This window comes from Betaproteobacteria bacterium (assembly GCA_009377585.1).
GTDB lineage: Bacteria > Pseudomonadota > Gammaproteobacteria > Burkholderiales > WYBJ01 > WYBJ01.
In genome coordinates this window covers 1-56,545 of the sequence record WHTS01000002.1, presented here as the reverse complement: position 1 = coordinate 56,545, position 56,545 = coordinate 1, and the positions used below count along the sequence as shown (strand labels likewise).

At 65.0% G+C, this 56,545-nt stretch carries 55 protein-coding genes, 1 tRNA gene and 1 pseudogene (1 of these 57 cut by a window edge); 36 read left to right on the top strand and 21 right to left on the bottom strand.

What is annotated here, in order from left to right; all coding sequences use genetic code 11:
* The 5 genes from GEV05_01060 to acnA form a co-directional block, all read right to left on the bottom strand.
* Positions 1-34, bottom strand: partial view of a peptidylprolyl isomerase gene (locus GEV05_01060; GenBank protein MPZ41993.1) — the beginning only. The gene continues 788 nt to the left of window position 1, outside the view; 34 of the gene's 822 nt are visible here — the first part of the coding sequence; the start codon lies at positions 32-34; its stop codon lies off the left edge, out of view.
* A gap of 24 nt (positions 35-58) precedes the next feature.
* Positions 59-322 carry a BolA/IbaG family iron-sulfur metabolism protein gene (locus GEV05_01055; protein ID MPZ41992.1) on the bottom strand — a complete coding sequence of 88 codons (264 nt, stop codon included), beginning with the start codon at positions 320-322 and terminating at the stop codon, positions 59-61.
* Between the two features lie 100 nt (positions 323-422).
* Positions 423-962, bottom strand: coding sequence for a septation protein A (locus GEV05_01050; protein ID MPZ41991.1), 540 nt, complete (start codon positions 960-962; stop codon positions 423-425).
* Between the two features lie 76 nt (positions 963-1,038).
* Entirely contained in the window at positions 1,039-1,434 is a 396-nt protein-coding gene (gene msrB, locus GEV05_01045; GenBank protein MPZ41990.1) for a peptide-methionine (R)-S-oxide reductase MsrB, read from the bottom strand.
* A 203-nt stretch (positions 1,435-1,637) separates the two neighbouring features.
* Positions 1,638-4,325, bottom strand: coding sequence for an aconitate hydratase AcnA (gene acnA, locus GEV05_01040; GenBank protein ID MPZ41989.1), 2,688 nt, complete (start codon positions 4,323-4,325; stop codon positions 1,638-1,640).
* Positions 4,326-4,731: 406 nt separating this feature from the next.
* Between acnA and GEV05_01035 the strand changes: the two genes are divergently transcribed.
* Positions 4,732-5,787, top strand: a complete 1,056-nt coding sequence (locus tag GEV05_01035; GenBank protein ID MPZ41988.1) for an NAD-dependent isocitrate dehydrogenase — start codon at positions 4,732-4,734, stop codon at positions 5,785-5,787.
* A 6-nt stretch (positions 5,788-5,793) separates the two neighbouring features.
* Here the strand turns inward: GEV05_01035 and GEV05_01030 are convergent, their stop codons facing one another.
* Positions 5,794-6,246 carry an NUDIX domain-containing protein gene (locus GEV05_01030; GenBank protein ID MPZ41987.1) on the bottom strand — a complete coding sequence of 151 codons (453 nt, stop codon included), beginning with the start codon at positions 6,244-6,246 and terminating at the stop codon, positions 5,794-5,796.
* A gap of 175 nt (positions 6,247-6,421) precedes the next feature.
* On the opposite strand from GEV05_01030, the gene GEV05_01025 reads away from it, so the two are divergent.
* Positions 6,422-7,009, top strand: a complete 588-nt coding sequence (locus tag GEV05_01025; GenBank protein MPZ41986.1) for a glutathione S-transferase — start codon at positions 6,422-6,424, stop codon at positions 7,007-7,009.
* 127 nt (positions 7,010-7,136) lie between these two features.
* Positions 7,137-7,904: a polyphosphate kinase 2 gene (ppk2, locus tag GEV05_01020; GenBank protein ID MPZ41985.1), complete on the top strand. Its 768-nt coding sequence runs from the start codon at positions 7,137-7,139 to the stop codon at positions 7,902-7,904.
* Positions 7,905-7,947: 43 nt separating this feature from the next.
* On the opposite strand, the gene GEV05_01015 is transcribed toward ppk2, so the two are convergent.
* The 5 genes from GEV05_01015 to pdhA form a co-directional block, all read right to left on the bottom strand.
* The gene (locus tag GEV05_01015; protein ID MPZ41984.1) at positions 7,948-8,274 is read right to left on the bottom strand and encodes an antibiotic biosynthesis monooxygenase; all 327 of its coding nucleotides are present in this window, start codon (positions 8,272-8,274) and stop codon (positions 7,948-7,950) included.
* Positions 8,275-8,375: 101 nt separating this feature from the next.
* Positions 8,376-9,044 (bottom strand): dienelactone hydrolase family protein, encoded by a 669-nt coding sequence (locus GEV05_01010; GenBank protein MPZ41983.1) that lies wholly within the window; start codon positions 9,042-9,044, stop codon positions 8,376-8,378.
* Between the two features lie 195 nt (positions 9,045-9,239).
* The gene (locus GEV05_01005; protein ID MPZ41982.1) at positions 9,240-10,340 is read right to left on the bottom strand and encodes a 2-oxo acid dehydrogenase subunit E2; all 1,101 of its coding nucleotides are present in this window, start codon (positions 10,338-10,340) and stop codon (positions 9,240-9,242) included.
* 119 nt (positions 10,341-10,459) lie between these two features.
* Positions 10,460-11,440, bottom strand: a complete 981-nt coding sequence (locus tag GEV05_01000) for an alpha-ketoacid dehydrogenase subunit beta (GenBank protein MPZ41981.1) — start codon at positions 11,438-11,440, stop codon at positions 10,460-10,462.
* A complete protein-coding gene (gene pdhA / locus GEV05_00995; GenBank protein MPZ41980.1) occupies positions 11,418-12,509 on the bottom strand; it encodes a pyruvate dehydrogenase (acetyl-transferring) E1 component subunit alpha in 1,092 nt (363 codons plus the stop codon). The genes GEV05_01000 and pdhA overlap by 23 nt, the downstream gene beginning before the upstream one ends.
* A 140-nt stretch (positions 12,510-12,649) precedes the next feature.
* Here pdhA and GEV05_00990 point away from each other — a divergent pair, with 140 nt between their 5' ends.
* The 10 genes from GEV05_00990 (at position 12,650) to GEV05_00945 (ending at position 20,629) form a co-directional block, all read left to right on the top strand.
* The gene (locus GEV05_00990) at positions 12,650-13,045 is read left to right on the top strand and encodes an RNA-binding protein (protein MPZ41979.1); all 396 of its coding nucleotides are present in this window, start codon (positions 12,650-12,652) and stop codon (positions 13,043-13,045) included.
* Positions 13,046-13,109: 64 nt separating this feature from the next.
* Positions 13,110-13,403, top strand: coding sequence for a hypothetical protein (locus GEV05_00985; GenBank protein MPZ41978.1), 294 nt, complete (start codon positions 13,110-13,112; stop codon positions 13,401-13,403).
* The gene (locus GEV05_00980) at positions 13,400-14,500 is read left to right on the top strand and encodes an LLM class flavin-dependent oxidoreductase (protein MPZ41977.1); all 1,101 of its coding nucleotides are present in this window, start codon (positions 13,400-13,402) and stop codon (positions 14,498-14,500) included. Before GEV05_00985 ends, GEV05_00980 begins: the two co-directional genes overlap by 4 nt.
* Positions 14,501-14,614: 114 nt before the next feature.
* Positions 14,615-15,436, top strand: coding sequence for an SDR family oxidoreductase (locus GEV05_00975; GenBank protein MPZ41976.1), 822 nt, complete (start codon positions 14,615-14,617; stop codon positions 15,434-15,436).
* Between the two features lie 142 nt (positions 15,437-15,578).
* Complete coding sequence (locus GEV05_00970) at positions 15,579-16,553, top strand: tripartite tricarboxylate transporter substrate binding protein (protein ID MPZ41975.1); 975 nt, start codon at positions 15,579-15,581, stop codon at positions 16,551-16,553.
* The gene (locus tag GEV05_00965) at positions 16,554-17,615 is read left to right on the top strand and encodes an NAD(P)H-binding protein (GenBank protein MPZ41974.1); all 1,062 of its coding nucleotides are present in this window, start codon (positions 16,554-16,556) and stop codon (positions 17,613-17,615) included. It begins immediately after the preceding gene.
* A 12-nt stretch (positions 17,616-17,627) separates the two neighbouring features.
* Positions 17,628-17,849 carry a hypothetical protein gene (locus GEV05_00960; protein ID MPZ41973.1) on the top strand — a complete coding sequence of 74 codons (222 nt, stop codon included), beginning with the start codon at positions 17,628-17,630 and terminating at the stop codon, positions 17,847-17,849.
* A 6-nt stretch (positions 17,850-17,855) separates the two neighbouring features.
* Positions 17,856-19,268 carry an FAD-dependent oxidoreductase gene (locus GEV05_00955; GenBank protein ID MPZ41972.1) on the top strand — a complete coding sequence of 471 codons (1,413 nt, stop codon included), beginning with the start codon at positions 17,856-17,858 and terminating at the stop codon, positions 19,266-19,268.
* Between the two features lie 121 nt (positions 19,269-19,389).
* Positions 19,390-20,250, top strand: coding sequence for an oxaloacetate decarboxylase (locus GEV05_00950; protein ID MPZ41971.1), 861 nt, complete (start codon positions 19,390-19,392; stop codon positions 20,248-20,250).
* Positions 20,251-20,290: 40 nt separating this feature from the next.
* Positions 20,291-20,629, top strand: coding sequence for a hypothetical protein (locus tag GEV05_00945; protein MPZ41970.1), 339 nt, complete (start codon positions 20,291-20,293; stop codon positions 20,627-20,629).
* Between the two features lie 100 nt (positions 20,630-20,729).
* On the opposite strand, the gene GEV05_00940 is transcribed toward GEV05_00945, so the two are convergent.
* The 7 genes from GEV05_00940 to GEV05_00910 form a co-directional block, all read right to left on the bottom strand.
* Positions 20,730-21,203, bottom strand: a complete 474-nt coding sequence (locus tag GEV05_00940) for a hypothetical protein (protein ID MPZ41969.1) — start codon at positions 21,201-21,203, stop codon at positions 20,730-20,732.
* 146 nt (positions 21,204-21,349) lie between these two features.
* On the bottom strand, positions 21,350-22,081 hold the full coding sequence (locus GEV05_00935) for a maleate cis-trans isomerase (GenBank protein MPZ41968.1): 732 nt from the start codon (positions 22,079-22,081) through the stop codon (positions 21,350-21,352).
* Positions 22,082-22,218: 137 nt separating this feature from the next.
* Positions 22,219-22,953, bottom strand: coding sequence for an RraA family protein (locus tag GEV05_00930; protein ID MPZ41967.1), 735 nt, complete (start codon positions 22,951-22,953; stop codon positions 22,219-22,221).
* Positions 22,954-23,139: 186 nt separating this feature from the next.
* The gene (locus tag GEV05_00925) at positions 23,140-23,730 is read right to left on the bottom strand and encodes a DUF3617 family protein (protein ID MPZ41966.1); all 591 of its coding nucleotides are present in this window, start codon (positions 23,728-23,730) and stop codon (positions 23,140-23,142) included.
* A 13-nt stretch (positions 23,731-23,743) separates the two neighbouring features.
* A complete protein-coding gene (locus GEV05_00920; protein MPZ41965.1) occupies positions 23,744-25,186 on the bottom strand; it encodes a bifunctional 2-methylcitrate dehydratase/aconitate hydratase in 1,443 nt (480 codons plus the stop codon).
* A 117-nt stretch (positions 25,187-25,303) separates the two neighbouring features.
* Positions 25,304-26,458: a 2-methylcitrate synthase gene (gene prpC, locus GEV05_00915; protein MPZ41964.1), complete on the bottom strand. Its 1,155-nt coding sequence runs from the start codon at positions 26,456-26,458 to the stop codon at positions 25,304-25,306.
* A 14-nt stretch (positions 26,459-26,472) separates the two neighbouring features.
* A complete protein-coding gene (locus GEV05_00910; protein MPZ41963.1) occupies positions 26,473-27,456 on the bottom strand; it encodes a malate dehydrogenase in 984 nt (327 codons plus the stop codon).
* 472 nt (positions 27,457-27,928) lie between these two features.
* Between GEV05_00910 and sdhC the strand changes: the two genes are divergently transcribed.
* The 18 genes and pseudogenes from sdhC (at position 27,929) to GEV05_00820 (ending at position 51,167) form a co-directional block, all read left to right on the top strand.
* Positions 27,929-28,318 (top strand): succinate dehydrogenase, cytochrome b556 subunit, encoded by a 390-nt coding sequence (gene sdhC, locus GEV05_00905; GenBank protein MPZ41962.1) that lies wholly within the window; start codon positions 27,929-27,931, stop codon positions 28,316-28,318.
* Positions 28,312-28,659 carry a succinate dehydrogenase, hydrophobic membrane anchor protein gene (gene sdhD / locus GEV05_00900; GenBank protein MPZ41961.1) on the top strand — a complete coding sequence of 116 codons (348 nt, stop codon included), beginning with the start codon at positions 28,312-28,314 and terminating at the stop codon, positions 28,657-28,659. The genes sdhC and sdhD overlap by 7 nt, the downstream gene beginning before the upstream one ends.
* A gap of 1 nt (position 28,660) precedes the next feature.
* The gene (locus GEV05_00895) at positions 28,661-30,424 is read left to right on the top strand and encodes a succinate dehydrogenase flavoprotein subunit (GenBank protein ID MPZ41960.1); all 1,764 of its coding nucleotides are present in this window, start codon (positions 28,661-28,663) and stop codon (positions 30,422-30,424) included.
* Position 30,425: 1 nt separating this feature from the next.
* Positions 30,426-31,121: a succinate dehydrogenase iron-sulfur subunit gene (sdhB, locus tag GEV05_00890; protein MPZ41959.1), complete on the top strand. Its 696-nt coding sequence runs from the start codon at positions 30,426-30,428 to the stop codon at positions 31,119-31,121.
* A gap of 23 nt (positions 31,122-31,144) precedes the next feature.
* Positions 31,145-31,390, top strand: a complete 246-nt coding sequence (locus GEV05_00885) for a hypothetical protein (GenBank protein MPZ41958.1) — start codon at positions 31,145-31,147, stop codon at positions 31,388-31,390.
* A 68-nt stretch (positions 31,391-31,458) separates the two neighbouring features.
* Positions 31,459-32,760 carry a citrate (Si)-synthase gene (gene gltA, locus GEV05_00880; protein MPZ41957.1) on the top strand — a complete coding sequence of 434 codons (1,302 nt, stop codon included), beginning with the start codon at positions 31,459-31,461 and terminating at the stop codon, positions 32,758-32,760.
* Between the two features lie 176 nt (positions 32,761-32,936).
* Positions 32,937-35,789: a 2-oxoglutarate dehydrogenase E1 component gene (locus tag GEV05_00875; protein MPZ41956.1), complete on the top strand. Its 2,853-nt coding sequence runs from the start codon at positions 32,937-32,939 to the stop codon at positions 35,787-35,789.
* 279 nt (positions 35,790-36,068) lie between these two features.
* Positions 36,069-37,340 carry a 2-oxoglutarate dehydrogenase complex dihydrolipoyllysine-residue succinyltransferase gene (gene odhB, locus GEV05_00870; GenBank protein ID MPZ41955.1) on the top strand — a complete coding sequence of 424 codons (1,272 nt, stop codon included), beginning with the start codon at positions 36,069-36,071 and terminating at the stop codon, positions 37,338-37,340.
* Between the two features lie 119 nt (positions 37,341-37,459).
* Positions 37,460-38,890 (top strand): dihydrolipoyl dehydrogenase, encoded by a 1,431-nt coding sequence (lpdA, locus tag GEV05_00865; protein ID MPZ41954.1) that lies wholly within the window; start codon positions 37,460-37,462, stop codon positions 38,888-38,890.
* 60 nt (positions 38,891-38,950) lie between these two features.
* Positions 38,951-40,108 (top strand): cell division protein ZapE, encoded by a 1,158-nt coding sequence (zapE, locus tag GEV05_00860; protein MPZ41953.1) that lies wholly within the window; start codon positions 38,951-38,953, stop codon positions 40,106-40,108.
* 115 nt (positions 40,109-40,223) lie between these two features.
* On the top strand, positions 40,224-41,213 hold the full coding sequence (locus GEV05_00855; protein ID MPZ41952.1) for an acryloyl-CoA reductase: 990 nt from the start codon (positions 40,224-40,226) through the stop codon (positions 41,211-41,213).
* Positions 41,214-41,515: 302 nt separating this feature from the next.
* The gene (locus tag GEV05_00850) at positions 41,516-43,450 is read left to right on the top strand and encodes a propionate--CoA ligase (protein ID MPZ41951.1); all 1,935 of its coding nucleotides are present in this window, start codon (positions 41,516-41,518) and stop codon (positions 43,448-43,450) included.
* 280 nt (positions 43,451-43,730) lie between these two features.
* Positions 43,731-45,833 (top strand): annotated as a pseudogene (locus GEV05_00845) (dipeptide ABC transporter ATP-binding protein).
* A 184-nt stretch (positions 45,834-46,017) separates the two neighbouring features.
* Positions 46,018-47,565, top strand: a complete 1,548-nt coding sequence (locus GEV05_00840) for an ABC transporter substrate-binding protein (GenBank protein MPZ41950.1) — start codon at positions 46,018-46,020, stop codon at positions 47,563-47,565.
* A gap of 21 nt (positions 47,566-47,586) precedes the next feature.
* The gene (locus tag GEV05_00835; protein MPZ41949.1) at positions 47,587-48,540 is read left to right on the top strand and encodes an ABC transporter permease subunit; all 954 of its coding nucleotides are present in this window, start codon (positions 47,587-47,589) and stop codon (positions 48,538-48,540) included.
* 135 nt (positions 48,541-48,675) lie between these two features.
* Entirely contained in the window at positions 48,676-49,563 is an 888-nt protein-coding gene (locus tag GEV05_00830; protein ID MPZ41948.1) for an ABC transporter permease subunit, read from the top strand.
* Positions 49,564-49,617: 54 nt separating this feature from the next.
* Positions 49,618-50,196: a tetratricopeptide repeat protein gene (locus GEV05_00825; protein ID MPZ41947.1), complete on the top strand. Its 579-nt coding sequence runs from the start codon at positions 49,618-49,620 to the stop codon at positions 50,194-50,196.
* Between the two features lie 68 nt (positions 50,197-50,264).
* Positions 50,265-51,167: a TauD/TfdA family dioxygenase gene (locus GEV05_00820; GenBank protein ID MPZ41946.1), complete on the top strand. Its 903-nt coding sequence runs from the start codon at positions 50,265-50,267 to the stop codon at positions 51,165-51,167.
* 76 nt (positions 51,168-51,243) lie between these two features.
* Here the strand turns inward: GEV05_00820 and GEV05_00815 are convergent, their stop codons facing one another.
* Positions 51,244-51,507, bottom strand: coding sequence for a hypothetical protein (locus tag GEV05_00815; GenBank protein ID MPZ41945.1), 264 nt, complete (start codon positions 51,505-51,507; stop codon positions 51,244-51,246).
* Positions 51,508-51,580: 73 nt separating this feature from the next.
* Here GEV05_00815 and GEV05_00810 point away from each other — a divergent pair, with 73 nt between their 5' ends.
* Positions 51,581-52,261, top strand: coding sequence for a hypothetical protein (locus GEV05_00810; protein ID MPZ41944.1), 681 nt, complete (start codon positions 51,581-51,583; stop codon positions 52,259-52,261).
* A 616-nt stretch (positions 52,262-52,877) separates the two neighbouring features.
* On the opposite strand, the gene GEV05_00805 is transcribed toward GEV05_00810, so the two are convergent.
* Positions 52,878-53,174 carry a hypothetical protein gene (locus GEV05_00805; GenBank protein ID MPZ41943.1) on the bottom strand — a complete coding sequence of 99 codons (297 nt, stop codon included), beginning with the start codon at positions 53,172-53,174 and terminating at the stop codon, positions 52,878-52,880.
* A gap of 326 nt (positions 53,175-53,500) precedes the next feature.
* Between GEV05_00805 and GEV05_00800 the strand changes: the two genes are divergently transcribed.
* The 4 genes from GEV05_00800 to GEV05_00785 all read left to right on the top strand — a co-directional run bounded on the left by GEV05_00800 (position 53,501) and on the right by GEV05_00785 (position 56,413).
* Positions 53,501-53,920 (top strand): DUF2846 domain-containing protein, encoded by a 420-nt coding sequence (locus GEV05_00800; protein MPZ41942.1) that lies wholly within the window; start codon positions 53,501-53,503, stop codon positions 53,918-53,920.
* On the top strand, positions 53,921-54,607 hold the full coding sequence (locus GEV05_00795) for a tripartite tricarboxylate transporter substrate binding protein (protein ID MPZ41941.1): 687 nt from the start codon (positions 53,921-53,923) through the stop codon (positions 54,605-54,607).
* Positions 54,608-54,747: 140 nt separating this feature from the next.
* Positions 54,748-55,989: an alpha-hydroxy-acid oxidizing protein gene (locus tag GEV05_00790; protein MPZ41940.1), complete on the top strand. Its 1,242-nt coding sequence runs from the start codon at positions 54,748-54,750 to the stop codon at positions 55,987-55,989.
* A gap of 235 nt (positions 55,990-56,224) precedes the next feature.
* Positions 56,225-56,413: a hypothetical protein gene (locus GEV05_00785; GenBank protein ID MPZ41939.1), complete on the top strand. Its 189-nt coding sequence runs from the start codon at positions 56,225-56,227 to the stop codon at positions 56,411-56,413.
* A gap of 21 nt (positions 56,414-56,434) precedes the next feature.
* On the opposite strand, the gene GEV05_00780 is transcribed toward GEV05_00785, so the two are convergent.
* A tRNA-Ser gene (locus GEV05_00780) sits at positions 56,435-56,524 on the bottom strand.
* Positions 56,525-56,545 lie beyond the last annotated feature (21 nt).

Genomic DNA, 56,545 nt, shown 5'->3' with positions numbered 1-56,545 from the left:
GCATGCCGAGCAGCAGGGAGAAATACGTTTTCATCGACTTTCCTTTAGAGAATGGATTTCACAGCTCGCCGGGGGCGTAGGTGCGCAGGGCCAGCGCGTGGATCTCGCGCTGCATGAGGGGCCCGAGGGCCGTGTACACCATGCGATGGCGCTCGAGCCGCGACTTGCCGGCAAAGCGGGGCGAGACCACGGTCAGCTCGTAGTGGCCGCCGCCGCTGCGAGCTCCGGCGTGGCCGGCATGGCGCGCCGAATCGTCGATAAGCTCGATCGATTCCGGTTCGAGCTCCGCCAGCAAGTGCTCGATGGATTGGACGGTGGTCACGGGCCAACGGTTCGCCGCTGCAAGCCGGCGTACCTACAAAAGTTGCGGCCGGGTGCGGGGGGCACGAGGGCGTGGAGGGCAGCCGGCATCGCGGCAGGCATCAACCGGGTCCCTTGTCCTCGGCGTACTTGGTGAGCATCAGCGCCTGGCCCAGGACGAACAGCAGCATCAGGCCGGTGCCGCCGAAGAGCTTGAAATCGACCCAGGTATCGGTGGAAAAGCTGTACGCGACGTATAGGTTCAATACGCCCATCACGACGAAGAAACCGACCCAGCTCTGGTTGAGCCGCGTCCAGACCCGATCGGGCAGCGCGATCTGCGAACCCATCATCGCGCGGATCAGATTTTTGCCGAAACCGTGGGCGGCGATAAGCAGCGCCGCCCCGAACAACCAGTAGAGCACCGTGGGCTTCCACTTGATGAACGTCTCGTCGCGCAGCAACAGTGTCGCGCCGCCGAACACCACGATGATGGCAAAGCTCACCCACAACATCGGCTCGACCTTGCGGGTTCTCATCCAGACCCAGCCGATCTGGACGAAAGTGGCCGCTATGGCGACCGTGGTGGCGACGAAGATGTCGGCAAGCTTGTAGGCGGCAAAGAACAGGACGACAGGGAAGATATCGAACAGGAATTTCATGGCGCGGCATTATGACCGCTCACCGGAACGAACACAACCGAGCGGGGACTTCGGAAATGGCGCGATCAGCGCGGCCTTACTTGGGCGGTTCGAACTTCAGCGCCGCCGAATTGATGCAGTAGCGCCGGCCCGTAGGCGCCGGCCCATCTTCGAACACGTGACCCAGGTGGGCATCGCAAGTTGCGCAAAGCACTTCGGTGCGCTGCATGAGATGGCTGAAGTCGCCCTCGGTTCGGACCGCCGCGGGATCGAGCGGTTGCCAATAGCTCGGCCAGCCGCTGCCGGAGTCGAACTTTTCATTCGATCGGAACAGCGGCGTAGCGCAGCATACGCAGCGATAGATGCCCTCGGCGTGGTTGTCCCAATACTGGCCCGTGAATGCCGGCTCGGTGCCTTTGCGGCGCGTGACCTGGTATTGCTCCGGCGTCAATTGGGACTTCCACTCGGCTTCGGGTTTCTCGATCTTGGCCATCTCCGATCTCCTGTCGCGGGCTGGCGATCTCTGACGCGTGCCTTATGCGTCTCTGACGCGTGCCTTATGCGTCTCTGACGCGTTCGTGTCTCTGCGGCAACCTAAGAAAGACCCGCGAGCGGGCGGCAAGTTCGATCCGTAGCGCTAGCGGGAAGTGGCAGGCGAACCCGAACGTCGAGCGTCCCGGGTCCGCGCCCCGCCGCTTACGCGGCCAACAGCTCCCGCAGCACGTAAGGCAGGATGCCCCCATGCAGGTAGTAATCGACCTCGATGGGCGTGTCGATGCGCAGGCTCAAAGGCACGCTCTCGCTCGCTCCATTCTTGCGGCGGATGGTCATGATCACGTGCTGGCGCGGTGCGAGGCCCCCTTCGAGCCCGGTGAAATCGAATACTTCCGACCCGTCGAGCGCGAGCGACTGCGCACTGATGCCTTCCTTGAATTCGAGCGGCAGGATGCCCATGAACACCAGGTTGGCGCGGTGAATGCGCTCGAAGCTGCGCGCCACCACGACCTTGACGCCCAGCAGTTGCGGGCCCTTGGCCGCCCAGTCGCGCGAGGAGCCCTGACCGTACTCGTCGCCGCCGAACACCACCAGCGGCACGCCTTCCTGCTTGTACTTCATCGCCGCATCGTAGATGCTGATCTGCTCGCCGGAGGGTTGGTAGACCGTGACGCCGCCCTCGGTGCCCGGGACCATGAGGTTCTTGATGCGCACGTTGGCGAAGGTGCCACGCATCATCACTTCGTGGTTGCCGCGACGCGCGCCGTAGGTGTTGAAGTTCTCGATGCCCACCCCCTCCGACTGCAGGTATCTTCCGGCCGGTGCGCTCGGACGGATGCCGCCTGCGGGGCTGATGTGATCGGTGGTGATGGAATCGCCGAACGTCGCCAGCGTGCGCGCGTTCTTGACGTCGGCGGCCTTGCCCGACTCCATCGTGAAGCCGTCGAAGTAGGGCGGATAGCGCACGTAGGTGGACTTGGGATCCCATTGGAAGGTCGCGCCGGACGAGGTGGGGATTTCATCCCACATGGGGTTGCCTTCCTTGAAGGCCGAAAACACCTTCTTGAACATCTCGGGATCGGTGGCGTACTTCATCACCGCGGCCACTTCGGCAGTGGAGGGCCAGATGTCCTTCAGGTAGACCGGCTTCCCGTCCTTGCCGCTGCCGAGCGCATCCTTGGAGATGTCGATATTGACCGTGCCGGCGAGCGCGAAGGCGACGACCAGGGGCGGGCTGGCCAGGAAGTTGGCGCGGATCGCCTGGTGGATGCGCGCTTCGAAATTGCGGTTGCCGGACAGCACGGCCGCGCCCACGATGTCGTTCTTGGTGATGGCTTCCTCGATCGCCGGATCGAGCGGCCCGCTGTTGCCGATGCAAGTGGTGCAGCCGAATGCGACCACGTTGAAGCCGAGCTGGTCGAGGTAGGGCTGCAGGGCAGCGTCTTGCAGATACTTTTCGACCGCGCGCGAGCCCGGCCCCAAGGAGGTCTTTACCCGCGGATGCGGTTTCAAGCCCTTTTCCACGGCTTTCTTCGCCAGCAATCCGGCCGCGAGCAACACGCCCGGGTTGGAGGTGTTGGTGCACGAGGTGATGGCCGCAATCAGCACGTCGCCGTGGCCGATGTCGATGTCGGGCAGGTTGGTCTCGAAGCGCTCGTTCAACGCCGCCGCCGATTTGCCGTAACCGCCCTCGGCCATCGTCTTGCCCATCAGCTCCGCCAGCTTGCCTTTGAGCGCCGGCAGATCGAGCCGGTCGTGCGGGCGCCGCGGGCCCGACACGGCGGGCACCACGCTGCCCAGGTCGAGCTCGATCACCTCGCTGTAGTCGATCTCGCCCGGTTTCGGCATGCCGAACATGTTCTGCGCCTGGTAGTAGGCTTTGGCGAGCTCGGCTGCTTCACCGCGACCCGTGATGCGCAAGTACTCGCACGAGGTATCGTCGATGGGGAAGAAGCCGCAGGTCGCGCCGTATTCCGGCGCCATGTTGCCGATCGTGGCCCGGTCCGGGATGGTGAGGGAAGCCGCGCCATCGCCGAAGAACTCGACGAACTTCGCCACCACCTTCTTCTCGCGCAGCAGCTGCACGATGCGAAGCACCAGGTCGGTGGCCGTGACGCCATCCTGCAGCTTGCCCTTCAGGTGCACCCCGACCACGTCCGGCTGCAGGAAGTACATCGGCTGGCCGAGCATGGTCGCCTCGGCCTCGATGCCGCCCACGCCCCAGCCCAGCACACCCAGTCCGTTCACCATGGTGGTGTGCGAGTCGGTGCCCACCAGGGTATCGGGGTAGAACATGCCGTCGTTGTGCCAGACCACTTGTGATATGTATTCGAGGTTCACCTGGTGGCAGATGCCGTTGCCCGGCGGTACGGTGACGAAGGTCTTGAAGGCCTGCGCGCTCCATTTCAGGAACTGGTAGCGCTCCCGATTGCGCATGAACTCGATTTCCATGTTCTTGGTGAGCGCATCCGGCGAGGCGAAGTTGTCGACCTGCACCGAGTGATCGATGATGAGGTGCCCGGGGCACAGCGGCTCGATGATCTCGGGGTTCTTGCCCATCTTCTTGGCCGCTTCGCGCATGGCCGCGAAATCCACCACCAGCGGAACGCCCGTCATGTCCTGCAGCAGCACGCGCGCGACCACGAACGGAACCTCCGAGGTGCGATCGCCCCGTGGCGACCAGTTGGCGAGCTCGCGGACGTGCGCCTCGGTGATCTTGCGCCCGTCGAGGTTGCGCAGCGCCGACTCCAGCACGATGCGCAGCGAAATGGGCAGGCGCGAAATGTTGCCCACGCCCGCCTTTTCCAGAGCAGGCAGCGAGTGGTACTGACCGCTCTTGCCGGCGCCGAACTGGAACTGCTGCTGGGTGTTGAAAGGGTTGCTGCTCATCGGGGGCTCCTGTTCACGAATCGGGCCGCCCGAAGCGAGCCCGTAAGAGGTCTTGCACTGGCAACGCCGATTGCCCTGCGAGCTGCAGAGCCGGCCGGAATGCGGGAAACTTTGAGGATCAAGGTGTAAGCAATCGCGAAACCGGATGAGTATAGCAAACGGGCTCTCGACATTGTAGGCGCGCCGGGGCACGCAGGACATGCCCGATGCGCGTTTCGCGCCACCGATGGCGTTGTCTTTCCGGCAAATGCCGGGCGCTTCGGCCAACGCCTTGGCGCGCGCACGCCGCTTGCCCGCATCACGCACAGGGGCGAACCCTTGCGGTGAGCGCCTTACGACCGCTTCCCATTGTTGAGCGTTCGGTATTGGACGACAGTTCAGTACCGACCCGAGGTGCCCTTTCACCATGGCCACGATCATCACGCTCATTCCCGGCGACGGCATCGGTCCGGAAGTCACCGCGGCTGCGCGGGAGGTCGTGGACGCGGCCGGTGCGAACGTGCAGTGGGAGTGTGTCGATGCCGGCATGTCGAGCCTGGAACGCACCGGTGTCGCGGTGCCCGAAGCGGTCTACGAGTCGGTTCTGCGCAACCGGGTGGCTTTGAAAGGACCGATGGGCAACACCTTCGGCGGCGATTTTCGCGTCACGCGCAAGGCGCGCCGCGCCCACGGCCGCATCGAGGAGCGCAGCTATCCCGGGCCGACGATCGCTTTGCGGGGCGAGCTGGAGCTGTTCGCCAACGTCCGGCCGGCGAAGAGCTTCGAGGGCATCGCCTCGCGTTATCGTGACATCGACCTGGTGCTCTTTCGCGAGAACAGCGAGGACTTGTACCTCGGGCTCGAACGCATGGCCGACGAGAACACGGCCGAGGCCGTAAAACGCATCACGCGCTCGGGCAGCGAGCGGATGGCGTGTTTCGTCGCCGATTACATGCAACGCACCGGACGGCGGCGGGTGACGATCGGCCACAAGTCCAATGTGCTGAAGTTGACCGACGGCCTGTTCCTCGATGCCTGCAAGGAGACGCTGGCGAACTATCCGGCGATCGCGGTGGATAGCCGCGTGGTCGATGCGCTTTGCATGGAGCTCGTGATGCGGCCCGAGCGCTTCGACTGCCTGCTGCTGCCCAATCTCTACGGCGATATCCTGTCCGATCTCACGGCCGGCCTGGTGGGCGGGCTGGGTGTGGCGCCGGGCGCGAACATCGGCGCCGACTGCGCCGTGTTCGAGGCCGTGCACGGCTGCGCGCCCGACCTCGCCGGGCAGGACCGGGCCAATCCGTGCTCGCTCATTCTTTCGGCGGCGATGATGCTGCGCTACATCGGCGAGGACGAGGCTGCGCGACGCATCGAAGCAGCGCTCCGCTCTGTGCTGCGCGCAGGCACGCCGGTGACGCGCGACCTGGGCGGTTCAGCGCGCACCAGCGAGATGACCGCGGCGATCGTGCTGCGGCTGGGCTGATCGCGTTCAGTCAGGATGAGACGCCACCATGTTGCGCGCCCAGTCGAGCACGACCGCCAGGCGCGGCGGCAGCACGTCCTCGGCAGCGTCGAAGCTCACCCAACGGAACTCATCGTGCTCGGGACGCCCCAGCTCCTCGGAGATCGACAGCACGACCGGATCGGACGCCGACTCCGCGATGTAGTAGCGCGCGACCTTGCGGCCCGCATACGGCAGCGTCTCCTTGTACGCCTCGCCCCAGTTGAAACGCAGATCCCCAAGCGAGGTTTCTTCCCACACTTCGCGTTGAGCCGCCTCGCGCGGTGCTTCATCGCCTTCGACCAGGCCTTTGGGAAAGTCCCAGTTGCGGTAGGCGCGCAATACGAGGCAGCGCCAGCCATCCGGAAAGCGCCGCATGACGACCACCCCGGCGGAGAGCGGCGGCAGCAGATCGTTCGGGATCGAAATATTCCGCGCCATGTGGGACCTCCTGCAACTGATCCGGTGATCGGGGGTGGCCGCAGCGTGCTCGAAAACAGGCGATGCGAACGAGACGCCCTCGGCGTTATAAGATGCGAGTGCGGCGTTCGCAACACCCTGGTTCGAAAACCGCCTGGATTGCAGGCGGCTTTACTGCTTGACGATCGGAGGCTCGATGAAACTCTACACCACCAAGAACTCGGGCAACGGCTACAAGGTCGCGCTGCTGCTGTCGATGCTGAAGCATCCCTACGAAACCGTCATCGTCGATTTTCCCAACGGCGAGCACAAGCGCAAGCCCTTCACCGACCTCAATCCGCGCTCGCAAGTGCCGGTCCTCGAGGACGAGGGGCGCGTGCTTTGGGACTCGAGCGCGTGCCTGATCTATATCGCGCGCAAGTATGGCGGCGAGCCATGGCTGCCGAACGATCCGGGCGAGATGGGCGAGATCATGCAGTGGATCGCGCTGGCGCTGAACGAGATCCAGTTCGGGCTGCAATACGCGCGCGGAATCGTGCGAGGGATCCGGACGGGTCACTACGAGGAGGGCGCCGAGGTGGGACGCAAAGGGCTGGGCGTGCTCGAGGGACGCCTGCACGGGAACGAGTGGCTGGCGCTGGGACGCCCCACGATTGCCGACATCGCCTGCTACCCGTACACGGCGCGCGCAGCCGAAGGCAACATCGCCCTCGACCCCTATCCTGCGGTGCAGGCCTGGGTGAAGCGCTTCGAAGCGCTGCCGGGCTACTTCAAGGTCGGCTGAACCGTTTCGAAAGAACCGCGCCCAGGCGTCATTTCCGGCGCCGCGGCAGGGCGCACTCGGGCGGGCGAGATCGAAGATCGCGCCACGCCGCGACCGCAGAAAACGAGCTAGCAGGTTTGCGTGCCCCATGAAAAAGAAGAAGTACGAAGCACTGGTGGAACCGCTGCAGTTGGAGCTCAACAATGTGGCTCGCTGGCTGCAGCATACGGGCAAGCGCATGGTGATCGTGTTCGAGGGCCGCGATACGGCGGGCAAGGGCGGCTGCATCAACGCGATTGCCGAACGGCTCAATCCGCGCCAGGTGCATGTCGCGGCGCTGGCCAGCCCGAGCGAGCGCGAGCGCACGCAGTGGTACTTCCAGCGCTACGTCGCGCACCTTCCTGCCGCTGGCGAGTGGGTCATGTTCGACCGCAGCTGGTACAACCGCGCGGGTGTGGAAAAGGTAATGGGCTTTTGCAGCGACGCCGCGTATGCGCTGTTCCTGCAACAGGCGCCGGTATTCGAGCGCATGCTGGTGGAGGACGGTATCCTGCTCTTCAAGTATTGGCTCGCGGTGGACCAGGATGAGCAGGAGGCGCGCTTCGCCGAGCGCGCGCAGGATCCGTTGAAGCGCTGGAAGCTGTCGCCGATCGACCTGAAGGCGAGGCAGGTGTATGCCGAGTACGGGCGCGCGCGCGATGCGATGCTGCGTGCGAGCCACAGCCGTCACGCGCCATGGCATATCGTCGAGTTCAACGACCAGCGCCGCGGGCGCTTGAATCTCATCCGCCATCTGCTCGAGCATGTGCCGGACGTGGCCCTGGAGGCCGAGCCGCTGGAGCTTCCGCCGCTCGGGCACAAGCCTCTGAAGGAGCGGTACACGGCGAAGCCGAAACCGATTCCGCCGTACTACTGAGCCGTGCGTGCCCGCTCCGTGCATGCGGGCGAGGGGAGTCGTGCTACGGGCTCGCCTCGGATTGTCCGGGAAGCACCGCCCATTCCGGCTCCTCGAACTCGCCGAGGAGCGTCGTCTCGCAGTTTCTTGCGTGCTTCTCGAGGATGGCCCGCACGGTGACGTCGCGCCGATCGTCCTTCGCATCGCGATGCGCCTTGGAGTCCCAGTGCGCGATGGCGAGCAGCGTATCCGGCGCGCCGATCTTGCGGTGCAGGTAGGTGCCTCGAGCGCCCGGCGTGCGCTGGATGACCCGGCTCGCCTCGACCCACGCAGCGGCGTATTCCTCGACCGTGTAGCCGGGCTTCATACGGACTTCGAAGATGAACTTCATGGCGGCTTGCCCGAAAAATGGAAAAGGAAGACGGAAAAGGCGAAGGGCCTCCCGCCCTTGGCAGGCGGAAAGCCCCTCACCCTTTTCGCGAGATCTTGTTTCTAGCCGACGTGCTTGCGCAGGAACTCCAAACTGCGGCTCTTGGCGAGCTTGGATGCGTCGGCGTTGTACGAGCCGCGCTGGTCGCAGTTGAAGCCGTGGCCGGCGGGGTAGAAGAAGTGCTGCTGATCCTTGTGCGCCGCCGCGACTTCCTTCGCCTTGTCCAGCGGGATCGACTGGTCGGTCTCGCCCCAGTGGAACATCACCGGAACCTTGGGCTTCTCGCCGATCAGGCCGGGGATGCCGCCGCCATAGTAGGCGATCGCACCGGAAAGGCCGTCGACGCTGGAGGCCGATTTCCACGACACGGTGCCGCCCCAGCAGTAGCCGACGATGCCCACCTTGCCGGCCGACTTGACGTCGGCCAGGGCGGCGGCCACGTCCTTGATCGCGTCGTCGAGCTTCATCTTCTGCATGGCGGCGCGGCCGACCTCGATGTCCGGCGGGGTGTAGCCGATGTCCAGACCCGGCTGCACGCGGTCGAACATGGCCGGCGCGATCGCGAGGTAGCCTTCGCTGGCATAGTCGTCGGCGACTGCGCGGATGTGCGAATTGACGCCGAAGATCTCCATGATCACGATCAGGGCGCCGCGCGGCTTCCCGGCGGGCTCGGCGCGGTATGCCGAGAACTTGTGGCCGTCGGCCGCGGTGAGTTCGATCGTCTTGCCCATTGCATTCTCCTTTTCCGTTGGTCAATCGCGAGCGATGTCGCTCGCCCTCAGGCGCGGCGAGGGCGGCCGGGGCCGTTCGCCGCACGCCATGGCAGTGCTGCAGCCGGCGCATTTTTCTTACGCCGGCAGTTCCGCATTGCAGCCGGCGCATTTTTCTTACGCCGGCAGTTCCGCATTGCAGCCGGCGCATTTTTCTTACGCCGGCAGTTCCAGATCGGCAATGGCCGCCGCCAGGAAGCGTCCCGCTTCGCCGCCGGTCACGCAGCGGTGATCGAACGTGAGCGAAAGCGGCAATACGCGGTGGACCACGGGTTGCCGAGCGCGCGCCACCACTTCGTCGCGCACGCGTCCGGCGCCCAGGATCGCGACCGTCGGCGGCACCACCACCGGCGAAGCGTAGCGACCTGCGATGGTGCCATAGTTGGACAGCGTGATCGTGTTGCCGCGCAGATCTTCCGGGGGCACCCGGCGGGCCTGCGTATCCGCGATCAGTCGCTGCAGCGCAGGTGCCAATTGTTCCGGCGCCATGGTGTCCGCGTTGCGCAGCACAGGCACGAACAGGCCATCCGGCGTATCGACCGCCAAACCGAGATCGACTTTCCGGATGATGTGGCGGCCGATCGTCTTGCTATCGTACCACGCGTTCAAACCCGGTTCGGCGCGTGCGCCCGCAATCAAGGCACGCACGAGCCGCAGCAAAATGCGCGTGCCGGGCGCCCAGGCTTCGATGTCGGCATCGTCCATGAGGGTCGCGCCGGCGACTTCCGCGTGCGCCAGCGTCATCGCCTGCGCCATGAAGCGGCGCGTGCCGCGCAGCACCTCCTGCGGTCCGATCTCGGCCAGGATGCGCGCGGCACGATTCACATCGGCGGCTGTGAGGAGCCCGTCGGCGCCGGTCGGGGTGACCATGGCCAGGTCGACGTTGAGCTTGCGCGCGAGCGCACGCACGGCAGGCGTCGCCTTGATGCCCGCGGTCGGAACCGGTGCGATGTTCTGTTCCGCGATAACCTGGCCGGTGGACTCCACCTTGCCGACCACCGTGGTGCTTTCCTGCTGCGCCTCCTCGCCCTCGAAGCCGACCAGCGGGGCGCCGAGGTGCGCGATGTCGCCCGGCTTGCCGAACAGCCGCGTGACCTTGCCGGCGTAAGGTGCGGGGATATCGACCAGCGCCTTGGCGGTTTCGACCGAGACCATCGGCTGGTCGGCCTTCACTTGGTCGCCGACCGCGACGTGCCACTGCACGATCTCCGCTTCCTGCAAGCCTTCGCCGAGGTCGGGCAACTTGAAGATCCTCATCGCTTCGATCCTTAGGTCGAAATCGCGCGATCACGCGCGATTTCGCACTGCGCTCCCCTCTCCCCCCGGGAGAGGGGGTGGGGGTGGGGGTGAGGAGAGGGAAGACAAGCCACTTCCCGCTACCCGAACGCGAGACACTTGCGCACCGCATCCAGGATGCGTTCGGTGCCAGGCATGTACGCGGCCTCCAGGCGCGAGAGCGGGACGACGACGTCATAGGACGCGACCCGCGTCACCGGCGCGAACAGCGACAGCAGCCCGTGCTCGGCCAGATTGGCCGCGATCTCGGCCGCGAAGCTGCCGCTGCGCGGCGCTTCGGTCACGACCACGCAACGCCCGGTCTTCGCCACCGATGCCAGTATCGTGTCCATGTCGAGCGGGCGCAGGGTCGCCACGTCGATCACCTCGGCGAACAGGCCCTCCTGCTCCAGACGACTTGCGACCTGCAGCGTCTCGTGCACCATCGCTCCCCAGGTGACCAGGGTGATGTCCGTACCTTCCCGCAACGTGAAGCAGGTGTCGAGCGCGAGCGGCTTGGCGTCGTCTTCCACCTCTTCCTTGAACAGCCGGTAGAGCCGCGTGGGCTCCAGGAACACCACCGGATCCGGGTCCTGGATCGCTGCGAGCAGCAGCCCGTATGCCCGCCGCGGCGAGGAGGGATAGACGACGCGGATGCCCGGGATGTGAGCGAACATCGCCTCCGGACTTTCCGAATGATGCTCGGGCGGATGAATGCCGGCGCCGCATGGGGTGCGCATCACCATCGGACAGGATATCCGGCCTTGCGTGCGATGACGCATGCGTCCGGCATGATTGAGAATCTGGTCGATGCAGACGTAGCCGAAGCCGGAGAACTGGATCTCCGCGACGGGCTTCAGCCCTTCCGCGGCCATGCCGATCGTCATGCCGGTGATGAGCTGTTCGGCCAGCGGGGTATCGATCACCCGCTCGGGTCCGAAGCGCTCCAGCAACCCGACGGTGGCGCGAAATACGCCGCCGTCGGTTCCGACATCCTGGCCCAGCACGAGCACTTCGGCATCGTCGGCCATGGCGCGAGCGAGCGCCAGGTTGACGGCCTCAACCAGCGTGACCTGCGGCATCGGCCGTTCCTTTGGCGAGCGCCTGGCGGCGCTGCGGCGCCAGCGCCGCCGGCAGCGAAGCGTACAGCTGATCGAACATCTGCGCGGGCGCGGGCGCAGGATGGTCCAGGTAGGCCTGGGTCGCTTCCTGCACCTGGTCGGCGCAGCGCCTGAGCAGAGCCTCCTCGTCGCTCTTGCTCCAGGCCTCGATGCCGAGGAGGTAGTTGCGCAGCCGCCCGATCGGTTCCCGCTGCCAGGCCGCTGCGACTTCGTCCGCGTCGCGATAGCGGCTCGCATCGTCCGCCGTGGTATGGTCGGCGAGCCGGTAACTCACTGCTTCGATGAGCGTGGCGCCGCCGCCGGCGCGCGCGCGCTCGATCGCTTCCAGCGCCACCTGGCGCACGGCGACCAGATCGTTGCCATCGACCTGGATGCCCGGGATGCCGGCCGCGATCGCCTTCTGGGCGAGCGTTTGCGCGGCGCTTTGCACCTTGCGCGGCACCGAGATCGCCCATTGGTTGTTGGTCACGACGAACACCACCGGCAGCTGCCAGGTGCCGGCGCCGTTGAGTGCCTCGTAGAACTCGCCCTTCGAGCTCGCGCCGTCGCCGATCATGCACACCGCGACCCTCGGCTGGCGGCGCAGCTTCATCGCATACGCAGCCCCCACGGCATGGCAACAATGCGACGCGATCGTGATACAGACGGGAAAGTCCGTGCGCGGCACGGCGTAGTTCGAGCCGCGCTCGTCGCCACCCCAGTAGAGCAGGATCTCGAGCATGCTCACGCCCCGGGCGAGCTGGGCCACAGTCTCCCGATAGGTGATCAGCAGGCTGTCCTCGGCGCGCATGGCGGACGTGACGCCGATGTCGATCGCTTCCTTGCCGAGCCCCGAGGCGAAGGTGCCGAGCTGACCCGTGCGCTGCAGCGCGAGCATCTTCTGGTCGAACGCACGCGCAAGCACCATCTGGCGGTAAAGCGAGACGAGCAGCTCGGGCTCGCGCGCGGATTCGGGAAGCGTTTGCAGCGCACGCCCCTGAACGTCGAGATACTGTCGCGCTTCGATCTCGAAGCGGCCGACAATCGTCATCGTGGACTCCTCGCGTGGGATGCGGCCATTGTCGCTGGTTTGCACTGCAGCTACAACCGAGCGGCCGCTTCCTGACGCAACATGAAGTCGATACCATACGGCTGCCGGCGGCGCGTGCCGTCGATCGGAATCCATCTGCCGTGAACCCCGAAGCCGACAGCGAGCGCGTGCGTATCGACAAGTGGCTGTGGGCCGCGCGTTTCTTCAAGACACGCTCGGCGGCAGCGCAGGCGGTCGACGGCGGCAAGGTGAAGCTCGGCGACGAGCGCGTCAAGCCGGCGCGGGTGTTGCGCATCGGCGACCGGCTCGCGATCCGCATCGGCGCCTTCGAATGGCTCGTCACGGTGCGCGCTCTTTCGGATCGGCGCGGACCCGCGCCGATGGCGCGCGAGCTGTACGAGGAGGACGAGCAAAGCCGTGGCCTACGCATCGCCGCGGTCGGAAGGTTGCGCGCCGGCTTCGAGCCCGAGCCCGAGCACGGCGGGCGACCGGAGAAGAAGCAGCGCCGCGACCTGCGCCGAGTGCGCGGCTATTGATGGCGCTGCAGCGCCACGGCACGCGCAGCAGCCAGCCTCCGGGGCAAGCGGATGTCACCATGTGATGGAATATCGGGATGGCATCACGCTGTCTTCGCGGGTGGCGCGCGACGGTTCGCTGGGTCCCGCGCGCACGATCGATCTCATGCGCCAGGTCTGCGCTGCGCTCGAGGAAGCGCATGCGCAGGGCGTGGTCCATCGCGACATCAAGCCCGACGAGCGGCCTGGGAGCGTCGCCGAAGTCCTGGTTACACTGGAGCAGTTGGGGTTGAGTCATCCCTGGAGCCAGGCGCAGGCCGAAAGCTGGTGGCAGGCTTATCGGCACGAGCCTGATACGAATACGCAGGAGACGGTATGAAGCTCGGTTTTTTCACGATGCCGATGCACCCGCCCGGGCGCAATCTGACCGAAACGCTGAAGGAGGATCGGGAAGCGGTGATCCTTGCCGACCGGCTGGGCTATTGCGATGCGCTGATCGGCGAGCACGTCACCGATGTCTGCGAATCGATTCCCTCGTGCCTGAGCTTCATCGCCCACGTCGCGCCCGAAACGCGCCAAATCAGGCTCGGCAGCGGCACCGTGAACTTGCCGAACAATCACCCGGCGCAGGTCGCCGCGCACGTCGCCATGATCGATCATCTGCTGGAAGGCCGCTTCCTCTTCGGCATCGGTCCGGGCGGCCTGCGCTCGGACATGGAGGCGCTCGGCAACCTCGATCGCGACCGCAACGCCATGTTCGTCGAGGCGATCGACCACATCCTCGCGTTGTGGACCACGGATGCGCCGTACCGGCGCGAAGGCCGCTTCTGGAACGTGAGCACCGAGAAGACGCTCATCCGCGATGCGGGGCAGGGCGTGATGATCAAGCCCTATCAGCAGCCGCATCCGCCCATCGTCGTGACCGTCGTGGTGCCGCACTCGAAGGGCTTGATGGCGGCCGCGCAGCGCGGCTGGACGCCGATCACGGCGAACTTCCTGCAACCGAAATGGGCAGCGACCCACTGGCCGATGTACGAGCAGGGCTGCCGCCTGGGCGGGCACACGGTGCGGTCCTCGGACTGGCGCGTGTGCAAATCGATCTTCGTCGCGGACGATGAAGCGACTGCGCGCCGTTATGCCAAGAGCGCGGACGGTCCCTACGGCTTCTATTTCTGGAACCTGCTGACCAAGCGCCGATCGTCGACCGGCAATGCCGACATCTTCAAGCACGATCCTGCGCTGCCCGAAGCCGCAGTGACCGTCGACTACATGCTGGAACATCTGGTCATCTCTGGCACGCCCGCGAGTGTGGCCGAGCAGATTCTCGCGTTCCGCGAGACGGTGGGCGATTTCGGTACGCTGCTCTACTGCGGCCACGACTGGGCGGACCCAAAGCTCGCCCGCCGCTCGATGGAGCTCATGGCCGAGCAGGTGATGCCGCAGGTGAATGCTGCGATCGGCAGCCGTCAGGGCTAAGGACGGGAAAAAAAGGGGCCAGGCCCTGGGCCACGCCCCTTTTTTTTGCGGTTCTCGGGTGAATGCTGCGACTGGCAGGCGTGAAGACCGGGGACGAGAGACGAGGGAATCGCCATGGCGCGAGGCAGGCAACGCTTTACGGGCAAGGTGGTTCTCATCACCGGCGGCAGCGGCGGGCAGGGTCGTGTGCAGGCGCGCCTGTTCGCCGAACAGGGGGCGGCGGTCGTGCTGACCGACGTCGTGCCAGCGCCGGGAAAGGCGGCCGCGGCCGCCATCCGCAAGGCGGGCGGCGCGGCGACGTTCCTCGCGCTCGACGTGGTCGCGGCCACAAGCTGGCAGCAGGCGATGCGCAAGGTGCGCCGCGCGCACGGTCGGCTCGATGTCCTCGTCAACAATGCCGGCGTGGTGAGCCGAACGAGCGTGCGCACGATCCCGGCGCACGAATGGCAGCGCGTGATCGACATCAACCTCACCGGCCCCATGCTCGGCATTCAGGCCGCGGCGCCGCTCATGCGCGATTGCGGCGGTGGATCGATCGTGAATATTTCTTCGACGGCGGGGCTGCTGGGCCATCCGGGGGTCGCCTATGCCGCGAGCAAGTGGGGCCTGCGCGGGGTGACCAAGGCGGCTGCGCTGGAGTTGCTCGACTGGGGCATCCGCGTGAACTCGGTGCATCCGGCGCAGGTCACCGATACCGGCATGGCCGCGAGCGCGACGCCCGGCTATCGCTATGCGAACGAGCGCGTCATGCCGCTCAAGCGCGCGTCGCGTCCCTACGAGGTCGCTCAGGCGGTGCTGTTCCTGGCGAGTGACGAAGCCAGCTATATCAACGCCGCCGAGATCGTGGTCGACGGCGGTGCGGTGTCGATCGGCATGCCGCGCGTGCGAACCTTGCTGGAAGAAGACTTTGCGGCAGCAGGCGCGAGCAGCCGGTGAGCGCCCGCGTCGCGGCGACCCGATGCGTCGCCGACCCTGAGCGATAATGCGATCGTTCGCGCGACGCGGCGTGAAACTCGAATGCAATCGCACGCCGCAGACCGACGAATGCGGTCATGCCGATAACCGAGGAGGACGTGTCTTGAGAACTTTCGCTCTACCGATTGCAGCCTCGTTGGCCGTCGCAGCATGGGTGGCGAGCGCGGCGTTGGCGCAGGACTATCCGACCAAGCCGATCCGCTGGATCATCCCGTACTCGCCCGGTGGTGCGACCGACATCACTGCGCGCACCCTCTCGCCCCACATGTCGCAGACGCTCGGGCAACAGATCGTGGCCGAGAATCGCGCTGGCGGCGCAGCCATCCCGGGCTTCGACCTGGTCGCGAAAGCGGCACCCGACGGGTACACGATGCTGCTCGCAAACATCGCATTCGCGGCGAATCCGAGTCTGTTCAAGAAGCTTCCGTTCGACGTGCAGAAGGACTTCACCCCGGTGAGCAAGGTGGCCGTCGTGCCGATGGTGGTGTCGGTGCATCCGTCGCTGCCGGTGAAAACACTCGACGATCTCATCCGGCTCGCGCGCAAGAACCCCGGCAAGCTCAACTTCGGTTCCGCGGGCAACGGCAGCGCCAATCAGCTCACCACGGAAGTGTTCCGCAGCTATACCAAAGTCGACATGGTGCACGTGCCGTTCAAGGGCGGCGGACCGGCGGTCGCGGCACTGGTGGGCGGGCAAATCGACCTGCTGTTCGCGACCATCAGCTCGGCCTCACACCATATCAAGGATGGCCGCTTGCGCGCGCTGGCGCTCACCTACTACAAACGCTCGTCGACCTTGCCGGAAGTGCCGACGCTGCAGGAGCTGGGCCTCAAGGACTACAACTACAACGAATGGCAAGTCGTCGTTGTACCCGCCAGTACGCCGCGGCCGATCGTGGATCGGCTGAACAAGGCCATCGTCGGGGCGCTCGCCGATCCGAAAGTGAAGGCCCGCATGGCCGAGCTGGGCAACGAGGTCGAGGGCACGACGCCGGAAGAAGCGGCTGCGTTCCTGAAAAAGGAATGGGCACTGTGGCCGCGCATCATCAAGGAAGCCGGGATCCAGGTGGTCAACTAGATGGGGGAACGTACCGCGCTGGTGATCGGGGCGACCGGCGTCACGGGCACGCCGCTCACCGAGGAGCTGCTTGCGGCGGGCTGGCCGGTGTACGCGGTGTCGCGGCGGGCCCCGATGCTGCGCGCGGGCCTGGACGCATCGCGCCTGCGCCATATCGCCGTGGATCTCGCCGATCCGGACGCCTGCTTGCGCACGCTCGGTCGGCTCAATGAAGTGACGCATCTTTTCTACTGCGGCAACGCGCCCGATTCCCCGACGCGGCTGCGGCTCATGAGCAACGTGCTCGATGCCGTGGAACAAGGCAGTGCGCGGCTCGAGAACGTGCACCTGATGCAGGGAACAAAGTACTACGGCTGCCACCTCGGGCCGTTCAAGGTGCCGGCGCGGGAGACCGATCCGCGCGTCCCCGGGGCCGATTTCTACTACAGCGAGGAAGACTGCGTGCGTGCCCGCGCCCGCGGCAAGCGCTGGACATGGACCGCGGTTCGGCCGCATTCGGTCTGCGGCTACGCGCGCGGCAATCCGCTCAACCTGGCGGTGGCGCTGGGCATCTACGGCTCGCTCGCGCGCGCCGCGGGCGAGTCGATGGCGTTTCCGTCGACACCGGCGTGTTCCGAGGCGCGCTTCAACGTGGTCGATTCCGAGCTGCTCGCGCGCGCGGCCATCTGGTGCTCGACCACGTCGGCCTGCGGCAACGAAGCGTTCAACATCAACAACGGCGACATCTTTCGCTGGATGGACATCTGGCCTTCATTGGCCGGATTCTTCGATCTCGACGCAGCCGGGCCGCAGGCGAAGCGCCTGCCCGAGTACCTGGCCGAGCACCAGGGCGCGTGGCTGCGGTTGTCCGAGGCCGACGGCCTCGCATCTTTTCCCTATGAGCGCATCGCGGCGTGGGCGCAGGGCGACTATCGGGCGCCGAGCTCGCGCTTCGCTTGCGAGTACGATGTCGTCTCGGAATTGTCGAAGGCGCGCGCTTTCGGCTTCGACGAGAAGGTCGACACGACGCGAATGTTCTTGCGCTTGTTCGAGCGCCTGCGCGCCGAGCGTGTCATTGCCTGAGGGAGGGCGGCGATGGATTCGTATCCGACCATCAAGTTCATCGTCGAGCGCGGCAACCTGCTTGCCATCGCGATCGGCGTATTGCCGCTGCTGGGCGCGGTCGCCCTGGTGGTTCTCGGCGTGCATTGGTTTGCGCTGGTGGCCGGGGCCGTCGCGGCCGCGGTGGTTTATTTTCTGATGAAGAGCTACGTGGAGCTGGTGCGCGTGATCGCCGATATGCTCCTGCCGAAATGAGGACGTATGGCGAGTCGAAGTGACTGGGACGTGGTCGTGGTGGGCGGCGGGCTCGGCGGCCTGAGCGCCGCCTGCCGGGCCGCGCAGCTGGGATTGAAGGCGGCGGTGCTGGAGCGCGGGACCGAGCCGCAGTACCTGTGCAATTCGCGCTTCTCGGGCGGCATTCTGCACATCTCGCAACACAACGTGCAGGAGCCGGCCGAGAATCTGGTCCAGGTCATCGAGGAAGCGACGCTGGGCGAATGCGATCCGGCGCTGGCCCGCGCGCTCGCCGAGGATGCGCGCCGCGCCGTCGAGTGGCTGCGCAGTGAAGGCGCCAAGTTCATTCGCGTCGGTCAGATCGTGTGGCAGCAGCACGTGCTTGCGCCGCCGCGGCCCATCACGCCGGGGCTCGACTGGAAGGGACGCGGCCCCGATGTCACGCTGCGCACGCTGGAAGCCAATTTGATCCAGCGCGGCGGTGCGGTGCTGCGCGGTACGGCAGCGCGAGCGCTGATGGAGGCGGGCGGTCGGTGCGTGGGCGTGGAAGCCGAACGCGAGGGCAGCTCCGTTCAGTTCGGCGCCAAGGCCGTGGTCATCGCCGACGGCGGCTATCAGGCGAGCTTCGACCTCATCGGCAAACACATCACACCGGCGCCCGAGAAGCTGATGCAGCGCGGCGCTTCGACCGGCGTGGGCGACGGCCTGCGCATGGCACAGTCGCTCGGCGCCGCAGTGACCCGGCTCGATGCCTTCTACGGTCACATGCTGTCGCGCGATTCGTTTCATAACGACAAGGTCTGGCCTTATCCGCAGCTCGACGAGCTGGGCACCGCCGGGATCGTGGTCGATGCGCGCGGCGAGCGCTTCACCGACGAGGGCATGGGTGGGGTCTATGTCGCCAACATGATCGCGCGCCTGCCCGATCCGCTCTCGACCTGGGCGGTGTTCGACGATGCCGTCTGGAACGGCCCCGGCAAGGCGGCGCGCATTCCAGCCAACCCGAACCTGGTGAAAGCGGGCGGGACGGTGCACGAGGCCAGAACGCTCACGGCGCTGGCCGAGATCATAGGCGTGCCCGCCGAGCGCTTCGAGCTCACCGTGGCGGGTTACAACCAGGCGCTGGCTGCGGGCAAGCTCGAGGACCTCGCCCCACGTCGCACATCGACCCGCATCGCTGCGATGCCGGTGGCGAAGCCGCCGTTCTACGCGGTGCCGTTGTGCGCCGGGATTACCTACACCATGGGCGGCATCGCGATCGATCCCGACGGACAGGTGTTGCGCACGGGCGGCGGTGGAAGCATCGACGGGCTGTATGCCGTCGGCACCACCACCGGCGGGCTCGAGGGCGGCAGCGGCGTGGGCTATGTCGGCGGGCTCATCAAGGCGGCGACGTTCGGCATTCGCGCGGCAGAGCGAATCGCTTGCGCGCTCGGATAGCAATTTTTGTCGCTGCCGCGTCGACGGCAGTCCAGGGCAAGACCCAGAATCTGATTCCCGCCAGCTCGGTAACGACTCGTGGATAATGGGAAAGTCTTCACAGGACAGGGAAGGAAACATCATGCTGCTCACCGCACGCCGCGCGCGCTATCGCGAAATCCTGCAAGGAAACGTCTGCGTCCACCCGGCGTCGGTGTTCGACGCCATGTCGGCGCGCATCGCCGCCTCGCTCGGGTTCGAGGTCGGAATGTTCGCCGGCTCCACCGCCTCGGCCACCGTGCTGGGTGCGCCGGACATCATCGTCCTGACGCTGACCGAGTTCGCGGACCAGATCCTGCGCATTTGCCGCGCCTCGCCCATGCCGCTCATGGTCGACGCCGATCACGGCTACGGCAACGCGATCAACGTCATGCGAACCGTCGAAGAGCTCGAAACCGCCGGCGTGTCGGGCTTGACGATCGAGGATACGGTCCTCCCGACCGCGTTCGGCGCCAAGGGCGAGCAGATGATCACGATTCCCGAGTTCGTCGGCAAGTTGAAGGCCGCGGTCGCCGCGCGCCAGGACCCGTCGCTCACGGTGATCGGTCGCACCAACGGGCTGAAGCTCTCCGGCATCCCGGAGACGATCGAGCGGGTGAAAGCCGCGCAGGATACCGGCGTGGATGCGATCTTCCTGGTCGGCGGCACCAAGCGCGCCGAGATCGAGGCCGTGCACGAGATCTGCCGCTTGCCCCTGATACTCGGCGGCGCCACGCCCGAGCTTTCCGACAAGCAATGGCTGGCCGAGCATGGCGTGCGCGTCGCGCTGCAAGGGCACCAGCCGCTCTATGCGTCCGTCAAGGCTGTGTACGACACGCTCAAGCACCTGCGCGAGGGCGGGACGACTGCGGCGCTGAAAGACAAGGTCGCCTCCGAGGAACTGCTCGACGTGGCGCTACGGCAGAAGGATTACAAACGCTGGCAGGGTGAGTACTTGAAATGAAGTAGCGGTAATCCCGGACGGATCACAGGAGGAGGGTGAGATGAAAGCTGCATGCGCATTGGCTGCTTTTGCTCTGCTCGGTATCGATTGCGCGCAGGCGCAAGGTTGGTCGTCGCAGAAAAACGTGGAGCTCGTCGTGCCCGTGGCGCCCGGCGGCACTCTCGACAAGCTCGCCCGGGGGATCGAGCGCACCTTCGTCGCGAGCAAGGTCCTCAACACGAGCTTCACCCTCGTCCACCGCCCGGGCGGCGGCAATCAGATCGGTTACAACTACTGGGGCGACTTCTTCAAGACCGGGGCGGAGCTGCACGCGACCATCGACAGCGAGTACAAGGCGATGAAGGGCGTGCTGGTGGACCTGGGGCTGGCAAAGCCGTAGCGAGGCCTTGTCAGGCGGCAGCCGGCTCGGAGACGGATGCTGGAGCTGAGCAACCTGGACTTGCCTGAAATATCAAGCCCAAGGCGAGCGCCATGAGATGTCAGGCCGCAGGCTCGGCTGCGGTCGCGAGGCCGCGGATGTAAGCGACGAACTCGGGATCCTCGCCGCGCAGCAGCTCGGGCAGCGCCCGCCGGAAATCCGGCCGCGCGCACCATTCGCGCATGTAGTCTTCCCACGAGCGCCAGCGCCGCGCCTGCTTGTCGCTCATCGATTCTTCGTACAGGACGAGGTAGGCGCGCTCGAAGAGCGAGATCAGCATGTTGAACACGATGAGCTTGCGCTCGCGCTGCTCGACGGTGAGTTCGCCGGCGGATTCCGCCGAGAAAAGCCGCAGGTCCGGATTCTCCAGCGCGACCTTGAGGAACTCCTGGTAGTTGTCCGAGAGGAGCTGGTAGACCTCTTCATCCTCGTTCTCGCGCTCCTTGCGCTGGTCGTGGATGTACACCACGATCGCGAGCGGCAGGCCGATCACCGTGACGATGTAGCTCAATAGCTCCCAGGTCTCGAGAGACATTACGAATGCTCCCGGAGAGTGCCGATTCCGATCCATGCTGTGATGGATTCTGCATGCTCTTCAAGCACGATACCGAGATCGTCCGAAGCCGTCCAAGAAGGGAAAGGTCTAGACCGAACGTCGTCTGCCGAGGGGAGAGGTCGAGCTCAGGATGCAGGCAGCGCCGGCATTTCGCGCAGCAGCCTGCCGTAGCCCTCGATCCGCCCTGCGTACCCGATGGTCTTCAGCGCCGCCCAGACGCTGAACTGCGTGCTCGAAAGCACCGGCAGCCCGGTATCGCGTTCCAGCCGCTCGATGATGGTCATCGATTGCCAGTTGGTGCATAGAAACGCGATCGCCTGCGCTTCGGGGCAGGCGATGCGGCGGCCGAGGTCGCAGGCGCTCTGCACGTCGAGGCGGCCGATCTCGAGATTGTCCTCGTATCCGAGGCACTCGGTCTTGACGACTTCGATGCCGTTGGCACGCAGGAACGCGATCGCGATGTCGTTCACCTTGGTCGTATAAGCGGTGCCGAGGGCAACGCGCTTGGCCCCGAGTGCGGCGAGCGATTGCAGCAGCGCGGTCGATGCGGTGGTGGCCGGCTTGCCGGTGGCCTGCGCGATCCGCTGCGACATCTCGCGGTCGTAGCCCATGCCCTTGAGGAAGCTCGGCGCCGCGGCCCCGAGCACGATCACGTCGACATCCGCGCTCGCAAGCTTCTTCGATTCGCTTTCCAGCGGATCCACCATCCCGGCGATCGACTCGGGATTCACTTGCGTGATCGGCAGGCGGGCGACGTGCAACGATACGTCCTGCGGGAGCGTCCGGTAGAACTCGACTTCGACGGTCGAGTTGGAGGAGGGGACGAGCAGGCCGATGCGCTTGGAGGCGAGGGACATTGTTATGCGCTTGAAGAATATGAGGGATGTTGTTGAGTGAAATGTGAAGAGTGAAAGGTGAAGTGGCGGTCCGTCGGTGAGTTGCATGCTGGACGCTTGGGCGCCCCTCACCCTTCACCTTTCACCCTGCACCGAGCTCACTTGTATTTCTTATTGACCAGAGACCCGATGTCCACGCCCGCGTCGATGTCCTGCTTGCGCTTGCTGTCGCCGGCATCGATCTTGCGCGCTTCGGCCAGAATCGCGGCGGCATGCGCCTTGGGCACGAACACCACGCCGGCGTCGTCGGCCAGGACGAGATCGCCGGCGTCGACCGACACGTTGCAGACTCGCACCCGGCCGTTCACTTCCACGGTTTCCAGGCGCCATTTGCCGGTGATCTGCGTTACGCCGCGCGCCCAGATGGGGAAGCTTAAGCCCCGCGACGCATCGGGATCGCGATAGGAGCCGTCGATGACAGCGCCTGCGCAGCCCTGGCGGTGGGCGATGGTGGCCGACTGCCCGCCCATGTTGGAGCAGCCGAACAGGCCCTCGATGACGATCACGTCGCCGTGCCGGGCCAGGTTGTACGCTTCGGTCTCGCCCATGCGGTTGATGCCTTCGGCCGCGGCGGTGTGAACCGACTGCTGGCGCTCGACGTTGCGCACCGTTACGGCGTGACCGATGATGCGCTTGCCCGCAAGGGTCGGGGCGAGCGTCGAGGCGGGCAGCGCCGCGAACAAGCCGAGGTTGTCCATCGCATCCGAGACCGTGCCCGTCAGATCGACCAGCGCGGAGAATCCCGCGACGATTTCCTCGGGCAGCCGCGGGACTTCCAGGGTACCGAACGCGCTTCGGGGCAGCTTGCCGAGCGTCTTGATTTCCGTAGCCATGCGTTCCTCCTGCGTTGATTGGGATCAGACCATAGCGAGACGGGCAGGCGCGAGACGCGGCCGAGGCCGGCTTGCTCGAGCACCGAGAGATCGCGGAAGCTGCCGGTCGAACCGGGGCGAGGTGCGAAGCTTCGCAGCGTGTCGGGAAGCGTCATCGTCTTGCTCCGCCGTATTCCTGCGCTTGCTCTACCGCGGCGCGCTTTTCTGCATCTGCTGCATCTGCTGCATCTGTTGCATCTGCTGCATCAGCTCCTTCATCTTCTGCGGATCGGCATTCATCATCTCGTTCATGTTCATGCCACCCATGTTGTCCATCACCACGTCGCCCGGCTTCTGTCCCGGCTTGCAGGGGCCGACCCAGCGCGCATCGATCTTCTGCGACATCTCTTTCATGCCCTGCATCGGTGGCTCGAAGGTCGAGCGCAGCTCCCCCGAATAGCGCGTGGCGAAGTCGCCGCTGAAGCGGCCGTGGGTGCGTATGGTCGTGTTGCCGCTGCGGCAGACGGCATCGACCACGAAGACGCTGCCTTCGCGCCGTGTCGACTGCTGCTGGCATTCCTGGCTTTGCCCGGCGCGCGAAGCGATCAGGTCGTCGGTCTTCTCGTCGGTGCACATGCTCATCGACTGCGGTGGAACGGCCAGCCCGGTGGTAGTCACGGTCTGTTGCCACAGGCCCGGCTTGCGCTTGGGCGCGTCCATGGATGCGGCCTGAACGGCGACGATCGGCGCAAGAAGCGCGCAGGCGCCGAGAGTGATCCGAAACGCTACAGCCGGCATGCAGGCACTCCGGTCAAATGACGAACAGATCGACGAACTCGTTGACCGGGGTGGCCTCGAGCCGTGCCCCGTCCTCGCAGAGCCTCAGGATCGCGTCGCATTGCTTGGCCGGGAAACGGCGGCCGAGGTTGGTCTTGAACTTCTCCACCAGCAGCGGGATGCCTTCGGCACGCCGGCGCCGATGACCGAGCGGATACTCTACGTCGACCTTGCGCGTCTGGCTGCCGTCGGCGAAGAACACCTGGATGCCGTTGGCGATCGAGCGTTTGGCCGGGTCAAGGTAGTCCGCGGTCCACTGCTTGTTCTCCACGCAGAGCATCTTTTCGCGCAGCCGATCGATGCGCGGATCGCGCGCGACCTCGTCCTCGTAATGGCGCGCGGTGAGACTGCCGTGGATGAGCGCAACCGCAGTCATGTACTGGATGCAGTGATCGCGATCGGCCGGGTTGTTGAGCGGCCCCTTCTTGTCGATGATGCGGATGGCCGACTCGTGGGTGGTGATCACGACCTCCTTCACCTCGTTGAGCCGCGGCGCCACGTCGGGATACAGCTCGAGCGCGGCTTCCACCGCGGTCTGTGCATGGAACTCCGCCGGGTAGGAGATCTTGAACAGCACGTGCTCCATCACGTACGAGCCGTACTCGCGCGTGAACTGGAACGGCTGCCCCTTGAAGAGCACGTCGTAAAAACCCCAGGTGGACGCGGTGAGCGCGGACGGATAGCCCATTTCGCCCTTGAGCGCCATGAGCGCGAGACGCACGCCGCGGCTGGTTGCATCGCCGGCGGCCCAGGACTTGCGCGAGCCGGTATTGGGCACATGGCGGTAGGTGCGAAGCGACTGGCCGTCGATCCAGGCGTTGGAGAGTGCGTTCAGGATCTCCTCCTGCGTCGCGCCGAGCATCTGCGCGACCACGGCGGTGGTGGCCACCTTCACCAGCACGACGTGATCGAGGCCGACGCGGTTGAAGCTGTTCTCGATCGCGATGACACCCTGGATCTCGTGCGCCTTGATCATGCTTTCGAGCACGTCGCGCATCGGCAGCGGTTCGTGCCCGTTGGCGATGTTATTGCGCGACAGGTAATCGGCGACGGCGAGAATCCCGCCCAGGTTGTCCGACGGATGGCCCCATTCGGCGGCGAGCCAGGTGTCGTTGAAATCGAGCCAGCGGATCATGCAGCCGATGTTGAAGGCCGCCATGACCGGATCGAGCTGAAACGACGTGCCGGGCACGCGCGCCCCGTTTGGCACTACGGTGCCGGGCACGATCGGGCCCATGAGCTTGGTGCAGGCCGGGTAGGAGAGCGCCTCCAGCCCGCAGCCGAGGGTATCCATCAGGCAATAGCGCGCGGTCTCGTACGCTTCCTTGCTTGTGACTGGGTAGCGCGCGACGTAGTCCGCGATGTCTGTGAGAACCTTGTCCGGTTCGGGGCGAATGTTGCTGATGGCGCTCGACATGGCGGGCTCCCTTTGATGCGTCTGTATCCGCGTCATTCCCATGAAGAGGGGAATCCAGGTGCACTTCGCGACGCCCTGGAGTCCCGCGGGGATGACGACAACCGTGTCATTCCCGTGCTACTCGCGCTTCTCGATCGGTACGTATTGCTTGCCCTCGGGACCGGTGTACACCGCCGTGGGACGGATGATCTTGTTGTCGATGCGCTGCTCGATGACGTGCGCCGACCAGCCGCTGGTGCGCGAGACGACAAAGATCGGGGTGAACATCGCGGTCGGAATGCCCATCTTGTGATACGACACCGCCGAGAACCAGTCGAGGTTCGCGAACATCTTCTTCTCGCGCGCCATCACCGCTTCGATGCGATCGGCGATGTCGAACATCTTCATGTCGCTGGAAGCGGCGGAGAGCTTGCGCGCAACTTCCTTGATGATGCGATTGCGCGGATCGGCGATGGTGTAGACGGGATGGCCGAAGCCGATGATGGTCTCGCTGGCCGCCACGCGCTTGACGATGTCGGCCTCGGCTTCGGCGGGCGTCTCGTAGCGCTTCATGACCTCGAAGGCGACCTCGTTGGCGCCGCCGTGCTTGGGGCCGCGCAGCGCGCCGATGCCGCCGGTGATGGCCGAGTGCATGTCCGCGCCGGTGCCCGCGACCACGCGGCAGGCGAAGGTCGAGGCATTGAACTCGTGCTCGGCATAGAGGTTGAGCGAGGTGTGCATGGCGCGCACGAACATCTCGCTCGGCGCTTTCCCGTGCAGCAGGTGCAGGAAGTGGCCGCCGATGGAGTCGTCGTCGGTCTCGACCTCGATGCGCCGGCCGTTCTGGCTGTAGTGGTGCCAGTACAGCAGCATCGAGCCGAACGAGGCGATCAGCCGATCGCCGATGTCGCGTGCGCCCGGCGCGTTATGGTCGTCCTTCTCCGGCAGCGTGGTGCCGAGCACCGAGCAGCCGGTGCGCAGCACATCCATCGGGTGCGCCGCGGCCGGGATGCATTCGAGCACGGCCTTGACCGCGGCCGGCAGCCCCCGCAGCGACTGGAGCTTGACCTTGTAGCCCGCCAGCTCGGCTGCGGTGGGCAGCTTGCCGTGGATCAGCAGGTGCGCGATTTCCTCGAATTCGCAGCGCTCGGCGATATCGAGGATGTCGTAGCCGCGATAGGCGAGATCGTTGCCGGTTCGGCCCACCGTGCACAGCTCGGTGCTGCCGGCCGCGATGCCCGAAAGCGCCACGGACTTCTTGGGCTTGAAGGTCGGTGCAGGGGACGATGCCATGGCGGGGTCCTTTGTCATCCCAGCAGGTGCTTGATCGAGTCGCGTTCCTCCTGCAGCTCCGCGAGCGTGGCCTGCATGCGGGCGCGGCTGAAATCGCTCACGTCGATGCCCTTGACGATCTCGTAGGCACCATTGCGGCAGGTGACGGGATAACCGTAGATCACGCCTTCGGGGATGCCGTAGCTGCCCTCGGAGGGAATGCCCATGCTCACCCAATCGCCGTCGCGCGAGCCCGAGATCCAGTCGCGGACGTGATCCATGGCGGCGTTGGCCGCGCTCGCCGCGCTCGACAACCCGCGCGCCTGGATGATGGCCGCACCACGCTGCTGGATGGTCGGGATGAACTGCTTTTCGATCCAGGCCTGGTCGTTGACGAGCGCGGCGACCTTCTGGCCGTCGACTTGCGCCGAATACAAATCCGGGTACTGGGTCGCCGAGTGATTGCCCCACACGGTCATCTTGCGTACCGAGGCGACCGGCTTGCCGACTTTCTGCGCGACCTGGGTCAGCGCGCGGTTGTGGTCCAGGCGCATCATGGCCGAGAAGTTCGAGGGCTTCAGCGCCTTGGCATTGCGCATGGCGATGTAGCAGTTGGTGTTGGCGGGGTTGCCCACCACCAGCACCTTCACGTCGCGGCTTGCCACTTCCGACAAGGCCCGGCTCTGGGTGGTGAAGATCGCCCCGTTCGCTTCCAGCAGATCCTTGCGCTCCATGCCCTTGCTGCGCGGACGCGCACCGACCAGCAAGGCCACGTCGACATCGCGGAAGGCCACTGTCGGATCGTCGCTGGCAACGATCGATTGCAGCAGCGGGAAAGCGCAATCGTCCAGTTCCATGACCACGCCATTGAGAGCGGCCATGGCCGGGGTGATATCGAGCAGCTGCAGGATCACGGGTTGATCCTTGCCGAGCATCTCGCCGCTGGCGATGCGGAACAGCAGGCTATAGCCGATCTGGCCGGCGGCGCCGGTGACGGCCACGCGTAGCGGGCGTTTCATCGAAGGGCTCCAGGGAAGTGCATGCGAAACTTGCGGGTTGGAGAGCCGGCGCGGACCTCGCGCGGGAGGCAGAAAGAGGGCGCCGGAGGCGGTTCGATCATAGCGGCCAGGCGCGCGCGGCGTCAACCGAGCGAGGCAGCGCGCAAGCTTCGCCGCGGTGCTCGCGCGCCCCGTTTCGGCGCAGCGCAGTCCGGCCGAAAACAGACGCGCGGCGGCTGTCATATCGAGCGCAATGCTCGCCCCGGGGTTATGCCCGCCGTGCGAAACTGTTACACTCCGTCGACCTCCGAAGGTCGCAATTGAACCGTAGGTTGCGCTCGTGTTCGTGGCGATGCGGCCTCGAACCTGTGCCGATGCCGACCCTGCCCATGAACCCGCTTCATCGTCGAGGCTCGAGCCGCAGTGCGGCGCGAATTGGCCGCACGGAACTGTGCGCCGCTGGCGAACCGGGCCGGAGGCAGGGGGTGACGAACTGACCATGGAAAACGTACAGAAGATCCGCCCCAAGTATCTCGACCTGTTCAGCATCCGCCTGCCGGTACCGGGGTTGGTTTCCATCCTTCACCGCATCAGCGGTCTCGTCCTGTTCCTGCTCCTGCCCTTTCTGTTGTGGCTGCTCGACAACTCGCTGCATTCGCGCTCGAGCTTCGCGCGCTTCCAGGCGGTGATATCCGCACCGCTGGTTAAACTGGTCCTGCTGGGCCTCATCTGGGCGTTCCTGCACCACCTGTTCGCGGGACTGCGCCATATCGCGCTGGATCTGGACTGGGGCGTGAACCTGGAGGCGGGGCGCGCCACGGCGAAGCTCGTGCTGGTTGCGAGCCTCGTTCTGACAGCAGTCCTGGGAGCGATGCTGTGGTGAAGCGCATCGTGGTGGGTGCGCATTACGGCCTGCGCAACTGGGCCGTGCAGCGGGTTACGGCCGGGGTGGTCGCGGCCTATGTGATCTACCTCCTGATCGTGTTGGCACTGCAGCCGCAACTCGATTTCATCGCCTGGCGCTCGGTTTTCACCCATACGTGGATGCGCGTGCCGACCTTCGTTTGCCTGATTGCCGTCTACATGCACGCCTGGATCGGGGTCCGCGACATCCTGATGGATTACGTGAAACCGACGATACTGCGCCTCGGGCTTCTGGTCGTGGTGGCAGTGGCGCTGCTCGCATACACCGCCTGGACGGTGCAGATTCTCTGGAGCTTGTGAGATGACGTTCGCGGTTCGGAAGTTCGATGCAGTGATCGTCGGCGCCGGCGGCTCCGGCATGCGGGCGGCCCTGCAACTGGCGGAAGCGAACCTCAAGGTCGCGGTGCTGAGCAAGGTTTTCCCGACGCGTTCCCATACCGTCGCCGCGCAGGGCGGCGTGGCCGCCTCGCTCGGCAACAACGGCGAGGACAACTGGCACTGGCACATGTTCGACACGGTGAAGGGCTCGGACTACCTGGGCGACCAGGATGCGATCGAGTTCATGTGCCGCAAGGCCAACGAGGTCGTCTACGAGCTCGAGCACTACGGCATGCCGTTCGATCGCACGCCCGAAGGGCGCATCTACCAGCGTCCGTTCGGCGGCCAGACGCGCAACTACGGCGAGGGGCCAGTCGCCCGCTCCTGTGCCGCGGCCGACCGGACCGGGCACGCGATGCTGCACGCGCTCTATCAGCGCAACGTGCGTGCACATGCGCACTTCTTCGTCGAATGGATGGCGCTCGATCTCATTCGCGATGCCGAGGGTAGCGTGGTCGGTGTCAGCGCGATGGAAATGGAGACGGGCGAGGCCTACATCTTCCATGCCAAGGCCGTGCTGTTCGCCACCGGCGGCGCCGGTCGTATCTTCTCCGCCAGTACCAACGCCTTCATCAATACCGGCGACGGGCTCGGCATTACCGCGCGCGCGGGGCTTCCGCTCGAAGACATGGAGTTCTGGCAATTCCACCCGACCGGCGTGGCCGGTGCCGGCATATTGATCACCGAGGGCGTGCGCGGCGAGGGCGGCTATCTGCTCAACAAGAACGGCGAGCGCTTCATGGAGCGTTACGCGCCGACGGTCAAGGATCTGGCGAGCCGCGACGTGGTCTCGCGGGCGATGGCCACCGAGATCAAGGAAGGCCGCGGCGCGGGCAAGGACGGCGAGTACATCCTGCTCAAGCTCGATCACCTGGGGGCGGAGGTGATCAACAAGCGCCTGCCCGGCATTCGCGATATCGCGCTCAAGTTCGCGCACGTCGATTGCGCCAAGGATCCGATCCCGGTCGTACCCACTGCGCACTACCAGATGGGCGGCATCCCGACCAATTACCATGGGCAGGTGGTGGCGCCGAAGAACGGCAATCCGGAAGCGGTCGTGCCGGGCTTCTACGCGGCGGGGGAGTGCTCCTGCGTGTCGGTGCACGGGGCCAACCGACTGGGCACGAATTCGCTGCTGGATCTGCTCGTGTTCGGCAAGAGCGCCGGCGAGCAGGTGATCCGCGATCTGGCGGCCGATCCGGGCCTGAAGGAGCTGCCCAGGGACGCCGGCGAGCAGACCCGCGCGCGCCTCGCCCGGCTGGACGGCCAGAGCAATGGCGAGAGCGTTGCGCAGGTCGCGGCCGAAATGCGCCGTACCCTGCAATTGCACTGCGGCGTGTTTCGCTTCCCGGACTTGCTGACCGAAGGCGTGGCGAAAATCAAGGAGCTGTCGGCGCGCGCGCAGCACACCGAGATCAAGGACAAGAGCAAGGTGTTCAATACCGCGCGCATCGAGGCGCTGGAGCTCGACAACCTGATGGAGGTCGCACGCGCCACGCTGGTGAGCGCGCAAGCGCGCAAGGAATCCAGGGGCGCCCACGACCGGTCGGATTTCCCCCAGCGCGACGACGTCGAGTGGATGCGGCACACGCTCTGGTACAAGGAAGGCGACCGGCTCGAGTACCGGCCGGTGAAGACCCAGCCGCTCACCGTGGCGTCATTCGAACCCAAGGCCAGAGTCTACTGACATGCGTTTATCGATCTATCGCTACGACCCCGACAAGGACGACAAGCCGCGCATGCAGGACTACGACGTCGCGCTGGAGCCGACCGACCAGATGCTGCTCGATGCGCTGGTGCGGGCCAAGACGATGGACGATTCGATCTCGTTCCGGCGCTCGTGCCGCGAAGGCGTATGCGGGTCCGACGCGATGAACATCAACGGCAAGAACGGGCTCGCCTGCACGACCAAGGTCGCCGAGCTGAAGGAGCCCGTGGTGCTGCGGCCGCTTCCCGGGTTGCCGGTGATTCGCGACCTGATCGTGGACATGTCGCAGTTCTTCAAGCAGTACCACTCGATCAAGCCTTACCTGATCAACGACAGTCCGCCGCCGGAAGGCGAGCGGCTGCAGTCGCCGGAAGAGCGCGATGATCTGAACGGCTTGTACGAATGCATTCTGTGCGCGTGCTGCACGACGGCCTGCCCCTCGTTCTGGTGGAATCCGGACAAGTACGTCGGGCCGGCCGGGCTGCTGCAGGCCTACCGCTTCATTTCCGACAGCCGCGACCAGGCGACCAACGAACGCCTGGACGATCTGAACGATCCGTACCGCCTGTTCCGCTGCCGTTCGATCATGAATTGCGTGGATGTATGTCCCAAGAACCTCAATCCGAACCGCGCGATCAACAAGATCAAGGAGCTGATGCTCAAGCGGGCGGTATGAGGCAGCCGCCGCGAGCATCCACCATGGCAGAGCTCGACCGGATGCGTTGGCGGTGCAGGCGGGGGCTGCTGGAGCTCGACCTCGTGCTGAGCGTTTTCGTGCGCGAGGAGCTGGAGCGCTTGCCGGCGCAGGAGCTGGCGTTGTTCGCGCGGCTGCTCGATGCGTCCGACAACGATCTGTGGGACTGGATCAGTGCGCGCAGCGAACCGTCCGACCCCGCGCTGGTTGACCTGGTCCGGCGCTTGCGCGCGGTTCGTTGCGCAGCCTGACGTAGCAGCAGCAAGGCCGCCCGGGCCAAGGCGGTTCCGTAACGACTGGTTTTTTCTGGAGACAGACGATGAGCAAGGAACGAATCGCAACCCTGTCATTCAGCGACGGCAGGCCACCGGTCGATCTGCCCGTGATGGGCGGGACCATCGGCCCGGACGTGATCGACGTGCGCGCGCTCTATTCCAAGAGCGGAATGTTCACCTACGACCCCGGCTTCATGTCGACCGCGAGCTGCCGCTCGCAGATCACCTACATCGACGGCGATCAGGGCATCCTGCTGTACCGCGGCTATCCGATCGAGCAGCTGGCCGAGCATTGCGACTTCCTCGAAGTCGCCTACCTGATACTCTACGGCCAGCTGCCGAACCAGCAGCAGAAGGTGGAATTCGACAACATCGTCACGCACCACACCATGGTGCACGAGCAGCTCGCGCGCTTCTATCAGGGGTTTCGTCGCGACGCGCATCCGATGGCGGTGCTGTGCGGCGTCTGCGGGGCGCTGTCGGCGTTCTATCACGACTCGCTCGACATCAATAACGCGCGCCACCGCGAGGTCTCGGCGTTTCGCCTGATCGCGAAGCTGCCGACCATCACCGCCATGGCCTACAAGTACAACATGGGCCAGCCGTTCATGTACCCGAAGAACTCGCTTGGCTACGTGCAGAACTTCCTGCGCATGATGTTCGGTACCCCGTGCGAGGACTACGAGCCGAGCCCGGTGCTCACGCGGGCGATGGACCGGATCCTCATCCTGCACGCCGATCACGAACAGAACGCCTCCACCTCCACCGTGCGCCTGGCGGGCTCGACTGGCGCGAACCCGTTCGCCTGTATCGCCGCGGGCATCGCCAGCCTGTGGGGTCCCGCGCATGGCGGCGCCAATGAGGCGGTGCTGAACATGCTGGGCCAGATCGGCGACGCGGACAACATCGGCAAGTACATCCAGCGGGTGAAGGACAAGGACGACTATTCGGTGCTGTTCGGCTTCGGCCACCGTGTCTACAAGAACTACGACCCGCGCGCCAAGATCATCCAGCGCACCTGCCACGAGGTGCTCGAAGAGCTGGATCTGAAGGACGACAAGCTCTTCAAGTTGGCATTGAAGCTGGAGAAGATCGCGCTCGAGGACGAATACTTCATCAAGCGCAAGCTCTATCCGAACGTCGATTTCTACTCGGGCATCGTCTACAAGGCGCTCGGCATTCCGGTGGGCATGTTCACCGCGATCTTCGCGCTCGCGCGCACGGTGGGCTGGATCGCGCAGTGGAACGAGATGATCGGCGATCCGGAGCAGAAGATCGGGCGACCGCGGCAATTGTTCGAGGGCGCGACCCGGCGCGAATTCGTGCCGGTGGATCAGCGCAAGTAGATCGAAGCGGGACCGCCAGTCGGCTTCGACGCCGTCATTCCCGCGCAAGCGAGAATCCAGGACGATGTGTTCCTGGGCTCGCGCTTGCACGGGAGTGACACTGATTTGCGATACGGCAGTAGCCAAACGGCGAGAAAGCCGGTCGGGGCAGGGTCGGCACTACGCGAGGTGTGACCATGTTCAAGGAAATGCTGTCCAACTCGTACCTGTTCGGCGCCAACGCGCCTTTCATCGAGCAGCTGTACGAATCCTTCCTGCAGGATCCCGCCTCGGTCGAGTCGCGCTGGCGCGACTATTTCGAAGAGCTGCAAAGGCTCGAGCAAGGCCCGCGCGATATCGCGCACACCCCGGTCCAGGAGGCGTTCGTCCGTTTGGCCAAACAGCCTCGCGGCGGCAACGGTCATGCCGCCCCGCTGTCCACGCTGTCGGAGGCGCACGTCGCCAAGCAGGTCGCCGTCCTGCAGCTCATCAACGCCTACCGGTTCCACGGCGCCCGTCACGCGCGCCTCGATCCGCTCAACCGCCAGGAGAAGCCCAGTATCCCGGAGCTCGATGCGGCCTTCTACGCCCTCACCGAGGCCGACATGGGTACCGTGTTCAATGCCGGGACGCTGGTAGGGCTCGCGCAGGCGCCGTTGAGCGAGATTCTCTCGGTGCTGCGCGAAAGCTATTGCGGGACCATCGGCGCGGAATACATGTACATGTCCGATATTCCACAGAAGCGCTGGATCCAGCAGCGGCTGGAAAGCGTGCGTTCGCGCCCGAGCTACGATGCCGAGCAGAAGCGCCACGTCCTCGAGCGCCTCACCGCCGCCGAGACCCTAGAGCGCTACCTGCACGCACGCTACGTCGGTCAGACCCGTTTCTCGCTCGAGGGCGGTGACACGCTCATCCCGCAACTCGACCACCTCCTGCAGCGAGGCGGCGCGGCCGGGTTGCAGGAGATCGTGATCGCGATGGCGCACCGGGGCCGTATCAACGTGCTGGTCAATACGCTCGGCAAGATGCCGAAGGATCTTTTCGCCGAGTTCGAAGGCAAGCACAGCGGCGACGTGCTCGCGGGGGACGTCAAGTATCACGAAGGTTTTTCCTCCGACGTCATGACCTCGGGCGGCCCTGTGCACGTCTCGCTCGCTTTCAATCCCTCCCACCTGGAGATCGTGAATCCCGTGGTCGAGGGCTCGGTGCGCGCGCGCCAGCACCGGCGCAAGGACCGCGAAGGCAAGCAGGTGATGGCGGTCACGATTCACGGCGACGCCGCTTATGCCGGGCAGGGCGTGGTGATGGAGACGCTCAATCTGGCGCGCACCCGCGGCTTCGGCACCGGCGGCACGTTCCACCTCATCATCAACAACCAGATCGGCTTCACCACCTCCGACGTGCGCGATGCGCGCTCGACACTTTACTGCAGCGACGTCTCGAAGATGATCGAGGCGCCGATCTTCCATGTGAACGCGGACGATCCCGAGGCGGTGCTGTTCGTCACCGAGCTCGCGCTCGACTTCCGCATGGAATTCCAGCGCGACGTGGTGGTCGACCTGGTGTGCTATCGCCGCCTCGGCCACAACGAGCAGGACGAGCCGATGGCGACCCAGCCGCTCATGTACAAGGCGATCCAGAAGCACCCCACCACGCGCAAGCGCTACGCCGACAAGCTGATCGCCGAAGGCGTGATGGGGGCCGATGAGCCGGAGGCGATGGTCAAGACCTTCCGCGACGCCATGGACGGGGGCCATCACACCAACAAGACGATCCTGTCCAACTATCGCCCGCCGTTGCAGATCAACTGGAAGAGGTATCAGGGCACCAAGTGGAACGAGCACGACGACACCTACGTCTCGCTCGATACGCTGAAGATGCTGGGTGAGAAGCTCACGCAGGTGCCGGCCAACATCAAGCTGCACCCGCGGGTCGAGCGCATCATCGCCGACCGCAAGCAGATGGCGCAGGGCAAGCTTCCGCTCGACTGGGGCATGGCCGAGAACCTCGCCTACGCGTCGCTGCTGCACGAGGGTTATTCGGTTCGCATTTCGGGCCAGGATTCCGGTCGCGGCACCTTTTTCCATCGCCACGCCGTGCTGCACGACCAGAACCGCGAGCGCTGGGATTCGGGCACCTTCCTGCCGCTGCAGCACATCAACCCCGGCAAGGCCGATTTCGTCGTGATCGATTCGGTGCTGTCGGAAGAGGCAGTGGTGGCGTTCGAGTATGGCTACGCGACCTCGAGCCCCGAGGAACTGGTCGTCTGGGAGGCGCAGTACGGCGATTTCGTCAACGGCGCCCAGGTCGTCATCGACCAGTTCATCGCCTCGGGCGAGGTCAAATGGGGGCGGCTGTGCGGGCTCACGCTCATGCTCCCGCATGGCTACGAGGGCGCGGGCCCGGAGCACTCGTCGGCGCGGCTCGAGCGCTTCCTGCAGCTGTGCGCGGACTACAACATGCAGGTGTGCGTGCCGGCCACTCCGGTGCAGATGTTCTACCTCCTGCGCCGGCAGGCGATACGGCCGTACCGCAAGCCGCTGGTGCTGTTCTCGCCCAAGAGCCTGCTGCGGCACAAGGAATCGGTGTCGCCGCTGGAGGAGTTCGCGCACAGCAAGTTCAACCCCGTGAACGACGACTGGGACGAGGACATCGATCCGGACAAGGTGAAGCGCGTCGTGTTCTGCAGCGGCAAGGTGTTCTTCGACCTGCGGGCGGGCCGGCGCGAGCGCTCGATCAAGGACGTGGCGCTCGTGCGCATCGCCCAGCTCTACCCGTTCCCGCACGAGCATTTCAAGGCGATGGCCGATAAGTACGCCAATGCGACCGAGGTCGTGTGGTGCCAGGAAGAGCCGAAGAACCAGGGCGCGTGGCGCTGGGTCCAGCACTACGTGCTGCGGCACATGCGCCCGGGACAGAAGCTCGGCTACGCCGGCCGTACATCGTCAGCAAGCCCGGCGGTGGGCTACAGGAGCCTGCACGACAAGCAGCAGAAGGAATTGATCAACGCTGCCTTGGCCGAAGACGTTGTCGCGGACGTGGTGGAGTGATGCCGGCCGCCTTGACCACACCCCTTGCAGGGCGCGCATCGGCATGCAGGCCGATGCCGTTTGGCCGGCGAGGACCATGGTCCGCGAATTCCCGGCCTCACCCCCGGCGCTGCGCGCCACCCCTCCTCATGAGAGGAGGGGAAGGTTCTGATCTCCCCTCCTGCCGAGGGCACGGGGAAGGTTCTTATTTCCCCTCCTGTCAAGGAGGGGCGGGACGCGACGATGTCGCGGACGGGGTGGTCGATACGATCTCCGCGAAAAACACGATACGGAGCTTCCATGCTGGTTGAAGTGAAGGTCCCGCAACTTTCGGAATCGGTGCCCGAGGCGACGCTGCTCGCCTGGCACAAGAAGGCGGGCGAATTCGTCGAGCGCGATCAGAACCTGATCGACATCGAAACCGACAAGGTCGTGCTCGAGGTGCCCGCGCCCGCATCCGGGGTGCTGGTGAAAGTGGTCAAGGGCGACGGCGGCACGGTGGTGAGCAACGAGGTGATCGCGACCATCGACACCGAGGCGAAGGCCGAGGCGCCTGCGGCGCCGGAGAAAGCGCAGGCGAAAGCAGAGGCGAAAGCAGAGGCCAAGGCGCCCGAACCGGCCAAGCAGACGCCCGCTGCCGGGGCCCAGGTCATGCCGGCGGCGAAGAAGATCGCGCAGGAGCAGGGCGTGGATACCGCGCAGATCGCGGGCAGCGGACGCGGCGGGCGCGTGACCAAGGCCGACGTGCTCGCCGCCGTCCAGTCGGGCGAGGCGGCACAGCGTGCACCGGCACCGAGCGCGCCCGCGGCGCCTGCCATGCCCGCGGCGCGTCCCGAGCCGAGCGCGGTCGATCTCAATGCGATCATTGGCGAGCGCCCGGAGCAGCGCGTGGCCATGTCACGGCTGCGGGCGCGGATCGCCGAGCGCCTGGTGCAGTCGCAATCGACCGCGGCGATCCTCACCACCTTCAACGAAGTCAACATGAAGCCGGTGATCGAGCTGCGCAACCGCTACCGCGAGCGCTTCGAAAAGGAACACGGCGTGCGCTTGGGCTTCATGTCGTTCTTCGTCAAGGCTTCGGTCGCGGCGCTCAAGCGCTATCCGCTGGTGAACGCCTCGATCGACGGCAACGACATCATCTATCACGGCTACTTCGACATCGGCATCGCGGTGGCGAGCCCGCGCGGCCTGGTCGTGCCGATCGTCCGCAACGCCGACCAGCTCTCGATCGCCGAGATCGAGAAGGTCATCGCCGATTTCGGCAAGCGCGCGCAGGAAGGCAAGCTTTCCATCGACGAGCTGAGCGGGGGCACGTTCTCGATCTCCAACGGGGGCGTGTTCGGCTCGATGCTCTCCACGCCGATCATCAACCCGCCGCAGAGCGCGATCCTGGGCGTGCATGCGACCAAGGAGCGCCCGGTGGTGGAGGGCGGACAGATCGTGATCCGGCCCATGAACTACCTCGCGCTCTCCTACGATCACCGCATCATCGACGGGCGCGAGGCGGTGTTGAGCCTGGTCGCGATCAAGGAAGCGCTGGAAGATCCGGCAAGAATTCTCTTGGACTTGTAGGGCGAGGCGATGGAGTGAAGGGTGAAGAAGTGAAGCGTGAAACTTCGCCCTTTACGCCACCGGTGACCTGCCAGCGCTGATACAGGATTCACCCTTCACCCTTCACCTTTCACTCTCTCATGACAACCCAATTCGATGTCATCGTCCTGGGCGCCGGCCCAGGTGGCTATGTCGCCGCCATACGCGCCGCCCAGCTGGGCCTGCGCACCGCCTGCATCGACAACTTCAAGAACACCGCCGGCAAAGCCTCGCTCGGCGGCACTTGCCTGAACGTGGGTTGCATCCCGTCCAAGGCGCTGCTCGAGTCGTCGGAGAACTTCGAGCGCGTGCAACATGAGTTTGGAGCCCATGGCATCACGGTGAAGGATGCGCGCATCGACGTGGCGACCATGCAGGCGCGCAAACAGAAGATCGTCGACCAGTTCACCGGCGGCATCGCGGGGCTATTTCGCAAGAACAAGGTGACCGCTTATCACGGCACGGGGGCATTCAAGTCGGCCGCAGCCGCCGGCTACGGTATCGAGGTATCCGAGGGTGGCAAGACCGAAACCTTGCAAACCAGGCACGTGATCGTTGCGACCGGTTCGGTTGCACGCGCGTTGCCGTTCGCGGCTTTCGATAACGACGTCATCCTGGACAATGCCGGCGCGCTGGCGCTGACCGACATTCCGAGACGCCTGGGTGTGATCGGCGCCGGCGTGATCGGCCTGGAAATGGGCAGCGTATGGCGCCGGCTCGGTTCGGAGGTGACGGTTCTCGAAGCGCTTCCGGGCTTCCTCATGGCGGCGGACGAAGCGGTTGCCAAGGAAGCGCTCAAGGCGTTCACGCGCGATCGCGGGCTTGCCATCCACACCGGCGTCAACGTGAGCGCGGTCCGCAAAGGCAAGGGCGGCGTGCTGGTCGAATACGGCGCGGAAGGCAAGACGCAGCAGGCGGAGTTCGACAAGCTGATCGTGGCGGTGGGACGCTCGCCCAACACCGAAGGCCTTGGTGCCAAGGCGGTCGGGCTCGCGCTGGACGCGCGCGGGTTCGTCGAGGTGGACGCCGATTGCCGCACGAATCTGCCGAACGTCTACGCCGTCGGCGACGTCGTGCGCGGGCCGATGCTCGCGCACAAGGCGATGGAGGAGGGCGTGGCGGCGGCCGAACGCATTGCCGGCCATGCGGCGCACGTGAATCTCGATCACGTGCCGTGGGTGATCTACACCTCGCCCGAGATCGCCTGGGTGGGGCGCACCGAGCAGAGCCTGCGCGAGGCCGGCATCGCCTACCGTGCCGGGCAGTTCCCGTTCATGGCCAACGGCCGGGCGCGCGCGCTCGGGGACACGGCCGGTTTCGTCAAGATGCTGGCCGATGCGCAAACCGATCGCATCCTGGGCGTGCACATCGTCGGGCCATTCGCCTCGGAGCTCATCTCGGAGGCGGTGGTCGCCATGGAGTTCGGCGCGTCCTCGGAGGACATCGCGCGCATCGTCCATGCGCATCCGTCGCTCGCCGAGGTGATGCACGAGGCCGCGCTCGCCGTCGACAAGCGCACGCTGCACATCTAAAGGGCGTACGGTCTCGATGAAGCTTCCGCGATCCTTGCTCGTGCGCACTGATCGCCATCCATGAACGAAGACAGTCCCGGCCCGGCCGGCATTCCCGCACGACCGGACGGCGGTAGCGCCGCGACCTGGCTGCGCCAGTACGCGCAACGCCACGGCATCGTCCTGGATGCGGCCCAGGAGCAGGCTCTGGAGCACTTCGAGCGCCTGTACGAAGACCTGCTCGGGCTCGGGCGCATGGACTCCTGGCTGGTGCGTCTGCTCGCCCGCCGCCGTGTCGTCCGCGGGCTCTACCTGTGGGGCGGCGTGGGCCGCGGCAAGAGCTTTCTCATGGACGCCTTCTTCGATTGCGCGCCGCTGCAGGACAAGCGGCGGGCACACTTCCATCGCTTCATGCAGGACGTGCATCACCGCATGCGCGATCTGCAAGGACAGGAAGATCCGCTGATCCAGGTCGCGCGCGATCTCGCTCAAGAAGCCCGCCTGCTGTGCCTGGACGAGCTCCAGGTAACCGACATCACCGATGCGATGCTGATGCGCCGCCTGCTGGAGGGCCTGTTCGAGCAGGGTGTGGTGCTGGTGACGACCTCCAATCTGCACCCGGACGACTTGTACAAACACGGGCTGCAGCGCGAACAGTTCGTGCCGGCCATCGCGCTCATCAAACAGAACCTGGACGTGATGCACATCGATTCCGGAATCGATTACCGGCTGCGGTTGCTGGAGCAGGCCGGGGTGTACCACTGCCCGTCGGGCCCGCAGGCAGAAGCAAAGCTCGCACGCGAATTCGATTCCATTGCATCGGGTGAGACGGAAACCGGCGTCGCCCTCGACATCGAGAAGCGCACGATCCGGGCGCACCGCGTCGCCGCGGGCGTCGCCTGGTTCGAGTTCGCCGAGTTGTGCGAAGGGCCGCGCGGGCAGGCGGACTACATCGAGCTTGCGCGCCGATTCCATACCGTGTTGCTGTCGAACGTGCCGCAACTGCGCCCGTCGAAGCTCGATGCCGCGCGCCGTTTCACCTGGCTGGTGGACGAGTTCTACGACCGGCGGGTGAAGCTCGTCCTTTCCGCCGCAGCGCCCGTGAATGCGCTGTTCGCGGTCGCCGACTCGGGCGACGCGTTCCTCCGCAACCTGAATGCCTCGTTCGTCGACCGCACCGTGAGCCGGCTGATCGAGATGCAGACACACGAGTACCTCGCGCTGCCGCACCTGGGTTGAATCTGCCCTCCTGACAAGGAGGGCGGGACGCAACAGGGTTGCGGACGGGTGGTCCCGAGCGCCCCGCCGCGGCCGGATTATCATCGGCCTGTAAGCAACGACCGGAGCGATACCCATGAGTGACAAGTTCCAGGCATTGCGCGTATTCGACGAGGGCGGCAAGTCGGTCGCGCGCGTGGTCGAGACCTCGCTATCCGAGCTCGACGCGGGAGAAGTCGTGATCAAGACCGCCTGCTCCAGCGTCAACTACAAGGATGCGCTTGCCGTTACTGGCGCCGGCAAGGTGATCCGGCGTTTTCCGTGTACTGCGGGCATCGATTCCGCCGGCACCGTGGTCGAATCGAGCGATGCCCGTTTCAAGTCGGGCGACGCCGTGATCGCGACCAGCTACGATCTGGGCGTCGCCCACGACGGTGGTTTCGCGCAGTACGTGCGCGCCAAGGCGGATTGGGTCGTTCCGCTTCCCGCGGGGCTCAGCCTGTACGAATCGATGGCGCTCGGCACCGCGGGCTATACCGCGGGCCTCGCCATCGAGCTGGCCGAGAAGAACGATCTGACGCCCGCGCGCGGCAAAATCCTCGTGAACGGCGCGACCGGTGGCGTGGCGAGCCTTTGCATCGACATGCTTTCCAGGCTCGGCTACGCGGTAACGGCGCTGACCGGCAAGGCAGCCGAGGCCGCTTATCTGCAATCGCTCGGTGCAGCCGAAGTGCAAGATCGCAACACGGTCGAGCTCGGCACCCGAGCGCTGGAGAAGCCGCTCTGGGCCGGTGCCTTCGACTCGGTCGGCGGCGAGCAGCTCGGCTGGCTCACGCGCACGATGCAGCAGAACGGCGTGATTGCATCGTTCGGCAATGCCGGCGGCATCGAGCTCAAGACCACGGTGCTTCCATTCATCCTGCGCGGCGTGCGCCTGCTCGGGGTCGACAGCGGCTACACGCCCATGCCGCTGCGGCGCAAAGTTTGGGAGCGGTTGGCTACGGATCTGAGGCCGCAGCATCTGGAGACCATTGCGCACCGGATTGCGCTCGCTGATGTGCCGGCGTACTGTGGCGAGATGCTCGCGGGACGCATCCGCGGGCGCGCGGTGGTGGCGTTCGAGTAATAGTAGCGGCAGCGTTTTTCCCTCACCCCCGGCCCCTCTCCCGGAGGGAGAGGGGCGTCTTTCCGAGAAAAGAAGGGGGCCTTCCCGGAACCCGATGGAGACTTCCCAACCCGATGGAGACTTCCCAACCCGATGGAGACTTCCCGGAACCCGATGGAGACCTCCCAAAACAGAACGGAGGATTGCCTGCCTTCCCTCTCCCTCCGGGAGAGGGATCGAGGGTGAGGGAATAGCGCCTACCGCTCTTCCAGAGGGGCAGTGGAGTGCAAAGTGCGCCAATCGAGGAGGAGGAGGAGGAGACCATGGCAGAGAGCTACCGCGACTTCCATCGCCGCTCGCTCGAGGACCGTGATGGTTTCTGGCGCGAACAGGCGGCCCTGATCGAATGGCAGCGGCCGTTCGATCGGGTGCTGGACTATGGCCGGCCGCCGTTTGCACGCTGGTTCCCGGGCGGCGCGACCAATCTCTGCCACAACGCGGTCGATCGTCACTTGGCGGCGCGGGCGAACCAGCCCGCCATCATCTACATCTCGACCGAAACCGGGGCCGAGCGCACGTATACCTTCGCCGAGCTGTACGAGGAGGTGAATGCTTGTGCCGCCATGCTGCAAGCGCTGGGCGTGCGCCGGGGCGAGCGCGTGCTCATCTACATGCCGATGGTGCCCGAGGCGCTTTTCGCGATGCTCGCCACCGTGCGCATCGGGGCGATCCATTCGGTGGTCTTCGGCGGCTTCGCCTCCCACAGCCTGGCCGCGCGCATCGACGATGCGCGCCCGGCGGTGATGATCACGGCCGATGCCGGCATGCGCATGGGCAAGACCATCGCGTACAAACCGCTGGTCGACGAGGCGTTGCGACTCGCGCAACATCCGCCGGCCAAGGTGGTGATCCTGGATCGGGGATTGGATCGAAGCGGGCAGCGCATCGAGGGCCGTGACCTCGACTTCGCGACGTTGCGCGGCGCGCATGCGGGTGCACGGGTGCCGGTCGCCTGGCTCGAATCGAACGAACCTTCGTACATCCTGTACACGTCCGGCACCACCGGCACGCCCAAGGGCGTGCAGCGCGACACGGGCGGCTACGCCGTCGCGCTGGCCGCATCGATGAAGCATATCTACTGCGGCGAACCGGGCGAGACCTACTTCGCGACCTCGGATATCGGCTGGGTCGTCGGCCACTCCTATATCGTCTACGGGCCGCTCGTCGCCGGCATGGCCACGGTCGTGTACGAAGGCGTGCCGATCCGTCCGGATGCGGGCATCTGGTGGAAAATCGTCGAGCAGCACCAGGTATCGGTCATGTTCTCGGCGCCGACCGCGATCCGGGTACTGAAAAAGCACGATCCGGCGTATCTGCGCAAGCACGACTTGCGCTCGCTCAAGCACCTGTTCCTCGCTGGCGAGCCGCTCGACGAGCCGACCGCGCGCTGGATTTCGGATGCGCTCGGCCGGCCGGTGATCGACCATTACTGGCAGACCGAAACCGGCTGGGCGATTCTGTCCGCCTATCCGGGCGTGGAGCCGATGCCACTGAAGCTCGGCAGCCCCAGCTTCCCGGCCTACGGCTACGATCTGCGCCTGCTGCATGAGGTCACCGGCGCGGAGGTCGCCGACAACGAGAAGGGCGTGGTCGCGCTGGTGCCGCCGCTGCCGCCTGGCTGCCTCTCCACGGTGTGGGGGCAGGACGAGCGCTTCGTCGAGACTTACTTCAGCAGCTTTCCCGACAAGCAGGCCTACTCCACGTTCGACTGGGGGATTCGCGACCGCGACGGCTACTACTTCATCCTCGGGCGCACCGACGACGTGATCAACGTGGCCGGGCACCGGCTCGGGACGCGCGAGATCGAAGAGGCCGTGTGCGCACATGCCAACATCGCGGAAGCCGCGGTGGTCGGCGTGCAGGATGCGGTGAAAGGGCAGGTGCCGCTTGCGTTCGCAGTCGCCAAGGACGCATCGCGACTTGCCGATGAACGCGCGCGCAATACCCTGGAGCGCGAAGTGATCGAGCTCGTCGACAAGCAGATCGGTGCGATCGGACGCCCGGCGCGCGTGCACTTCGTGACGCTGCTGCCCAAGACGCGTTCGGGCAAGGTCCTGCGGCGCAGCATCCAGGCACTGGCCGAGGGCCGCGACCCCGGCGATCTGACCACGTTGGATGATTCCGCCGGCATTGATCAGATCCGCGCTGCCGTGGCCGCTACTGCCGCGGTCGCTGCTGCCTTGGGGGTCAAGTCTTGACTCTTGCAGGCTCCACCGCGATCAGTCTGGCCGCCGTGGGTCTTGCTTCTTGCAGGCCACGCCGCGATCAGCCGGTTGACCTGCCGGCAGACGGCAGCGTTGCCGTATCGGCACCAGCCCGTGCGGCGACCCGCTGATGGTGCACTGCGGCGACGAAAGTTGCCGGATCCGGTAGCGTCCGTGCGTGTTCTTCCGGTATCGTTTCCATTGGCTGGAACGATAAACTGCGTCCATGAAGGCAGCATACCCACCGCCTAAATCCACCGGATTCGCCTAGCTCATGGCAACACTGCTCTCGGTTTCCTCGCTGGTGACCCAGTTCTCCACCCGGTCCGGCATCGTGAAGGCAGTCGACGGCGTGAGTTGGGATGTCGAGGCAGGCGAGACGGTCGCCTTGGTGGGCGAGTCGGGATGCGGCAAGAGCGCCAGTGCGCTCTCGATCATGCGCCTGATCGCCGAACCGGCCGGGCGCATCGTGTCGGGCAGCGTGATGTTCAAGGGCCGCGACCTCCTCGCTCTGACCGAGGAGCAGATGCGAAAGGTGCGCGGCCGCGAGATCGGCATGATCTTCCAGGAGCCGATGACCTCGCTCAATCCCGTCCTGACCGTCGGCCGGCAACTGACCGAAGGGCTGGAGATCCACCTGGGCATGACGCCGACGGCAGCGCGTACGCGCGCAGTGGAGCTGCTCGGCCTGGTCGGCATTCCGGATGCGCAGCGGCGCCTGAGCCAGTATCCGCATCAGTTCAGCGGCGGCATGCGCCAGCGCATGATGATCGCCATGGCGCTGGCCTGCGAGCCGCCGCTGATTCTCGCGGACGAGCCCACCACGGCGCTCGACGTCACGATCCAGGCTCAGATCCTGGAGCTGATGCAGTCCCTTTCCCGCAAGCTCGGCGTCGCGATGCTGATCATCACGCACAATCTCGGCGTGGTGGCGCGCTATGCGGACCGCGTGAACGTGATGTATGCCGGCAAGATCATCGAACGCGCCAGCGCGCGCGAGCTATACGCCCATCCGCGCCATCCCTACACCGAGGGGCTGTTGCGCTCGGTGCCTCGGCTCGACGAACCGCGCCGATCGAAGCTTGCGCCGATCGAAGGCCAGCCGCCGGACCTCACGCGCCTGCCGCAGGGGTGCTCGTTCGCGCCGCGCTGCCGCTACCGCGAAGAGCGCTGCGACCAGGCCGCTCCTCCACTCGCGGCGCTGGCCGGCGAGTGGCACATGAGTGCGTGCTGGGTGGCCGAGCGCTTGGGCGAAGCGGTAGCGACATGAGCTTACCGGCTTGGCGCTTGGTCTGCCCCGACGGGTCGGAGGCGGCGACATGAGCTTACCGGGCGAGGGTAACGCGTCGGAGGCGGCGCCGTGAGCGCCGTCGCAGCAAACGCGAACGAGGCGCCCGAGGCGAGCTCGGCCGAGACGCTGCTCGAGGTCCGCAACCTCGTCATGCACTTCCGCGTCGGGCGCGGATTGTTCGGTTCGCCGGGGCTGGTTCGCGCCGTCGACGGCGTGAGCTTCAAACTCGGGCGCGGGGAAACGCTCGGGCTCGTGGGCGAATCGGGCTGCGGCAAGACCACCACCGGGCGCTGCGTGCTGCAGCTGGAAAAACCGACCGGCGGCGACGTGATCTTCGAGGGCCGCAGCCTGGTCGGCATGGAGGCGACCGAGCTGCGCAAGGTGCGCAACCGCATCCAGGTCATCTTCCAGGATCCGTACAGCTCGCTCAATCCGCGCATGACCGTGGGACAGATCATCGCCGAACCGATCGCCGTGCACGGCCTCGAGCGTGACCCGGGTGCGCGCACGGAACGGGTGCGCAGCCTCCTCGTTCGCGTCGGCCTGCTGGCGCAGCATGCGTACCGCTATCCGCACGAGCTTTCCGGCGGCCAGCGCCAGCGGGTCGGCGTGGCGCGCGCGCTGGCGATGCAGCCGAGCCTCATCATCTGCGACGAGCCGGTTTCGGCGCTCGACGTTTCGATCCAGGCGCAGATCATCAACCTGCTGGACGAGCTGCAGGCGGATTTCGGCTTGTCGTACCTGTTCGTGGCGCACGATCTGGCGGTGGTGCGGCACATTTCGGATCGCATCGCGGTGATGTACCTGGGCAAGATCGTGGAGCTCGCGAGCCGGCGCGATCTGTACGAAGCACCGGCGCATCCCTATACCCGCGCGCTGCTCTCGGCCGTGCCGATCCCCGATCCGCAGCTTGAGGCGACGCGCGAGCGCCAGGTGCTCACCGGCGAAGTGCCGAGCCCGCTCAATCCGCCGTCGGGCTGCGTATTCCATCCTCGCTGTCCGATGGCGATCGAGCGCTGCAAGCGCGAGGTGCCGCACCTGAGGACGGTCGGTTCCGCCCACGAGGCGGCCTGTCATCTGGCTTGAAACGCACGCACACACAAGACAAAGGAGGAGGCGCCGTGGCAAACGAGCGATCAGAGGGCTCGCGAATGTCGTAGCACGCGATTGCTCGGCTAGCGCGAGATCGACAGCAGCACATTCCATCAGGAGGAGGCATCAAATGCGTAATCGCATCCCAACGCTATTCATGCTGGCAATCGGCATGGTCATGGCGCTCGTCTGGCCAGCCATGGCGCAAGATAAACCGCGGTCCGGCGGCGAACTGATCTTCGCCGTTCCGTCCGAGCCACCGTCTTACGACGCCCACCAGGAAGAGACCTTCGGCGTCATCCATCCGGTCGCGCCGCACTACAACACGCTGCTGCGCACCGATCCGACCGACAAGACCGGCACCAAGCCGATCGGCGACCTGGCCGAGTCGTGGACGATATCGAGCGACCAGAAGACCTACACCTTCAAGCTGCGCCACGGCGTCAAGTTCCACGACGGCTCGGACATGACGTCGAAAGACGTGAAGGCGTCCTACGACAAGATCCTGAAACCGCCGGCCGGCGTGAAGTCGCTGCGCGCCGCGGCGTACGGCTCGGTCGAGTCGATCGAGACGCCGGACGCGCACACCATCGTGTTCAAGCTGAAGTGGCCGGAGTCGTCGTTTCTGCTGAACCTGGCTTCGCCCTGGAACTTCATCTACAAGGCCGACATCCTGTCGAAGGACCCGCACTGGTACGAAAAGAACATCATGGGTACCGGGCCGTTCGTGTTCGGCGAGCACGTCAGGGGCTCGCACTGGGTCGGCAAGAAGAACCCGAACTACTGGAACAAGGGCAAGCCCTACCTGGACAGCTACCGGGCGCTGTTCATCAAGTCGTCGTCGGCGCAAGTTGCAGCCGTGCGCGGCGAGCGCGCGCACATCCAGTTCCGTGGCTTCACGCCGGCTGATCGCGAGAGCCTGGTGAAGGCGCTCGGCGACAAGATCACGGTGCAGGAAAGCCCGTGGGACTGCGTGCTGATGGTCGCGATGCACCACGAGAAGAAGCCGTTCGACGACAAGCGGGTGCGGCGTGCGCTTTCGCTTGCGCTCGATCGCTACACCGCTTCGAAGAACCTCTCGCGGATCGCGATCGTGCAGGACGTCGCCGGCATCCAGGTGCCCGGAACGCCGTGGGCAACGCCGCCCGAGGAGCTGGAGAAGCTGGCGGGCTATGGCAGGGACATCAAGGCGGCGCGCGCCGAAGCGCGCAAGCTGCTCAAGGAAGCGGGCGTACCCGAAGGGTTCTCCTTCACCTTCAAGAACCGCGGCATACCGCAACCCTACGAGCCGCTCGGCATCTGGTTGATCGATCAATGGAAGCAGATCGGCTTGAACGTGAAGCAGGAAATCGTCGAGGCATCTGCGTACTACTCGACGCTCAAGCGGGGCGATTTCGAGACGGCGATGGACTTCCAGTGCGGGTTCATCGTCGAGCCCGACCTGGACATCGCGCGCTTCCTGGCCGCTTCGGATGCCAACTACGGCAAGCACAAAGACAAAGTGATGGACGAGCTTTACCTCAAGCAGGCCCGCGCAACCAGTCCCGAGGAGCGCAGGAAGTACCTGCGGCAGTTCGAGAAGCGCCTGCTGGACGAGGAAGTGCATTCGATCTACACGCTGCAGTGGCACCGCATCATTCCGCACAGCGCCAAGGTCAAGGGCTGGACGATCACGCCGAGCCACTATCTCAACCAGCAGCTCGATACCGTCTGGCTCGCGCAGTAACAAGCGTACGGGGCCATCGCCATGGGCGCCTACCTGATCAAGCGTTTCTTTCTGATGTTTCCGACGCTGCTCGGGGTGGCGCTGGTCACCTTTCTTCTCATCCGCGTGATCCCGGGGGACGTGGTCGAGCTGCGTTACTCGGGGGATCGCGGCTCGGTATCGCAGGAAGTGCTCGACCAGGAACGGGCCCGCATGGGCCTCGATCAGCCGGTGTGGAAGCAGCTCGCCACCTGGCTGGTCGGCTTGGCGAAGCTCGATTTCGGCACTTCGATGTGGACCGGGGCGCCGATCTGGGAAGAGATCGAGCTGCGCTTCGCGCTCTCGCTGCAGGTGGCGGTCATGGCCACCGTCATTGCGGTGCTGCTGGCGCTGCCGCTCGGCGTGCTGGCAGCGCTGAAGCAGGACACGTGGATCGACTATGCCGTTCGCATCTTCTCCATTGCCGGCCTGGCAGTGCCGTCCTTCTGGCTCGGCATCATGTTCATCCTGGTTTTGCTGGTGGTGTTCCAGTGGCTGCCGCCGATGATCTACACGCCATTCTGGGTCGACCCGTGGGCGAATCTTTCGCAGCTTATCTGGCCGGCGCTCGCCGTGGGCTATCGGTATTCCGCGGTATCGACGCGAATGACCCGCTCGGCCATGCTCGAGGTATTGCGCGAGGATTACATCCGAACGGCCAAGGCCAAAGGGTTGTGGCAAAGCCTGGTGCTGCGCCGCCATGCGCTGAAGAATGCGATGCTGCCGGTGATGACGGTGATCGGCGTCGAGTTCGCTTTCTTGATCGGCGGGCTCGTGGTCACCGAGCAAGTGTTCAACCTGAACGGGCTGGGGCTGCTGTTCGTGCAAGCCGTGGCGCACCGGGACTACACGCTGCTGCAGGCGTTGGTGATGCTCGTGGCCGGAATCTTCATCTTCATGAATTTCCTGCTCGATGTCGCGTTCGCCTGGCTCGATCCGCGGGTGCGTTATGACTAGGCAATGCTTCTGTACGGAGAAGACTCGCCCATCCGGCAACCTGCCCGCTGCGGCGGGCAGCACGACGCTCCCCTCTCCCTCTGGGAGAGGGGCTGGGGGTGAGGGAAAAAGAGCCTCTGCAGGAGTGAATGACCGATGAGCGAGCTCACCGCAAGTCTGGACGTCCCCTCTCGAGGCAGCCGGTTCCTCGCCGCCTGCGGCGATTTCATCCGGCGCCGGCCGCTCGGTGCGATCGGCGCCGGAGTCATCCTGCTGATGTTCGCTGCGGCCTTGGCCGCGCCCGTGATCGCACCCTACGACCCGATACAGGTCGACTTCGCGGCGATGCTGTCACCGCCCTCGGCCGAGCATTGGCTCGGCACCGATGCGTTCGGGCGCGACGTGCTGTCGCGGCTGATCTACGGCTCGCAGACGGCGCTCATGGTGGGCTTCGGCGCCTCGCTTTTGGGCGCGACCATCGGCGCCTTGATCGGCGTGGCCAGCGCGTACTTCGGCGGCCGCATCGATCTGATCCTGCAGCGGTTCATGGACGTGCTGTTGTCTTTTCCGTTGATCATCCTGGCGCTGGCGCTGGTGGCGATCCTGGGCAACTCGATCCCGAACCTGATCATTGCGATCATGATTCCCATGGTGCCGCGCTGCGCCCTGGTGATCCGTTCCTCGGCGCTATCGATCCGCGAGATGCCCTATATCGACGCCGCGCGAGCGGCGGGGTTCCGGCACTCGCGCATCATCCTGCGCCACATGCTGCCGAACGTGATGGCCACGTACCTTGTGATGCTGACCGCATTTCTGGGCCAGGCCATCCTGCTCGAAGCCTCCCTCTCGTTCCTGGGGCTCGGCGTGCAGGAGCCTCTGCCGGCGTGGGGCTTGATGCTGCGCGGAGCGGCGGTGGAATTTGCCGAGACGGCGCCGTGGATGGCCATCTTCCCGGGGGTGGCAATCAGTCTCGCCGTGTTCGCTTTCAACCTGTTCGGGGACTCGCTGCGCGACGCGCTCGATCCGCGTCTGCGCACGCAATAAGCCCGTGGGGGTCGCGGCGTGCCCGGCCAAGCGCGAGTCCTATAATCGATCGCCATGAGCTTCGCATGGTGGCATTTCCAGCGCGCGCGCTGGCTTACGACGTTCAATCGCCTCGAGCAGGCGGCCGCTGCGTTGAAGCAGGTGCTGGTTCTCGACCCGGCTTACCCGCGCGCGTTGGCGAGCCTCGGCTACACCTATGCGACCCTCGGCCGCTCGGCGCTTGCCGTCGAACAGTTCCGAGCGGCGCTGTGTGTCCATCCCGACGATGCCACAGTCTTGTTCGACCTCGGTTTCGTCTATCAACAGATCCAGCAGCATGAACCAGCGCTGGAATCGTTCCAGAACGCCGTGCGCGTAAACCCGAGGCTCGATCGCGCCTGGTACGGCATGGGGTTGAGCCTGCGCGCGTTGGGCCGCAACGAAGAGGCGCTGAATGCCTTCGAACGTGCCGCCGCGCTGCAGCCGATGAACGGCTTCGCCTTCTACGAAATCGGCATGACGCAGCACGTGCTCGGGCGCAAGGACAAGGTGGACGAGGTGTTGAGCCATCTGGCATCGTTCGATCCGAAGCTTGCGAACAAGCTCGCGCACGATGCCGGCTTGGCGCAACCGCTGCCCGGCCCGGCACGATAGCGACATCCGGCCTCTCGCGCGAAACGATTGTCGGTACAATGACTCGATGCCTCTGAAGGAGAGCCCACATGCCGGACGTTGCGAACCGCCTGACCGTGAAGCCGCTGCACCCCGTGTTCGTCGCCGAGATTACCGGGATCGACCTGACCCAACCCGTATCCCGTGATGACCTGCAAGTCATCTGGGACGCGTTCAACGAGCACCAGATCCTCGTCTTTCGCGACCAGCGCTTCGACGACGAAGCGCAGATGCGCTTCAGCCGCTACTTCGGCACGCTCGAGATGATGGAGGCGCACCCGGCGAACAACTACAACCCCGGTCACATCTCCGTGATGACCAATCTCGACGCGGACGGCAACCTGATGCCCCTCGACCACCCGGTCATGGTGCACCGGGAGCGCAATGAAGCTTGGCACACCGACAGTTCCTTCAAGCCCATCGGTGCGCTTTGTTCGATGCTGCATGCCCGGATCGTTCCGCCGATCGGCGGCAATACGGAATTCGCCAGCGCGCGCGCGGCCTATGCGGCGCTTGCGCCCGAGCGCAAGGCAGCGGTGGCGGAGTTGAAGGCGATTCATCGCGTGACCGCCCCCGACGAGCCGCACGACACCAAGGCTTACCTGGATGAGGCGAAGAAGCGCCTCACGGTGATTCACCCGGTGGTGCGGACCAACCCCGCCAACGGGAAAAAGAACCTGTACGTCGGCGCGCACGCGCAGGAAATCCTCGGCATGCCGCCGCAGGAGGGCAGGGTGCTGCTGGAAGAGCTGACGGCATTCACTACCCAGGCACAATTCGTCTACAGCCACCCGTGGCGCGTCCACGACCTGGTGATCTGGGACAACCGCTGCGCCCTGCACCGGGCGACGACGTTCGAAAAGAACAAGTACCGCCGCAAGCTGCACCGGACGACCGTAGCCGGAACGATGCCGGAGAGCGTTCTCGCGCGAGTGCCGGAAACCATGCGCTGACGGCGCGCGTCGCTCGGGGCGTTCGCCTGTTCGAGGTGTTCGCTTTTGGTGCGACGATCGCCTTCGAGCGTCTGGCTCAGGTGCCGGAATAGTGGCGCCACTTGCGTAGCACCCGGATCACCTTGCGCACCGCGTCGCAAGGTGGCGGCTCGTTGTCGAGCTCGCGCAGGGCCGCACGCAGATAGTAGGTCGGATGCCAGCCGCGAATCTTCTGCAAGGCTTCGATCGCTTCCTTGCAGCGCTTGTCGTTGCTGCCGTCGCCGATGTGACTTTCGAGCAGATCCGCCACGTCGGCGAGTGAGCGGGGTGGGCCGGAAAGCTTGTCGAGGACGGGGTTCACGGCTGAATTCTATCCGTGCCGGCATTCGGTCTGCCGGTAAAATCGTGGTTCAGACTGGATATGGGGGTTTGCCATGGGCATGAGCCTTGTTCTTCTTGTGGCGCTGGGAGGGGCAGGGTTCTTCCTGGCGAAGAAATTCGGATTGCTGGGCCTTGTTCTGACACTCGGCAATCGGGGTCGAAGCCGGTTTCGCCGTTCTGAATCGGACGGCAAGACAATTTTCAATGTCACCCCGGCGAGACCTTCGCTTGCGGCACTGGCCGCGATTGCGGTTGGTGTGGTCATGCTCATGAACGTGGAGACTCTCGGAATCTTCGCCTACTTCGGCCTGATCCCGATGATCATGGGATTGCTCGCCTTCCCAATCGGGGCACGTTATCGGCAATCGGCCACGATCACCATATCGGACGGCGCGATCCAGAGCGGCGACAAGTCTTGGCCGATCGGAGAGGTTGCAGACTTCAACGTCCGGCGGGGGAGCCGGATCAATGCCGACGAGCCTGCATCAGTTATTCATCGAACGCCGGACGGCGGGCTGATCTATGGCAGTAAGTCCACCTCGGCCATGTTCTCGCGCGTGCTGAACAGGCGCATGATCGAACGGTCCTACCTTGTCAGCCTGCGCACACGCGCGGGAAGCGATGAAACTGTCTTGAGCGGTGGCCTCACACTCGATTGTGCTGAGTCGCTACAGCGCGATCTTCGTGACGCAATCTCGCTAGAAGCTAAGGCTTCAATGGGGAGTGTGGCATAAAAGGCTTTTCCGTCTCCCGGATCACGGCAATGCTGCTGACGACAAGCGCCGGCGGTGCGACGGCGCAGCCAAGTACATTCCCTGTCATCCAGACAGAAACTGCGTTCCTTGATGCCTGTGAGCAGGAATGGGTGCAGCGCGAGCCCGCCGCCGCTTCCTGGGCGCGGCGTTCATGTCAGGTCAAATGGCGTGGGCTGTGGCGGCGGGGCCGATGGCAGACGCTTTACTGACTCTGAGCGTCGCCGATGGCGATCAACCGCGCCCGCAAGAGCAGGCGCGGGTTCTTGTTTCAAGGATGGCCATGCCTGCTGGTGTTGAAGTTTCCCTGAACGCAACGGGCATCCGTTTTGACTGGCAAGAGCCAAGGCTCGGAAGGCCGATACAACGTTACAGGCGTATAGGAATTTCAAACCACCCTTTTCGCTAACCGCCACTGTATCGCCAGCCCTGCAAGCGGTCAATCGCAAGGGGATCGCTGAAAATTGCGGTCTCTCGATGACTATTTGAACGCGACATCGCCCCGAGTTGCATCATTTCGACGCAATTTTAGCGCTGCGCACGAGCGTGGGCCGAGCAGGATCGTCGGCCCTGTTGAAACTCCTTGTTGCTTTGCGATTCAGGCCGCCCGGAACAGCGCCAACGGCCGCGCCGGGCAGCGCGGGGGCGCACGCGTAGCCTTGCCCAGATGCGTGAGGATCCTCACGATCACGGCGGACTTCTCGATGGCGGCGATGATCTTCAGTGCTCCGTCACAGTGCGGGCAGTGTTCGACATCAATTTCGAAGACGCGCTTGAGTAGCCGCGCCCAGCTCATACGCGCCGCTCGCCGGGGGCGCACCTCGGCGGGTTCGCTGCGTTTCTCGACCGTGCCCGGCACGACCGCAGCACGCAGTTTGGCGTGGGGGGCGAGCACGCCGCTCGTTGTCGAGCTCGCGCAGGGCCGCGCGCAGATAGTAGGTCGGACGCCAGCCGCGAATCTTCTGCAAGGCTTCGATCGCTTCCTTCCAGCGCTTGTCGTTGCTGCCGTCGCCGATGTGACTTTCGAGCAGATCCGCCCCGTCGGCAAGCGAGCGGGGTGGGCTAGTGAGCTGGTCGAGCACTGGATTCATAGGCCGATTCTACGGCGCACGCGGCCGTGCATCGGGCTGGCGTGCTCGGTTTCCTGCTTGTTTCTACTAGGTGGGGGTTTGTCCCAGCGGTATAGTCGCCACGAGCAGTTCCGTGGTCACGGAGGATTCTATGTTCCGAGCTTTCCTTACCGTGCTCTTCCTTGCCGGCTGCGTGCAACTGCCGCCGACCCCGCAGGACCTGCAGGCGAAGCGGTTCGAGCCGGTGCCCGGCCAATCGGTGATCTACGTCGTTCGCACCCCGCTCGATTCGAGCGAGCCGCAAACCCTGATGTTGAACCAGCGTGCCACCATCGCGACGCTGCCAGGAAGTTATTTTCGCTGGGAGGTGCCGCCGGGTCGCCACCACATCGAGGCGTTCGGTTTCGGCAGCGAGTCCTTGACGCTGATCACCGAGCCGGGCGGCATCTATTTTCTGGAGCACACCGTGATCGGCGATCCGGAGGACGGCGGAGTGCAGTTGACCTCGCTCCGGCGGGTGGACGATCGGTACGGGCGCGGGCTGGTCGCGCGCTCTCAGCTCGTGCGGTAGCTGAGCACCAATTTTACGGTGCTCCCGGATATCAAGAAGGTGAATTGCGATCCCATCAAGGACTTCGTGCCCGTATCGCTCATGGCGAAATCGATGAACATTCTCCTTGTGCATCCCTCCGTGCCGGTGAAATCGGCGAAGGAGTTGATCGCACTGGCAAAGGCAAGTCCGGGCAAGCTCAACTACGGGACCAGTATCGCGACGTCGGTACATCTCGCGGCCGAGTTGTTCAAGGCAAAGGCCGGAGTGAATATCGTGCTTGTACCGTACAAAGGCATGGGACCGGCCCTGGTGGATCTCATCGCAGGCAACGTGGATATCGCGTTCAGCAACCCCGCCGCGTCCTATGCTTACGTAAGATCGGGTCGGTTGCGCGCCCTGGCCGTGACGGGTGAGAAGCGCTCCGTCATGCTGCCGGACGTGCCGACGATGGCCGAGTCGGCGATCCCCGGATTCGAGGCGAGCACTTGGTGGGGGATACTGGCTCCCGCCGGCACGCCGGCGGTCGTCGTCTCGGAGGTCAATGGGAAACTCGCGCGTGCACTGACGCAGCGCGAAGTGACGGACCGCATCGCCGCCCTCGGCGCGGACTTGGTCGGAGGGCCGCCGGAGAGACTTGCCCAGCACTTGGACGCCGAAATTTCAAAGTGGCGCGAGGTCGTTCGCGTGGCGAACATCCGGCTCTAACCGGCCACCGCGGAATGGATCGAAACAATGCGCATGAAGCCCATTCGCTCATCGAGGCTCGTGCGGCCGCCTAAGGGAGATTCGTTTCCATCCTGACTGCCGGCGAGCTGCAGTCGAAAACTGGGTACACATCTCCCACAATGGAGCGCGCGATGAACAGTGGAAATCTAGGTGCTTGCAACATAGAAGATCTTCGCCGAATGGCAAGGAAGCGCTTGCCTCGCGGCATATTCGAATATATCGACGGCGCCGCGGAGGATGGAATAGCCCTACGGCATAACCGTGAGGTCTATCAGTCACTCAAGATCAAGAATCGCGTTCTGATCAACGTCTCCAAGCGTTCGACTGCGACCGAGATCTTCGGCAAGAAAATCGCCATGCCCTACGGGATCTCGCCAACGGCATCGGCGGGCCTGACAAGCGAACGCGGCGAAATAGCTTTGGCCAAAGCGGCAGCGAAGATGGGCGTTCCGTGCACAGCGGCAACCAGTGCGCTGACCCCGATGGAGGAGATATACGAGGCTGCCGGAGGCAATCTGTGGTTCCAGCTCTATATGTGGGTGGATGTCAATCTCAGAATGGCTTTCGTCGAGCGTGTGAAGTCCGTTGGATACGAGACCCTCCTTGTCACCGTCGACGGCTCGGTCGGCGCCAATCGCGAGCACGACCGCAGGAACGGCTTCTCCATGCCGCTCAGGTATTCGCCAAAGCTGATTGCGCAGGTTCTCGGTAAACCCGGCTGGTGCTTGCGCGTTCTCGTTCCCCAGTACATTGAGCGTGGCGCGTTCAGGAAAGCGAACTATCCTCCGGAGCTCGCAAGCAAGCTCACGGACAAGTTGACCGACCACGAGCACACCAAACCCGATACCCAGTGCTGGGACGACATCAAGCGTATCCGCGACATCTGGCCGGGCAACATGCTGGTGAAAGGGCTACAGAGCGTCGAGGACGCCGTGCTCGCCGTCAAGTACGGTATGGACGGTGTGGTCTTGTCGAACCATGGCGGCCGCTATCTCGATTGCGCGCCGGCGCCGCTGCAATTGGTGCCGGAGGTCCGTAGAGCAGTTGGGGACCGCCTCAAGATCATCATCGACAGCGGCGCAAGGCGCGGTTCGGACATCGTCAAGGCCATCGCCGTCGGGGCAGACATGGTCATGTCCGGAAGGCCGACACTCTACGGCTCTGCCGCTGCTGGCGAAGCCGGTGCCTACCGTGCGCTCGAGATTTTCCAGACTGAGATGGACCGCATCATGGCGCAGCTCGGGCTCAACAGCGTCGATGAAATCAGCCCACACATATTCTGGGATCCGCCCGACTGGGTTCCCAAACCTAGACCTGCCCGAGTACTCGAGGAAATAAACTCTCGAGCTTCGGGGGGCTGAACCTGAGCATGCGGACATGGTTTATAAGTCGAACGACCGGAATTTTGAAGAAGATGCATGTCCTAAGTCTCGGTTTAAGAGCGAGCTGTAGCATATGCTACAGTCATAACTATTTCGTTGACACAGGCAACCAGCGTGCCCGACAATTCGCTTGCGCTCACCCATGTGAGTGCGGCGAAACGAGGTGCTGAACACACCTCGCCCGCCTGACCAAACCGTTATGGAGGTAACGAGAATGGCTACCGCGAAGTCTACAGCACCCAAGTCGACGAACAAACGCAGCAACGCCACCCACGCACGCGCGAAGCTAACCGACCACGAGGTGGCGCTGATGGCCGAGTTCTTCGAGAACCGCGCGGTCGAGGGCATGACGTCGAAACAAGCGGCCGACGCATTCGTAGGAATGTTGAATCGGCGCCGCTGACCGCTCGAACCTGCTCACCAATGGCGGAGAGAGTGGGATTCGAACCCACGATACGTTTTCACGTATACACGCTCTCCAGGCGTGCGCCTTCGACCGCTCGGCCATCTCTCCGGAGCGGGGAATTCTAGCAGA

What these genes read in the sequence shown, in the direction of transcription:
- GEV05_01050 (MPZ41991.1), bottom strand. Translation starts at nt 962, where the DNA reads ATGAAATTCCTGTTCGATATCTTCCCTGTCGTCCTGTTCTTTGCCGCC.
- msrB (MPZ41990.1), bottom strand. Translation starts at nt 1,434, where the DNA reads ATGGCCAAGATCGAGAAACCCGAAGCCGAGTGGAAGTCCCAATTGACG.
- acnA (MPZ41989.1), bottom strand. Translation starts at nt 4,325, where the DNA reads ATGAGCAGCAACCCTTTCAACACCCAGCAGCAGTTCCAGTTCGGCGCC.
- GEV05_01035 (MPZ41988.1), top strand. Translation starts at nt 4,732, where the DNA reads ATGGCCACGATCATCACGCTCATTCCCGGCGACGGCATCGGTCCGGAA.
- GEV05_01030 (MPZ41987.1), bottom strand. Translation starts at nt 6,246, where the DNA reads ATGGCGCGGAATATTTCGATCCCGAACGATCTGCTGCCGCCGCTCTCC.
- GEV05_01025 (MPZ41986.1), top strand. Translation starts at nt 6,422, where the DNA reads ATGAAACTCTACACCACCAAGAACTCGGGCAACGGCTACAAGGTCGCG.
- ppk2 (MPZ41985.1), top strand. Translation starts at nt 7,137, where the DNA reads ATGAAAAAGAAGAAGTACGAAGCACTGGTGGAACCGCTGCAGTTGGAG.
- GEV05_01015 (MPZ41984.1), bottom strand. Translation starts at nt 8,274, where the DNA reads ATGAAGTTCATCTTCGAAGTCCGTATGAAGCCCGGCTACACGGTCGAG.
- GEV05_01010 (MPZ41983.1), bottom strand. Translation starts at nt 9,044, where the DNA reads ATGGGCAAGACGATCGAACTCACCGCGGCCGACGGCCACAAGTTCTCG.
- GEV05_01005 (MPZ41982.1), bottom strand. Translation starts at nt 10,340, where the DNA reads ATGAGGATCTTCAAGTTGCCCGACCTCGGCGAAGGCTTGCAGGAAGCG.
- GEV05_01000 (MPZ41981.1), bottom strand. Translation starts at nt 11,440, where the DNA reads ATGCCGCAGGTCACGCTGGTTGAGGCCGTCAACCTGGCGCTCGCTCGC.
- pdhA (MPZ41980.1), bottom strand. Translation starts at nt 12,509, where the DNA reads ATGACGATTGTCGGCCGCTTCGAGATCGAAGCGCGACAGTATCTCGAC.
- GEV05_00985 (MPZ41978.1), top strand. Translation starts at nt 13,110, where the DNA reads ATGGAATATCGGGATGGCATCACGCTGTCTTCGCGGGTGGCGCGCGAC.
- GEV05_00980 (MPZ41977.1), top strand. Translation starts at nt 13,400, where the DNA reads ATGAAGCTCGGTTTTTTCACGATGCCGATGCACCCGCCCGGGCGCAAT.
- GEV05_00975 (MPZ41976.1), top strand. Translation starts at nt 14,615, where the DNA reads ATGGCGCGAGGCAGGCAACGCTTTACGGGCAAGGTGGTTCTCATCACC.
- GEV05_00965 (MPZ41974.1), top strand. Translation starts at nt 16,554, where the DNA reads ATGGGGGAACGTACCGCGCTGGTGATCGGGGCGACCGGCGTCACGGGC.
- GEV05_00960 (MPZ41973.1), top strand. Translation starts at nt 17,628, where the DNA reads ATGGATTCGTATCCGACCATCAAGTTCATCGTCGAGCGCGGCAACCTG.
- GEV05_00955 (MPZ41972.1), top strand. Translation starts at nt 17,856, where the DNA reads ATGGCGAGTCGAAGTGACTGGGACGTGGTCGTGGTGGGCGGCGGGCTC.
- GEV05_00950 (MPZ41971.1), top strand. Translation starts at nt 19,390, where the DNA reads ATGCTGCTCACCGCACGCCGCGCGCGCTATCGCGAAATCCTGCAAGGA.
- GEV05_00945 (MPZ41970.1), top strand. Translation starts at nt 20,291, where the DNA reads ATGAAAGCTGCATGCGCATTGGCTGCTTTTGCTCTGCTCGGTATCGAT.
- GEV05_00940 (MPZ41969.1), bottom strand. Translation starts at nt 21,203, where the DNA reads ATGTCTCTCGAGACCTGGGAGCTATTGAGCTACATCGTCACGGTGATC.
- GEV05_00935 (MPZ41968.1), bottom strand. Translation starts at nt 22,081, where the DNA reads ATGTCCCTCGCCTCCAAGCGCATCGGCCTGCTCGTCCCCTCCTCCAAC.
- GEV05_00930 (MPZ41967.1), bottom strand. Translation starts at nt 22,953, where the DNA reads ATGGCTACGGAAATCAAGACGCTCGGCAAGCTGCCCCGAAGCGCGTTC.
- GEV05_00925 (MPZ41966.1), bottom strand. Translation starts at nt 23,730, where the DNA reads ATGCCGGCTGTAGCGTTTCGGATCACTCTCGGCGCCTGCGCGCTTCTT.
- GEV05_00920 (MPZ41965.1), bottom strand. Translation starts at nt 25,186, where the DNA reads ATGTCGAGCGCCATCAGCAACATTCGCCCCGAACCGGACAAGGTTCTC.
- prpC (MPZ41964.1), bottom strand. Translation starts at nt 26,458, where the DNA reads ATGGCATCGTCCCCTGCACCGACCTTCAAGCCCAAGAAGTCCGTGGCG.
- GEV05_00910 (MPZ41963.1), bottom strand. Translation starts at nt 27,456, where the DNA reads ATGAAACGCCCGCTACGCGTGGCCGTCACCGGCGCCGCCGGCCAGATC.
- GEV05_00895 (MPZ41960.1), top strand. Translation starts at nt 28,661, where the DNA reads ATGACGTTCGCGGTTCGGAAGTTCGATGCAGTGATCGTCGGCGCCGGC.
- sdhB (MPZ41959.1), top strand. Translation starts at nt 30,426, where the DNA reads ATGCGTTTATCGATCTATCGCTACGACCCCGACAAGGACGACAAGCCG.
- GEV05_00885 (MPZ41958.1), top strand. Translation starts at nt 31,145, where the DNA reads ATGGCAGAGCTCGACCGGATGCGTTGGCGGTGCAGGCGGGGGCTGCTG.
- gltA (MPZ41957.1), top strand. Translation starts at nt 31,459, where the DNA reads ATGAGCAAGGAACGAATCGCAACCCTGTCATTCAGCGACGGCAGGCCA.
- GEV05_00875 (MPZ41956.1), top strand. Translation starts at nt 32,937, where the DNA reads ATGTTCAAGGAAATGCTGTCCAACTCGTACCTGTTCGGCGCCAACGCG.
- odhB (MPZ41955.1), top strand. Translation starts at nt 36,069, where the DNA reads ATGCTGGTTGAAGTGAAGGTCCCGCAACTTTCGGAATCGGTGCCCGAG.
- lpdA (MPZ41954.1), top strand. Translation starts at nt 37,460, where the DNA reads ATGACAACCCAATTCGATGTCATCGTCCTGGGCGCCGGCCCAGGTGGC.
- zapE (MPZ41953.1), top strand. Translation starts at nt 38,951, where the DNA reads ATGAACGAAGACAGTCCCGGCCCGGCCGGCATTCCCGCACGACCGGAC.
- GEV05_00855 (MPZ41952.1), top strand. Translation starts at nt 40,224, where the DNA reads ATGAGTGACAAGTTCCAGGCATTGCGCGTATTCGACGAGGGCGGCAAG.
- GEV05_00850 (MPZ41951.1), top strand. Translation starts at nt 41,516, where the DNA reads ATGGCAGAGAGCTACCGCGACTTCCATCGCCGCTCGCTCGAGGACCGT.
- GEV05_00840 (MPZ41950.1), top strand. Translation starts at nt 46,018, where the DNA reads ATGGCGCTCGTCTGGCCAGCCATGGCGCAAGATAAACCGCGGTCCGGC.
- GEV05_00835 (MPZ41949.1), top strand. Translation starts at nt 47,587, where the DNA reads ATGGGCGCCTACCTGATCAAGCGTTTCTTTCTGATGTTTCCGACGCTG.
- GEV05_00830 (MPZ41948.1), top strand. Translation starts at nt 48,676, where the DNA reads ATGAGCGAGCTCACCGCAAGTCTGGACGTCCCCTCTCGAGGCAGCCGG.
- GEV05_00825 (MPZ41947.1), top strand. Translation starts at nt 49,618, where the DNA reads ATGAGCTTCGCATGGTGGCATTTCCAGCGCGCGCGCTGGCTTACGACG.
- GEV05_00820 (MPZ41946.1), top strand. Translation starts at nt 50,265, where the DNA reads ATGCCGGACGTTGCGAACCGCCTGACCGTGAAGCCGCTGCACCCCGTG.
- GEV05_00810 (MPZ41944.1), top strand. Translation starts at nt 51,581, where the DNA reads ATGGGCATGAGCCTTGTTCTTCTTGTGGCGCTGGGAGGGGCAGGGTTC.
- GEV05_00800 (MPZ41942.1), top strand. Translation starts at nt 53,501, where the DNA reads ATGTTCCGAGCTTTCCTTACCGTGCTCTTCCTTGCCGGCTGCGTGCAA.
- GEV05_00790 (MPZ41940.1), top strand. Translation starts at nt 54,748, where the DNA reads ATGGAGCGCGCGATGAACAGTGGAAATCTAGGTGCTTGCAACATAGAA.
- GEV05_00785 (MPZ41939.1), top strand. Translation starts at nt 56,225, where the DNA reads ATGGCTACCGCGAAGTCTACAGCACCCAAGTCGACGAACAAACGCAGC.